Consider the following 57671-nt stretch of genomic DNA (forward strand, 5'->3'; position numbering starts at 1 on the left):
CGAACTATAATCCTCTTTTTTACTAAAATTTCAACGTTTTTCAGCAATTACCAAGAGTTGGTTTCCCTAACTTGGGCGATCGCCACGAGGAATTTACGTTTTTATTCTGACATTCTTTGTAGACACCAGTAAGGGTTAAATTTCACCCTGCTGGTAAGTGTCGAGACACTTGAGCCTACCAATATTATGAGAGAAGTTTAACCAAAAGTTATTTCTCTCAGGGTTGAGTTGCAAGCAAAGCTGCCACTGGAATAGTTTTCCACGTGCAGTAGCTTAATTGTTCTTAACTTATCACACTTAGTTCGAGTTTGCTCGACCGTTTACCTTGGCAAACGGGTATAAAACACGAAACCACCATTAATATTATGAATATCAGAATTTTTACAATTTGACACATGTTTTCTCAGAAATTTAATCCTGAGTTTTGATTTTGGGATTTTTAATTCAGGATTCAGGGTTCTGTATCCAGTGTTTTGTCAAGAAAATTGTTGCAGTCAACTTGCAATAAATCGTGAATAAATGGCAGACTTGATAGAGGGAGTTATGACACCCTCACTAGGATATTTAAATGACGGCTTCAACAAGCATAAACAAAGGCGAGTCGCCCAAAGGCGATAATTCTGTTTCGCCAGTTTTAAATCAAAAAGTTGTAGGTTCTCGGCGCTTCAGTAATTATTGGTGGGCAACCATCGTCTCAATGGGAGCGACGGGATTCTTCTTGGCAGGGATATCAAGTTATCTCAAAGTAAACTTACTGATCGTTACTGACCCAACTCAACTCATCTTTGTCCCCCAAGGGCTAGTTATGGGGCTTTATGGGACTGCTGGATTATTACTTTCTTTTTACCTTTGGTTGGTAATCCTCTGGGATGTGGGTGGCGGTTACAACGAATTTAACCGGGAAACCAACAAGATCAAAATTTTCCGTTGGGGCTATCCAGGTAAAAATCGCCAGATTGAGATTGATCTCTCTACCCAAGATGTACAGTCAGTCAGAGTTGAGTTAAAGGAAGGTTTAAATCCTCGTCGTGCTTTGTATTTACGTGTCAAAGGTCGGCGAGATATTCCCTTAACGCGAGTCGGTCAGCCCATATCTCTCAAAGCGTTAGAAGTTCAAGGTGCTGAATTAGCAAGGTTTTTGGGTGTGCCATTGGAAGGACTTTAAATTAATTACTTTTTTTAAATTTAGTAATTTGAGTTCTTGTCCCCCAATTGAACTTTGACGGACGACTCGATACTAAGGAATCATGTAAAAATAAGTAGTGCAAGCGTCTCGCTTGCTATTTCCCAAAGGTGGGCTTTCCGGCCCCGGAGTTTTCCGTGAAGAACATCTCCCCGGAAACTCCTCTCCACAGCACTTGCTTTAATTTATTTTGACACAAATACCAAGGCAGCCTTGAGACTGTAAAGAAGAGCCTAAAAGAGATTACAAAACGATGGGATAATCGAGATTGTCATCAAAAATCTTTAGAATTATTCCGCAGATGATGTCATGCCAGATTGAAAAATAGAAGGGATAAGGATGTTTTTGATAATTTATCTTTTCCTTTTTCCTTTCGCCTTTTTCCTTAGAGTATTAAGATACTCTGGTTGAGTCTGTAACTGGTAATGCGGTTGAAAATTCACAAATTTTTAGTAGCGTTTGTAGTTGTAAGTGCCTTAATGTTGTCTGGGTGTTCGACACCACCAGTAAATCCTAGTAGTGGTTCGCCAACTTCGACAGCGACAGAAGCGAATGCAGCAACAGAAGTGACTACAACAGCTACAAACGCAGAGGCAGCTACTCAGACTACCTCTGTAGCTCAAAATAACAGCGAGATTATTCCAGGAATGAACGATTTACCCAAACTTGAAGGAAAAGCAACGGTAGTAATGACCGTTAAAGGCTCACCCATCACAATTGAAGTTGATGGCACTAATGCGCCAATTACTGCTGGAAATTTTGTCGATTTAGTACAACGGGGTGTCTATGATGGATTGTCTTTCCATCGGGTTGTACGGCAACCCAGCCCGTTTGTAGTTCAAGGTGGCGACCCTAAAGGTAATGGTACAGGTGGTTTTATTGATCAGGCTACGGGAACTGAGCGACGCATTCCTTTAGAAATCAAACCCCAAGATGCTGATGCACCAATTTACGGCAAAACTTTTAAAGAAGCTGGTGTAACTAAGCCACCCGTACTTACCCACAAATTAGGGGCTGTGGCGATGGCGCGATCGCAATTACCAAACTCTGCTTCTTCACAGTTCTATTTTGCTTTGGCAAATATTGGTTTTCTTGATGGTGACTACGCTGTATTTGGTTATGTCACCGATGGAATGCCAATTGTAGACAAAATTCAACAAGGCGATAAGATTGAATCCGCAAAAGTTACTAGCGGTGCTGAAAATCTGAAGAATGGCGGTAAATAGGGAAAAGGGGAAAGAGGCAAGGGGAAAAGGTAAATTCCCAATTCCTTGTCAACAGTTTTTAATCCCCATTTCATACCACCTATTCTCTACTCTCCAAAATGGTTGTTGTTACTGGTATTGGTTTAGTCTCGGCACTGGGTGAGAACCTAGAGACAAGCTGGCAAAATTTAATTGCAGGCAAAACTGGAATTAAACTCCATCAACCTTTCCCAGAACTCGAACCGCGTCCACTAGCCATGATTGCGGATCAGCCAGTTGAGTTACAAAAGTTAACTCGGCTGGTTGTTGATTTTGCCATCCAAGATGCCGGTTTGATTTTGCCTTTAGAAGATTGTGGTGTGGTCATTAGTTCGAGCCGTGGCTTTCAGTCTGTTTGGGAAGGAATAATCAGGGAGCAAGAACAATTCAGAATCGAGAATTATGAACCCATAAACAGTCAAAATTGTCAAGCGAGATTAGGAACTTGGCTGGACACTTTGCCCCACATGAATGCGATCGCCACAGCCCGACAGATTGGGGCAACGGGTATTGTCTTAGCTCCCATGGCTGCATGTGCGACGGGTATTTGGGCGATCGCCCAAGCGGCAATGTTAATTCAAACTGGACAGTGCGATCGGGTGGTTGCCGGGGCTGTGGAAGCACCAATTACACCACTGACAATTACAGGTTTTCAGCAGATGGGGGCTTTGGCAAAAACCGGGGCATATCCTTTTGATCAAAACCGTGAAGGATTGGTTTTGGGTGAAGGTGGTGCAGTATTTGTTTTAGAGTCGCAAAAATTAGCAAAGGCACGTCAAGCCAAGATTTATGGCGAAATTCTCGGTTTTGGTTTAACTGCTGATGCTTACCACCCGAATGCTCCAGAGCCGGAAGGTAGAAGTGGGATAACTGCGATTAAGCAATGTTTGGCACGAAGTCATTTAAAACCAAGGGATATTGATTATATTCATGCCCACGGAACTGGGACAATACGTAATGATGAAGTCGAAAGTCGCGTGATCGCAAAAATAATGAGACATCGTCCCTACGTGAGTTCAACTAAAGGTGCTACAGGACATACAATTGGCGCTTCGGGTGCTTTGGGTGTGGCATTTTCATTAATGGCTTTACGCAGTCAGCTGTTACCACCTGGGGTTGGTTTGCGGAAATCTGGTTTTGACTTAAATTTAGTCAAAGAATCAGGTGTTGATAAAATCAATCATGTCATGTGTCTAAGTTTTGGATTTGGTGGCATCAATGCAGTCATAGCATTAGGAAATGCATACAATTAGAGACGCGACATGTCGCGTCTCTGAAAAAGACTATTTACTGAACCTAAGTTAATACCAATTAACGCATCATTGTTTGCATTAATGGTTTATCTTGGTCTAACTTCCCATTAAGTAACCATTCTGCCATTTCCGCAGGTGCTTTAGCAGTGTCCAATTTAGAACGTAGGTCATTACCTTCCAAAACTTCGCGTTGCAACAACTCCTGTGCAGTTGTCTCCAACAATTCACGGTTTTCTTGCAGAATTCTCAAAGCGATATGATGGGCATTATCCATAATCATCTTCACTTCGCGATCGATTTCTTCAGCAACTTTGGGACTAATTGATCTGCGAGGGTTGCCATAACCTTCGATGAACTGCTGCTGCACCTTTTCAAACGCCACAGGACCAAGTTCGTCACTCATCCCGTACACAGTAATAAAGCGTTCTGCCAACTCAGTTGCTTTTTGGATGTCATCGCTAGCACCAGTAGACACCTTACCAAAGATAGTTTCCTCAGCCGATCGCCCACCTAAAAGTGTCGCAATTCTACCGCGAATCTCATCTTCAACCATCAAGAAGCGATCTTCTTCCGGCATTTGGATTGTGTAACCTAGGGCACCAACTCCACGGGGAACAATCGAGATTTTTTCAACCTTACCTGCTCCTGGCATTAATGCCCCAATGATGGCATGTCCAACTTCATGGTAAGCAACAGTCTTTTTCTCAGTTTCGTTTAAGACACGCGATCGCTTTTCCAGTCCAGCCACAACCCGTTCGATTGCTTCGTTAAAGTCAGCCATTTTTACAGCTTCACGGTTGTTACGAGCCGCCATGAGGGCAGCTTCGTTAACTAAGTTGGCTAAGTCGGCTCCAGCAAAACCAGGAGTTCTCGTACCAATGATTGCTAAATCGACATCTGCATCTAATTTAACATTACGAGCATGGACTCTCAGTATTGCTTCCCGACCTATTTTGTCGGGACGGTCTACAACTACTTGTCTATCAAAGCGTCCAGGACGGCGTAAGGCTGGATCAAGGACTTCAGGACGGTTGGTGGCAGCAATAATAATTACACCCGTATTGGCATCAAAACCATCCATTTCGGTAAGTAACTGGTTCAGGGTTTGTTCGCGTTCATCATTGCCACCATAAAAACCACCGCTACCTGCACGGGATTTGCCTAAAGCATCCAACTCATCAATAAAGACAATACAGGGAGCTTGTTGTTTTGCCTGTTCAAATAAATCGCGAACTCTGGCAGCACCAACACCGACAAATAATTCAATAAATTCCGAACCAGAGATACTAAAGAAAGGAACACCAGCTTCACCAGCGATCGCTTTTGCCAGTAAAGTTTTACCAGTACCGGGAGGACCAACTAACAAAGCACCTTTGGGGATTTTTGCACCCAAGCGTGTATATTTATCGGCATTTTTCAGGAAGTCAACAACTTCTTCGAGTTCGACTTTTGCTTCTTCAATCCCGGCAACATCACTAAATTTGACTCCAGTGCTACCTTCGGAATAAATTCGCGCCTTGCTTTTGCCCACAGTTAAAGCCGCAGGTCCACCGCCTTGACGGTTGAGGAAAAAGCCCCAAATGCCGACAAAAATCAACGGTGGCACCACCCAACTAATCAAAGTCCCCAGCCAACCATTTTCATTAGGAGGAGGTGCTGCAAATTCGACTTTATTGTCCCGCAAAATCCTAGGTAAATCTAAATCAATGGCAACAGGCGTAGTTTGAAATACCTGTTCTACCTCTTTTCCTTCCGGAGTTTGGGTTTTGATCGAATATTGAATGCGATCGCTACCAACAATGGCTTTATCAACTTTACCCGCTTGCACTTGTTGAATAAAGTCACTGTAAGGAATTTGTGCTAATTTGGCTCCAAAGAAGTTGGGAACTATGAGATTTAGAACCAACAGTAATGTCAATAGGATTAACAGGCTACCACCGAATTGCCTAATCTTTGGAGGCTTGATTTTATTCTTATTATTAGTATCGACTGGCACTTATATAACCTCCTGATTTATTATTAGTTAGTAGCTAATGGTAAATATTAATAGTCAATATTGGTTCGGGCAATTAATTACCTATTAACTATTACTAATCATTTATGACCAATTAACTATTAACTATGTAAGTAAAACTGCAAACAATCCGCATAATGCAATCCCATCAAACACACCCGCACCACCAATACTCAGAACTCCAGAACTCATACTTTGAATATCTCGTAAATGCAATAAATCTGCACCTATTAAGGTTCCCAGCACTCCACCAGCAAAAGCAACGGGTGCTGCATGGGGTGTAGCTAATAACATTGCCGATAGAGAAGCTGCTAAAGGAGCTAGTAAGGGGTTCATTTGGATACCAATACCAGGTACAACTCTGGCTGCATAGTAACTCACAACCGTCACTATTAATGTCACCAGCAAAATAGCGGCAATATTACCTTGAGTAAATTGATACAGGGCGACTAAAACCGGAACAACTCCTCCACCGACATTGATAGCGACTACTGTAGAACGTCTGATATGTCTTAACGGAATACCCCAAAATTCGCGCAGCCACATATCTGCAAATCCATCGGTAACTTCAATTGCAGATTCGGTACGGTATAAAGGAATATTGATTGTGCTACCTAAAATAATTAGAGCTAGCAAAAGCAAACCAACGCCGGGAGCAAATCCTAATTTGGTGACAGCGATTTCCACCACATTTAAAGTTACTGCAAACCATAAAAAAGGTATGAGCAGCAATAACAATATAAATAGTAGTAACGAAACAGGAAGGTAGAACATGGGAATTTTTAGATAAATTCTATTAACATTCACCCAAATAAACCTGTAACTCGCATCGCCTTTCCGAGAGACAATATGAATTGTCTTTTGTTAGTAGTTAATAGATGGTGCTTGCCACAGAGTTAGCATTCATGTCAATGATAAACAAGTAATTACCAGATAAATATGAGAGGTTTGTAACAGAATGTGAACTAAGCCTATTCTAAAAAATAGATAGCGAAATTGACTTTCGTGTCTACCCCCCATAAACAATGTGTATAGCCGTACTTTAGTCGTAGTGGATTTAGTGTATGAATAACCAGTTTGGATTTCTCGCCAAAGTTTTATTACTCTCAGTAGTTCTTTCACTGTTCATCAAGTATGTTGCCCCAACCGTTCCCATCCCAGAAAGTGACGTTAGTGCATTAATTCTAGTTTTATCTCCAACTGTAATTATGGCTGTTTTATTGGGTGTTCGGTTTCGGGCAGTAAGGAACTTGTAATTGCCTGACTTCAGTTCCTGGGGAATTACGAATTGCGAATTACAAATTACGAATTACAAATTAACTGCTAGCCTAGCTAAGTTACAGCAAAATTAAGCAAATAACTGTTCGCTAAGTTTCAGGAAGGGGTAAGGACTTGAATTTAGGTCAGTGGATTGGTTTGATAGCCATTGTTCTTTCTTTGTATATTCTGTGGCAAATTCGGGATGTGCTGTTGCTGATGTTTGCAGCAGTCGTAATTGCGACTACGCTAAATCGCCTGGCAAAAAGGTTTCAGCGTACTGGGATGAAGCGTGGGTTAGCTGTGCTGATTGCAGTCAGTCTCTTTTTTGGGGTAATTGTCAGTTTTTTCTGGATAGTTGTACCGCCTTTTATCACCCAGTTTCACGAACTTACTTATCGAGTTCCCAAGGGATTACAGGTTTTTAATGCTTCCTTAGATAACCTGAAAGCTGGGGTTCCACCGCAGTTAGCCCCCTACATACCCGATATTGACGGTTTAATTAAACAAGCACAACCTTTTGTCAATAAAGCTCTAGGAAATTCACTAGCATTTTTATCCGGTTCCCTAGAAGCTGTTTTAAAAATTTTGTTGGTATTGGTGCTGACAGGAATGTTTTTAGCCGACCCGCAAGCGTATCGTAAACTATTTATACGTCTGTTTCCATCATTTTACCGACGCAGGGTAGATGGGATTTTGGATAAATGCGAGCTTTCTTTGGAAGGATGGGTAAGTGGTGCTGCGATCGCTATGCTATATGTGGGAGTAACGAGCATGATTGGTTTGCTCATTTTAGGCATACCTTCAGCTTTAGCTTTATCAGTGCTATCGGGTTTTATGAACTTGATTCCCAACCTAGGTCCCACAATTAGTTTAATACCTGGACTGGCGATCGCATTATTAGATGCCCCTTGGAAAGCGGCTGCTGTATTTGGTTTGTATTTTTTGGTGCAGCAAACGGAGGGCAATTTCATCACGCCAATGATTATGGCACACCAAGTTTCGCTGCTACCTGCGGTGACATTAATTGCTCAATTATTCTTCTTAACATTTTTTGGACCTCTGGGTTTATTGCTCGCATTACCTTTAACTGTTGTCGCTAAAATTTGGACACAGGAAGTATTAATTAAAGATGTTTTAGACGAATGGGGTAAAAAGCCAGAACGTGAAACTGAGTTTATAATCGTGCGCGATGATTTTTCGGAGCCATCTAATCTGAAAGGTGAAAAAGTCGTCTCAGAAAATCATCCTAGTAGCGAAGATGAACCACATATTGATAATATGCATCAGCAAGATTTAACAGACAATTAATTCACAATACTTGTAAGATATTTTTGTAAAAAAATAATATCCTCGACCGATAAAAGAAGTTGGGGATATTATTTTTGCTAAATGCATACACATTTATGATTACGCTGTATAATTTCCCCGTAATTCTAAACCTCGCAAACAAGCCATTAACCACAACAAACCAACTGCATAACCAACAAGTACATCAGTTGCCCAATGTACCCCTAAATAAAGACGACTAAAACCAATTGCTAAAATTAATAAGGCTGTTAACGTCAAAATTTGTTTCTTATATTGTGGATATTGATTAGCTAAAACAAAACCAAGAAATCCATAAATAACCAAGGAAACCATTGCATGACCACTAGGAAAACTGTAATATCCGACATCAACAATATGCTTCCATAATGCTGGACGTGCCCGCGCAAAAACTCCTTTCAGAAGATAGTTCATACCAATTGCAGCAACTGCGGCTATCATCAAATTAGTGACTAGTGGGCGGCGATTATCAGATGGTGTCATCAGACTAAATCCTGAGCAAACTACAACCAAAACTAATGGTTCACAAAGAGAAGTAATTGCAGTCATAATGTGGTTTAGTAATGGTGTATGTGTTTTTTGAACTGCTAATAAAATGATTTTATCCAGACCATATAAATGTATTAATGCACTGACACTTAAAAGAGTTAAAGGAACTGTTGATGCAAAATTAATATTTGTTAGTAGTTTATTAATTTGTTTTCTTACCAAAATAAAAGGATGTAAAAAAATATGATTAATTGGGTTAATTAAGTTTATTTTTTGGGATTTTATTGTTTTTTTACTTGGGAATTTCTCTGAATAGTAATTATTGTTATTCTCATTGTTAATAAATATATAGTTTAAGCTCTTTTGTAAGTCTAAATTAACTGGTACAGAAACTATTTCTTTTGAGCTTCTTACTTCATTAACAAAACTAAATATATTAGATACATCAAATACATGATTAGATAATGACTGAAATTTACAATTTTCTGAGTTTGTACTGAGAGAATTTGAACTTATAAAAGTTCTATTAATCTGTTTGATGTAATCTAATAAACAAGTTTTAATCAGGTTAGCAATTAATTGCCAACTTTCATTTGGATGAAAAAAAACAAGTATATTGCCTGTTAAATCGTTCGCAATAGCTTGAGATATAAATTCTGATTTTGATAATTTCAATTCTAAATTTTTTTTAATAGATTTATTTCCGTCGAGCCATTTTACCTTAAATCTTGCTCTTCCCTTTACAGATGTATGTATGGCTTGTACTAAAGAATTTTCTAAATTAAGATGCTGATAATTTTGTGAAATCATTATTTAATACCCCTACTGTCTATCAATATTTCATAGGAGAACAGGTTTAAGTATAACGCTAACCTGAAGGCTCTGAGACTACTTATCAACTAATCCTTAATACCAAAAAACCGATTTCTTGTATTTAAGCATCCAGCATAATTCTAGTTATTTGCGGAACATACGAAACTTACAGGTACTAAAATATGTCAAGTAAGTAGTATAAATATCTAGAAGCCAGGGTAGTTTTATGAGTGCAACACAGTCAAGTAAAATAGATGCGAAGAAATCTAGATTCAACTCAGCCTTCAAAGATTTAATGTCCGTACATTGGTGGATGGCGGGTTGCTATTTAGTTATCTTTGCGACTGGTTCGTTTATGGCAAACTTGGAGAGAGAAGTATCTTTCCGCGCCCAGCTATATGACTTTCATAAATCCATTGGTGTTTTAACAATGGGATTACTAACCTGGCGGATATTCACTTTGCTGCGGGTATGGTGGCGTAAATACACCAAACGCACTCCTAAACTGACACGCGAATGGTGGCAAACCTTTATATTACACTTTAGCCTTTATCTGTTCATGTGGGCTGTGCCGATAACTGGCTTTTTGCTATCAAATTCATTTAAACAAAATAATGTTAAATTTTTTGGTATTGTTTTACCCGATATTTTTCCCCAAAATAAAGTAATGGTAGATATTGGGCGTAGTTTACATTTTTGGCTTGCTTATACGTTTTTAGCCTTTATCATTTTGCATATGCTGGCAAATTGGAAAGTTGTACGTGCAAATTGGAAGAGATTCACTAGTTTCATCAATAAAAAGTTAGGCAATAAAAAAGCATCCGCATAACATAAATATCACATAATTGTAGAGGCGCAAAGCTTGGCACCTCTACAGTTATATGTATTGCCATCTCCTCAAATACAAATACTTTGAAAACTGTTTCGCAAGGTTTTTGAAATTACTTTTTGGCTGGATTTGTCGAAAAAGAAAGCGGGTTTTTAGATGTTAATAGTTCTGTAACCAATTAATAATCTCTAAATTAACTTTATCTGGAACCTCGTCATGGGGACAATGTCCAGCACCAGGAATAGGAATTATTTTAATATCCTTGCCTGCGGTTGCAGCTTGTTCGTAAATTTTCGCCCCAGTAATTGGTGTCCAAGGGTCATCTGCACCCCATAATACCAATAGGGGTGACTCAACTTTGGGTAATAATTCATTTGGGCTGTCGCCAGGAGGAGCTGAAAGTATTGATGCAAATACTTTTTGTGCGCCTTCATCACAGGATGGTTCGTACAATAAGTCTACCAACTCATCTGTGACAGCGTTTCGATCGCGATATACTTGATACAGTGTGCGACGTATCTGATGTTTTTGACGCACCCGATTAAATACAAATTTTCCTGTAACTGGATGATTCACTAATCGATTAAATGCTGACATGACAATCCGTAATGGTGGATTCAATTCATGGGGACGATGGTTTAAACCACCCGCACAATTGATTAACACTCCACTGGCAGCGATTTCTGGGTGTTTTGCTAGCACTGTCAAGCTAATCAACGCACCAATCGAATTGCCAACGAACACCGCAGGCTCTTGAAGATATTCACTACAAAAATCCTTGAGTAATTCTACCCAAATATCAATATTATAGGCGATCGCAGCTTTTTGGGAAGCACCAAAACCCAGTAAGTCAATGGCAAATACCTGGTAGCCAGCATTGGCTAAAACTGGAATATTCTTGCGCCAATGTCCGATGGAAGCGCCAAAACCGTGAACTAGGACGATTGGTTTTCCCTTACCTTGAACTGCATACTGAATTTTATAACCTTGCCAAGTCCAAAAGTGTTTTTCAAACCTATGTTGTGCTGATAAATTATCGATAATCACGGTGAATATGAAAATTCCTTAATTATTTCCATATTCATAATATCAGGTTATTCTTGATTGCTAACGAGAAAATATCAAACCATTCTCAATCCCCAATTAGCGGTAATATCCCCAACTTATTCTCAATCATGCAGGGATATTGACTGTAGTAATTGATTAAGCTAATTAAGCACTAGTCGGCAGAGTTTTAATGCCTTCAATTTTAAATCTTTTATGTAAAGCCTTAATGAACAGATGTCGAGCAATGCGTTGATCAAAAAAATCATTGACTCGCATAAAAACAGTAAAATCAATGCTTGTTTCGCCAAACTTTTGAAAGCGAATAAAAGGTTCATGTACAACTAATTTTGGTGATACTTGTTGCATCACATCTTTAGCAACTTCTACTGTAATTCGTTCGACATTTTCCAGATCACTATCATGATTTACTCCAACATTTACTGTTAAGGTACTCTCTTTTGCTAAAAGATGACAATTGATGAAAATTGCAGATGCTAACTTGGAATTAGGCACAATAATGGCATTGTTAGAGACTTCACGAATGGTTGTATTTCGCCAAGTAATATCAGTCACATAACCTTCATGACCACCATCTAATTTAACATAATCTCCAGTACGAACTTGCTTAGAAAAAATTAAGTGAAATCCAGCAAATAAGTTTTCCAAAGTATCCTTCAATGCCAAACCAACAGCTAAACCACTAATCCCTAACGTAGTGATGATTGGTGTAATTTTTACTCCCAATGTTTGCAGGATAATTAATGTGCCCAATCCGAAAACAGAAGTTTTGGCAATATTAGAAAATAAAGAAGCAGAATTTCCTCCTGTTTTGCGAATAAACAGATTAATAAAATTCGAGGAGAGACGAGCTAAAACTAATGTTACCGAATACAGAAAAATCGTAAAAAGAATCTTTTGGAGAACATCCAAATTAACCCCATGATTCACATGGGGATGAATTAAAATTGCGCTAAAACAACCAGCCAAAACAAACCAGAGAAATATCATCCGGTGAAGCGATCGCATGATAATTTCACTACCAGGTATTTTTTTACGGCTCGAAAAATTCTTTAATCTCTCGTAAATAACTTTTTCGCCAACTATTCCTGCCAGTAACCCCAGTAAAATAAACAATACTGGTAAAATCCATTGTATGTTTGTCATTGTCATCATTGTCAGGAACCTGATATATGAACTCAAACTAATCTCACTTTTTCGAGAACCAAATTAGGATTGTAATACTACCAGTAAAACACCGCTAACACACATTTTTGCTAATTTTGCTGAATTTATTTAATTAATAAATGTTTTCCTAAAAAATCATCTTAATTGCTAATCAGATAAATATGGACTTACCCATTATTTACCATCCAGATTATGTTGTCCCATTGCCAGAAGGACATCGTTTTCCTATGCCAAAATTTCGGATGTTATATGAGATGTTATTGGCTGATGGAGTGGCACAAATTGAACAATTTCATACACCAACACAACCCTTGCCAGAATTAATCGAGCTAGTGCATACCAGAGAATATGTTAATGCTTATTGCCAGGGGACTCTCGATACCAAAGCGCAGCGAAGAATCGGTTTACCTTGGAGTCCCGCTTTAGCCCATCGTACCTGCGTGGCGGTTGGAGGAACTATTCTCACGGCAAAGCTAGCGTTAGAATTTGGTTTGGCTTGCAATACTGCGGGTGGAACCCATCATGCATTTCCTAATTATGGTTCCGGTTTTTGTATTTTCCATGATTTAGCGATCGCATCTCGCGTTGTCCAACAATCTGGTTTAGTTAAAAAAATTCTCATTATCGATTTGGATGTACATCAAGGTGATGGTACTGCTTTTATTTTTCAAGGTGATGACAGCGTTTTCACCTTTTCCATGCATTGCGAAGTCAACTTTCCCGGAACTAAGCAACAAAGCGACTTAGATGTGGCTTTACCAATCGGCATGGAAGATGACGAATATCTACAAACCCTAGCGAAATACCTACCAGACCTATTGACAGAAGTCAAACCCGATCTCATTTTTTATGATGCTGGAGTTGACCCCCACATTGACGATAAGCTGGGGAAATTAGCTTTAACCAACAGAGGTATATATCGCAGAGACATGCAAGTGCTGACAACTTGCACAAAAGCAGGTTATCCCGTCGCTTGTGTGATTGGTGGCGGCTACGCAGATGATTTAACAGCTTTAACCTACCGCCATTCCCTTTTACATCGTGCAGCCAGCGAAGTGTATCAGCAATGTCGATTATAGGAATTGAATTCAACCAAAATATATAGGCAGAAAATCGTCTAATTCGATACAATTTTAAGTATATGGAGAGCCAAGGAGTAATTTTAAGTGGCGTTATCAAAGGGCTTTGAAGTTGAAATGTATACTGGCACGCCAAATGGTGATGTCGTTGGTCTCTCCGACAAAATTACCGCTTCTTTGGACGGCTTTGTCCGCGAGCCAGATAGTCGTAATGTAGAATACACTACTGCTCCGTCTTCAAGTTATGACCAATTGCTATGCAGTCTTTTACTTCCGCGCCAGCAGTTGCGGAACTATTTGCAGCAGTTAGGTGATTATACTCTAATTCCTGGTAGCACTTTATCTCTGGGTGGCAGCGATCGCTTTGTTCGCTCCGACCCAAATAATCCCTATCACGATTACATTGAACAAACCTACGGCACAAAAGTTGTCACCGCCAGCATTCACATTAATATTGGCATCAGCGACCCAGAAGTTTTGATGCGTGCTTGTCGGTTAATTCGGGTGGAAGCACCGTTATTTTTGGCATTAAGCGCGTCGTCCCCATTTATAGATGGCAAAGCTACAGGCTATCACTCAACTCGTTGGGGCATTTTCCCCCAAACCCCCAGTCGTGTACCCTTGTTTGCCAGCCATGGGGAACATATTCAATGGGTGGAGGCACAACTGGCAGCAGGGACAATGCAAAACGTGCGCCATCTCTGGTCATCAGTTCGTCCCAACGGCGACAAACGTCCCTACGACCTCAACCGCTTGGAATTGCGAATTTGCGATTTGGTGACAGACCCGATTGCATTGCTGGCAATTACAGCACTGCTGGAAGCGAGAATCTTACAACTGATCGCCAATCCTGAACTCGACCCATTAATTGCGAGTAAATTTACAGCAGATGAGTTAATTGACATGACTGCGGCAAACGAAATGGCAGCAGCAACCAATAGTTTGGATGCAAGTTTGCAGCACTGGCAAGACGGTAGAACTATTCTTGCCCATGATTGGATTGCTGAAATTTACGATAGTGTCTGGATGACTGCAAAGGAAAATGGCTTTAGCTGTTTCCTATCACCACTGCAAAAAATTCTCCGAGAAGGCAATGAAGCTCAAAAATGGCTACAACTTCATAAAGTTGGCGTGAGTACGCATTCGGTAATGACGCAAGCAATTGCGAACATCCGCGATCGCGAAATTGAACTCCAAGAAAAAATCTGTTCCTCTGTTGTGTCTTAACGAGAATTTTTCAGTGTTGGATTATAAAGGATTAAATCGCGATTTATGGGGTAGGCTCTACCCCTTTTTAGGTATTTTTCTCTATTAAATTCTCATCAAAACTTAAAAGTTAGATTAAAATTACTTATGAATGGCGAGAAATTTCCAAAATTCAGGCAAAGAACACCAGTCAATATATCCATTACATCCAACTTAATCAAAAATTAATCTTTACTGAGATATGATTTGTAAGTGCTTCCATCAGAGTCAAGCTCTTTTGGGAGTATTTTTTGTGTTTTAAATTTCTAATCAATCGTTGTAGATTATCTGATATTAATAAAAACTATAAATGCCTTCTACCTACAGATTGATTTGACACCCACAACACATAGCCATATTTAATACCTAAGTAATTATCGTCAAATGCCGCAAATAGTTTTAGTAAATCCCCTAATTCCCCCAAATACTGGCAATATTGCCCGTTCCTGTGCCGCCACAAACACTGAGTTACATTTAGTTGGTCCCTTAGGTTTTGAGTTGAGCGATCGATATTTAAAACGTGCAGGATTGGATTACTGGGAATTTGTGAAGTTGCACTACCACGAAACATTAGAGGATTTCAAAGTGGCACATCAGCAACGCGGCGGTCGCTGGTTGGGGTTTACTGTTAAGGGTACTCACAACTACGCCCAATTTGAATTTCGAGATGATGATTGGTTATTATTCGGCAGTGAAACCAATGGTTTGCCATCCGACGCAATTCAAAAATGTGACGAAACCCTATATATACCAATGAGTCAGTCCGGTGTGAGGAGCTTAAACCTCTCTGTGAGCGTCGCTATCGGTTTATTTGAAGCCCGTCGTCAGCTAGGTTATTTACAATAAATCATTGTAATCACCATAATTTCTAGGGAATAACAGCTATACATAAGAAATAGGGGTTTTCCTTTTACATCTCCGTTAAATCACTGATATGATGTCGAAACACCCCATTAATTTAATGAAACTTTTCAAAAATACAAGGAAATACAAGTATTATTGCGAATAAAATCTGTTTTCTAGCGGCATTGGCGAAAAACCGCATGGTAAATTACACTGATAATTCTCAGTAAGCTTATATAAGAAATTTGTATATAAGAAACACTCAAAAAGGCAAAGAAAGATATAGTTTTTCATGAATTCATTCCCCGATAATATACGGAACAAAATAGCTGTAATTCTTTCATATCCTTGGTTTGCGAACTTTTGTTTGCAAATAGCCAATTTGAAGAATGTAAAATTACCTGCGAGTAATTACGGTTGTTTTTTAGGGAATAATCAACGTAAATTCTCCTGTTGGGTGGGCGGATTTTCCGTTGAACCCATGAATATATCTACAGCAGGAAGTAAATTTCTTCCAAATGCTTAGGTATAAGGGCTTAAGGGTTGTAAAATCAGACTTTTCACAATCTGTTAGTTTGATTACACCAGCAAGCTGCATATTGAACGATAAATGTAAAGAGTATGACACCATCTGTGGTGAGGTGTGATAGAACAAGTAAACGCTAAATTTAAATTTTTTTAAGCAATGCGAACTTGTTTAAAACAGAGAACCAGGTTAATCTTGCCTAAGTATCTCTGGTGAGTGTGATCTTGATCTATCGTTCGTAGTGATCTAAATCATTGACTAGTATCCGACTGAAAAAAATCGAGGTCAGTTAAGCGCTAGCGATCGTTAAGGAGGTCGTCTTTGAAACGAGCATTAAAAAAGAAAGTAAAGGCTGCACAAGAAAGTAACCCCAGTGAGGATGTTCCGGTGGATAATTTGAACGAACCAAACCTAAAAATCAATCGTCATAAACGAACCAGCGTGGCAATGATAGGTTTGGCAATCTCAATGGGTGCTACGAGCCTTTTGGTGACTCGGCAAAGCGACCAAGCCCTAGCAGCAGAACCTGTAGCCAATCAAAATACAGCTTCGACAACACCTGCTGCTGATAATGCGGTGAGATTTGCTGCCACAATCAAGCTGGATACCAAAGCCACTTCAAATATGAGTGTGCCTGAAAATCCAGTTATCGTGGAACCGACAGCAATTTCGCAGATACCAGGGCTTGGAGCTAAATTGCAAGTTGCAGCAAGCGGAGCTAGTCTACAGGTTCCGACACCAACGGCGGTTACGAACAAAATTACAGCAGAAAGCAAGACTGTTACAGTACAAGACCAAGCGGCAAAAGCTCAACAGATTGCAGATGCAATAGCCAGAGTGCAAGCGAATAGAGAGCAAGCACAGAAAGTCGAAGTTGCAGAAGAACTATCCAGCAACCAAGCGGCAACAACTTCAACAGTTGTATTAGCTCAACAAGCAGAAAACAACAAAGTCAACGAGCAGTTACAAGCACAGCAAGAGTTTGCGATTAATCGCTTACGGCAGAAATCGAACCGTTTAAAAGAAAGTCTGGCGGAGTTGCGGTCTGGGGAGACCAAGGTATCATTACCACAGCAAGAAATAGCAGCAGAGATAACTAATCCAGAATCTAATTCAGTTGTCGATGCCAGCGTCAACAACATATTTCCAGTCCCAGCTTCGACAGTGAAAACTGAAGAAGTTAAGTCTTATGAGGTTAAACCTGGTGATACATTAGCAGCGATCGCCATTAAACATGGTATATCGGTAGCTGACATTGCTAAGGCTAATGGTATTGCTAATCCCAACCAACTGAGAATTAGCCAAAAGCTGAATCTTCCTGTCGCAAAAACCTCAGTCACTAAAAACAAAGCCACTGTAGCAACTACAAGCAGTGCTTCCACAGTTGCCAATGTGACTGCACCAGTTACACCAGTCGCAGTACCAACGGCAATCCCAACCCCAGTTATAACTAGCAATACTAGTCAAACTGTTGCTTCCACAATCACCTCAGAATCAGCAGATATTCCCGCAAATGCAAATGGCGTGGGTGGTGAGACCCCTGTTCCCAAAGTATTTGCGGAAATGCAGCTAGCATCGCGTAATCATCGTAACAAACAAGTTAAAGATGACCCAGGTCTTCGCAGCTTGCAAGCTGAAATTGAACGTCTGCGCGAACGATATCGCTCTCAACAAGCTGGAAAGCGTGATTCTCAACAGAAACCCTACAACAATACTGTTGCGGTACCTATTCCCGTCTCCACAGAAAATACTGTTGCAGTCCCAACAGTTCCAACACGCGATCGCCGTAATGTCGCGATACCTGTTCCCACTTACAGAACAAATACAGTCGCAGTACCCATTCCGGTTCCCACACCAATGGCACCGAACTATAACGCTCAACCAATTAACCCTGAGTGGGCACGCAACGTACGCAATGGAGGAAGAATGTCAAATCCTCCCGTACCTACAAGCACAAATGCATCGGAATCTCTCGGTAACATGCGGGGTACAGTTGTGACACCACAATTGCCACCTCTTGCAGCAGTCGATAGATATCTACCCAGACCAGTTGATGAAAACACCAGACCAGCACCCGGAAACGCAGCATATATTTGGCCCGCTAAAGGTGTCCTCACATCTGGCTACGGTTGGCGTTGGGGTAGAATGCACAAAGGAATTGATGTTGCCAACTCAGTGGGTACTCCCATTTATGCATCTGCTCCTGGTGTTGTTGAAAAAGCTGGCTGGAACAAAGGCGGTTACGGCTTATTAGTTGAGATTCGTCATCCTGATGGCAGCATGACCCGTTATGCCCATAACAGCAGAATTTTAGTCTCACAGGGACAGCAAGTACAGCAAGGTGACACCATTGCGGCAATGGGAAGCACTGGCTTTAGCACTGGTCCACACACCCATTTTGAAATCCACACTTCTGGAAAAGGTGCAGTGAACCCAATCGCCATGTTAGCTCCAAGAGTCTAAATTTGCAGCAATTTGTCTCTAGATAAACAAAAAAGCTGTTGGGGGAGTTATCTCCCTCTTTTGCTTTCTCTCCCGCATCCACACTGTTTTTTTGTCCAAAATTAATTTCAGAAAAAGACTAGCTCCAATCCAAGTCTTGTGCTAAAATTAGAAGTTGTTGAACGAAATTTTTGAATTAAATTTCTAAACAACATTTTTCCGGCTCAGTAGCTCAGTTGGTTAGAGTAGGGGACTCATAAGCCCTTGGTCGTGCGTTCGAGTCGCACCTGAGCCATAAACAAACCAAGTATTAAAAGCTCCTTAGGTGGGGCTTTTAGTTTTTTATTAGATAAAATTCTCCTCAAGGCATACTATTGATTAGTGCGTCTGTTAGCTATTTAATCCCCAGAACGCGAATGCGGCGATAATCAGCACTCCAAACCCCATCTCGGTAAAGTGAGGGTTTTAAAAGCTGTTCTGTTGTGTGAATTACTTGCTTTTGTTGTTCGGGAGAAAGCATACACAAGAATCGACTCGCAAACATCAACAGCCAATTTTGCAAACCTGCATCACCATCAGATAATTTTGTCGGACGATTGAGTAAGACAGCATAAATAACATCAAATCCCTGCTTTTCTAAACGAGTCGCATAATCCCCAACACTAGGAAAATACCACAGAGAAGATATAGGGAATGCTTGCGAATCGAAATCAATCTCTTGTAATGCCTCTTTTAAGGCATCAGTAATAAATTTAACATTACCTTGACCACCAAATTCAGCCACGAAGCGTCCTCCAGGCTTCAGTGCTTGATAAATGCAAGTAATTACGGCATCGGCATCTGGTATCCAATGTAATGCAGCATTAGAAAAAACTGCATCGAAATTAGTCTGAAATGCAAAAGAACGTGCATCAGCAACTGCAAAATTTAAGTCTAAATTTAAGTCTAAATTTGGGTATAAATAATTGGCTTTTGCCTTGGCAATCATAGCGGCATCAGCATCAATCCCTAATACTTTTGCCCCAGTTTCGGCTATTTTCGCCGTTAATTGTCCTGTACCACAGCCTAAATCGAGAATATTTTCTCCTGGTTGTGAAGAAAGTAAATTGAGCAAATCTTCACCATATTTCCAGACAAAAGCATGTTTGTCTTCATAGAGATTTGTATCCCAGTTATTAGTAATCATTGGATGTAATAGTTGAGTAATTTAATTAATAGGTAAACTAACAATAAATACACTTCCTTGTTCTAACTGAGAACTCACTGTGATGCTTCCTCCCATTGCTTCAACCAATGTTTTAACTATCGATAAACCTAAACCAGAACCACCATTGGTACGATTACGTGCTTCATCAATACGGTAAAAACGTTCAAATATTCGTGATTGATTTTGTAAAGAAATACCATAGCCGCGATCGCATACTTGAATAATTGCTTTTTCTCCTTCCTGTTTTAATTTAACTACTATTGTTGTATTCGGATCAGAATATTTTCCGGCGTTGTCAATTAAATTCAATAAAACTTGTCGGAGACGGTTAACATCAAATTTAGCGAAAATTGGCTTATTTGCAGGCTGAAAAATAATTTTTCGAGAGTTTTTATCATTAAACTTTTGTGCCATCTCAACAACTTCTAAAATTAAATTGTCTAAAATATTGCTTTCAATATGTAAATGTAAATTACCATTATCTGCACGTGCTAATTCCAGTAAATCTTGCAATAGACTAATTGTGCGTTCAGCTTCTTCTGCCGCTGTTTCTAAAGCTTCAATTTGCAATTCCGTTAAATTATTTTTTCGCCTTAAAACACTTTCTAAATAACCACGAACTATAGTTAAAGGAGTGCGTAATTCGTGGGAGACATTACTCACAAATTGTCGTTCCTGTTCCCATGCTTGCGAAAGGCGCGATAGCATCATATTAAAAGTTTGTGCTAGTTCTTTCACTTCACTAGGAGCATTTTTAATTGATACTTGTGCTTCTCCCAAGTCTTGAGGTGAAATCACAGATGTCATTTGACTAAGATGACGTAAAGGAATGAGAGAATGCTTAATATAGTATGCGATCGCAAATGCCATGATTGTAATTACAGCAATACTGATAATGCTTAGGTCTCGTATCATTTGTGCAAACATTTGCTGTTCTTCAGTAATATCTTGAGCGATAGAAATATTACCTAATAATTGACCTTTGACTTCTAATGTCTTACCACATAATACAAAATAGCGACCTTGAAGTTCATATATTTGTGCTTTATTTGCCTGATTACTAAAGTTCATTAAATTAGTAGCTGTGGAATTTGGTAATAAATTCCAGGTAGTTGATTGTGCCAAAATCTTATTATTTGGACTTCTGAATAACAAAAAAGTATTATGAGTAGTTAAATTATTAATTACCTTTTGTAGTACAGTCTCTTGTAAGGACATTTCCATATAAATTTTGATATCATGAGGCAAGCGTGAAGATATTTGTTCGATATTACGCTTATGATTATCAATTAAAATCTGTTGCATTTTCCAAGCTGTCCAAGTAGCGAGACTACCTAAACCCAACATGGAAAGTATAGCCACACCAAATGTTAGCCGAAGTCGTAAAGAAAATAAATCTAGTTTTTTGAATAACACGGTTTATTAGGTAATAGGTGAAATTAATTGATTATTTTAAATCATAAATTTAGAATTAACAGTCAGGAAATATTTATCAAGTAATATTTTCGTCTAAATTAATTAGAAAAACCCGTTTTTTTCACCAAATAAGTAGGATAGGGTTAATTAAATCGGGTTTATTAGATTTTGAGGTTTATTGTATAAACAGCCTCAAATTATTAATTTAATCAGTAACTAACACAAGTAACTAACTACTTAAAGTCGCATAACCAAAAGTTGAATTAAATTGGCGACACCAAATAGCTACTGATTTAAAATCTGCTAACGCGATATCTTCAGGAATAGCATAGCGTTGAGAACCTCTAGTTTTTTGTAAAGCCGCCAGCCGGACGTAATCTTTCTCTCTCACTCCACTGTTAGGAACTGAGGAGTTACGATATAAAATCACAAATAAATCTGGACCATTGTCAGTTTTAAAACCTTGATCAAACTCGACAAAACTTCTACCATTTTCACGAACTATACGAGCATTACCCTCTGTTGAATATCTCGCTGGTACGAAACTCCCAATTTTTGCCGTCGATGCTTGGCTTTTTGTTCTCACGCTAGTAGTTGAAGATGTATCAGTTTGTGGAGAATTTGAACTAACTTCTCTAGAACAGCTAACAATTAATGATAGTCCGATCGCCATCAGAGGAATAAGTTTAAATTTCATCATTTTTTAAGATTTATGAAGGGATGAACTGAACATAGATATATATAATTTAGAGCCTTTCAAGGTTAAAAAAATGAGTATAACCTGAGAATTTGTTTAAATTTTCTATTACGGGTTTTCAGCTTGTTTTAATTCCAACTTAATTGACTTTGGTTTCTATCTACCTAGTTTTAAAAGAGAAGAGTATTTATCCAAATATACAGGGTGCGATCGCAAACGATATTTAACTTCTATTTCTTCTCGCAAATCATTAGAGGGATTCAATATAAAAACTGTAGGATTGCGCCTAACATTTGTCGAAAAGGACATGCTTTTTTGAATTAATTGAAGTCTTACATTGGTGTCTAATAAATAACTGAGGGAGAAGATGTTACCATAATTTATTCCAGAATCATCACTAATTAGAAGGGGAGCGGCAACTTGATTAATTATTTGGGAAATTTCCGGATTACCATAGCTCACGCTTTTATTCCACCATGTTTTTGCTTCGGAGCTAACTGCAATTGAAATTAAGCCCATGGAAATAACAAATACCACGATTATTTGCCAAGCTTGTCGCCTAGCAAAAATACCATTATTGAGATTATAACTACACAAGTATGCAACTGCTATTTGTATTCCTAAGACTGAAGGAATGAAATCTCTGGCTGAAGTCGCTCGCATTTCCCCCAACAGTAAAGATTGGGAGATTAATGGTAATGCAGGAATCACAATTAAAGTGATGATAAATAACCAAGTTTTTATATTAGTAGTTAAATATAGGAAATAAAGAGAATAAACTACTAAAATACAAAAAAATATACCGAAAAAATTATCAAAAACATTATTTAAGTTACCATCTAAATCACCATTAATATCAAAAAAAATTCTCTTTCCTTGTAGCAAGCAAGATTGAAGTAAATTCGCTAATCTCAAAGTAGAATCATTCTCAAAATTTCTATCTTTTAGCGGGTCAAAATTATTAATTAATATCACTATCCATGGGCTGAAGAATAAAAAACTAACTAAGGATGCCATAGTAAATCTCTCTACAGCTTTATTCCAGCGAAATTTATTGATAGTAATTACATATATGACATGGGCTATAACTACAAAACCACTTAATAAAAATGTGTAGAGACTGAGTGCTAAAGTTAACGAATAAAGACCCCAATTAAAAACTGGAGACTCAACATATTGATACTTTGAATCAAGTCGAATCGCCCTTAATAACGCAGCACTTGATACCAAGATAGTCACAGCCCATAGCATATATTCGCTGGCTTCCTGGGCATAAAGAAAATTAAGCGGTGAAGATGATAAGATTGCGATCGCAATCCAAGATACACCCAATGGCACCTTAAATAATTCCCAGCATAGCCAATACATTGCTGTCATCGCCAACAGGCTGAACACCACAGATAAACTTCTAATTACTGTCACTGAATTAACAAATATTTGCCCAAATATCTGTACCCAAAAACGAGCAACAATATAATATAGTGGCGGATGTTGTGGGTCTTCCACCGCTAAAGAAATAATTGTATCGCTCCAATCCCGTTGATTATTAATATTTTGATACCGAAAAAGACTATCTGGTGAAATAATTTGACCATTAAATAGTCGTTGCCTTACCTCATCCTTTGTATATCCAGACAAGCGTAACATTGTGTAAGTTTCATCATGACAAAAAACCTTACTATCTAGGTTTGTGCAGCGAAAAAATATACCCAGAACCAAAACCACAACAATAAAATACCGCAGCCAATTAGGAGCAATTCGTAGATGCCGCATATTCAAAAGGGAAAGAAGAAAAGAGGAAAAAATGCAGGGAAAACTTTAGGAAAGCGATTTCTTCCCCATGTAAAATCCCAAATTAACCACTATCAATTAAACAATTGGCTGTCCATCTGCGCTTATTATCTGTATTCAGATACTTCACGACCCATTATTTCCCCCTTGGCATCCTGAATTAATTCGCATGATTTGTACTGCTGTAACGAACCCTAGTTCCTGCCCACAATAACTTCTCACGCAATGTCTGATAATAGGAATTATTTTCTCGCAGGATAATAAACTTAGCTCGACACTCCGCCATGCGAATATCGACACGATGTCCAGGCCAAATCGAAGTCGCCAGAACTCCATCCATCCACAATTTTGTACTCAAATCGTAATCTCCCAGAGGCCAAATACTCACAACCGAACCAGGAGGTAAAACAATCGGACGACTCGAAAGACTCATTGGACAAATTGGAGTCACAGTCAGTGCTTCCATCCCATCGTGCATAATGGGACCATTTGCGGAAACAGTGTACCCCGTCGAACCCGTGGGTGTAGAAATTATGAGTCCATCTCCCACATACTGGTCAATAACTTCCCCATCAATTTCCATTTCTAAAATTGACGTAATCATGCGGTCAGCCGAAGCGGGTTTGACACACATTTCATTTAACGCCAAATATCTTTCCGTTACAGGTTCTAAATTAGAACCATGTCCTTCATATAAAGCCGCTTGCAACATCATCCGTCGTTGAATTGCATAGCGATCTTCTAACAAGCGATCCCAAACGTTTTCTGTATCTTGAAATTCTTCTACCGATTCAGTCAAAAATCCCAAATGCCCGCCAACATTCACACCTAATATGGGAATACCAGCCGGAGATAAATGCCTGGCAGCAGTTAATACGGTACCATCACCACCAAGCACCAATGCCAAGTCTATAGTCCCAGCAGCAGAAGCCAAAAAAACTGGGTAGGGATTATCTTTTGGTCCGCTTGGTCCCATCAAGACTTGGCAATTACGATTTTCCAGTTGCTTGGCGCAAATCTCTGCCCAACGTTTACTTTGAACATCTCGCGCCTTATAAGCAATAATTACCTGCTTTAGCTCCACACGAATACTACCATTTGAGGAGGTTGAACTGCTCCATATCGACAGTATCGCGATTGCGATAAATTGCCAATACAATAGCCAATCCTACCGCCGCTTCCGCCGCAGCTACAGTAATTACGAATACCGTAAATACTTGACCTTTTATTTCTGTGGGGTCGAGGTAGTTAGAAAATGCCATCAAGTTAATATTGACAGCATTCAGAAGCAATTCAATTGACATCAGAACTCTGACAGCATTACGACTTGTAATTAGACCGTAAATTCCGATGCAAAATAAAGCGGCAGCAAGTAACAAAAAGTATTGAAGTTGCATTGATTTTTGATTTATTAGTGATTGGTTACTTCGTAATTTGTGATTGGGTATTAATTATTAGGTATTAGTTATTGGATATCTTGTAATTAAGTGAGTGGTTACAATCAAAACCAAAATTACACTGTCTTCGGGTCTGATATTTAATTAAACCTACCTGCTTAACTTTTAACTATTGCCGATTAACACCCAATAACAATTAACCATTATTCATTTTCACTACCTGAAGAAATTAATTCTCTAGGACGCTCAGGTAAAGTCAATAATGTTTGCGGAACACCAGAAGCATCAACTTCAGGTAAGTATTCGCGACGTGCCAAAATAATTGCACCAACCATTGCCATCAATAACAAAACTGAAGCAAGTTCAAAAGGCAATAAGAAATCGCTGAAGAAATGTTCGCCAATCAAAATAATCGGGTTATCTACAGGAGTTGCAGTGGAATGTGACCAAGGAGTCGCTAGTACCATTGTACTGAGAAGTGCAAATAATCCAAAGCTAACGACTGCTGTTAGGGCTTTACGTACCCAAGCATTCGGGAAAGGGGTAAAGTTTTGGCGTTTGTTTACTAACATGATGGCAAACAGAATTAGTACGTTGATGGCACCAACGTAAATAAGTAATTGTGCTGCCGCGACAAAATCAGCATTGAGTAATAGATATAAGCCGGAAATGCTGAGAAATACACCGCCTAATAAAAAGGCAGAATGAACGATATTGTTTAACAAAACTACACCTAGCGCCGCTCCAATCATCATCAGCGCCAGGATAGCAAACGAAACCAGCTGTACACCTTCGGCTAAATTCACTTTCAATTATCCTTTCTTGATCGCAAGTTATGACTTAGTTAATTGGTGATAGTTATTTGTTAATCAGTAATTCCCAAAAATTCTGCCAATTACAACTAACCGTTAACCATTAACTAATGATTAATTTTCTGTTTGTTCGACTAAGTCTTCGGGACGAGAACCGGCACGAGGTGCGTCAGCAGGTAAATCGTGGGGGTCCATGATACCTTTGGGGAGGTAGACGAACTCCCGTAGTGGTGTCACCATTGGATCGTTAGTCACCTTATAAGGTAAACGACCAAGAGCTACGCTATCGTAGTTTAATTCATGGCGATCGTAAGTTGAAAGTTCATACTCTTCCGTCATCGATAAGCAATTTGTCGGGCAAAATTCTACGCAGTTACCGCAGAAGATACAAACCCCAAAGTCGATACTGTAGTGCTTAAGTTTTTTCTTTTTAGTCGCTTTATCAAATTCCCAATCGACTACAGGTAGGTTGATTGGACATACCCGAACACAAACTTCGCAAGCAATACATTTATCGAATTCGTAGTGTATTCGACCACGAAAGCGTTCGCTAGGAATCAATTTTTCGTAAGGATATTGGACGGTGACAGGACGGCGACGCATGTGATCGAAAGTCACAGAAAGACCTTCGCCGATATATTTTCCGGCTTGTACTGCGTCCTTGGCGTAGTCTCCAACTTGTTTAAGGAATTTCAGCATAAATTTTCACACTCTCTCTTTAAAGTTAGGAGTCATGACACTTGATCTTCGTTCTGAAATCGAAAATCAAGCGTCAGAACATTACTCTTCTTATCCACCGAAAGCAACAGGGAAAACTAATTTCAATGCTGCTGTCAAGAGTAAATTTACTAAAGCTACAGGTAACAAAAACTTCCAGCCTAAATCAAGTAGTTGGTCAATACGAACCCGTGGTACTGTCCAACGTAACAAAATTGCTAAGAAGACAAGGAAGTAAGCTTTGAGTAATGTCATGGTGACACCCAATGATGCTGTAATGACTTGCAGCACTGGTTCAGTTTCGCTGACACCTAGCCAATTAGCAATGAGGCTAATGGGGAGGGGGAAATCCCAGCCACCAAGGTAGAGAACAGATACAAGTAAAGCCGAGAGTACGAGGTTGATGTAGGAACTCAGGTAAAATAAAGCGAATTTCATCCCCGAATACTCGGTTTGATAACCCGCGACAATTTCTTCTTCGGCTTCCGGTAAGTCAAAAGGCATCCGTTCGCATTCTGCCAGGGCTGCAATCCAAAAGATAATAAAGCCAACAGGTTGTCGCCAAACGTTCCAGCCCAAAATTCCATAGCCAGATTGCTGGTTGACAATATCAACGGTACTGAGGCTATTAGACATCATCGCGATCGCCAGTACAGCTAGTGCCAGTGGGATTTCGTAACTAATCGATTGCGCTGCTGCCCGTAATCCACCTAAAAGCGAATATTTATTATTGGATGCATAACCTGCCATTAACAATCCAATTGGTTGAATGCTAGACAGGGCAATCCACAAAAATACCCCCATGCCGACATCGGTGATTACCAAATTTTGTCCAAATGGCACAATCAGGTAGGACAAAAATACAGGTAATACAACAATGATGGGACCAAGGGTAAATAGTAAAGGATCAGCCTTTGCTGGCACAATATCTTCTTTGAATACCAGTTTTAACCCGTCCGCAACAGGTGCTAGCAAGCCCAAAGGACCGATATATTCAGGACCAATCCGTTGTTGAGCTGCTGCCGAAATTTTCCGTTCCAGCCAAACGCAAACCAGTACCCCAACTGTGGCACCAATCAGCATTAAAATCATCGGTAACGGCATCCAAATCGCTTTGGCTGTGCCTGCTGGCAGTCCCAATTCCTTTAGGGAATCAATAAATGTTCCTTGCAGATCAATTCCTGAGTTCATGTTTCCGCTCTATGAGTCAATGAAAGGTAGAAGTTAGAAGATAAAAAGCCAAAAACAAAACATATCTCCGGATCATTATCCTTATATATTCCCTTTTATCCTTTCCTCTCTTCCTCCATCCTTTCTTTAGTTGTTAGTCCATGTTGATTGACAACAATGTAAACTTGTTCATAAATGTAAATCCAGCCATCAAACATCGCGATGGATAATTAAAGTAGCTGAAGATTTTTGGCAATCCCATGCTTAGTATATCGTTGGATGGTTTTTGGCTGATTTGAGTCAATGAAAAAATCTACTGATGATATGGATTGGGATTTACAAATTGGGATAGTCGGAGATAGGGAGAGGCAAAAGTTGTTTGTGTCACTACTTTTGTGCCTATATCTATCTCCCATTTCAGCACGTCCCCTTTCCCCTATTTCTAGCGTTTCTCCACTGGTGTATAAACAACATCATGATTACCGTTGTAAACCTGTGTTGGTCGGAAAATTCGGTTTTCTTCGAGTTGCTCTTTCCAGTGTGCTAACCAGCCTGCTACCCGTGCGATCGCAAATATTGGTGTAAACAAATCAGTGGGAATTCCCATCTTTCTGTATACTAAACCGGAATAAAAGTCAACATTTGGATATATTCCTTTATGAGCAAGTTTTTCCTCGACTACTCGCTCCATCTCCTGGGCAATATCGTAGTATTTATCTTGCCCAAACTTGGCAAACAATTGTTCGGCTAAATTTTGTAAAATCGTCGCACGTGGGTCTTTAACCTTGTAGACGCGATGCCCAAAGCCCATAATTTTCGCTTTGCGCTGCATACAATCCTCAATGTAGGGACGTACATTTTCAACCGAGCCAATTTCCTCCAACATTTGGATTACTTCTTCATTTGCCCCACCATGCAAAGGTCCACCAAGAGTTCCAACAGCACTGGCAACTACAGCATAAGGGTCGGTTAAGGTCGATGCTGTCACCCTCGCACTAAAAGTAGATGCATTCATGGTATGTTCGGCGTGGAGAATCAAACATACATCAAATATCCTTGCTGCTAATGGGTCGGGAACCTTTTCGTTAAGCATGTACAAGAAGTTCCCAGAATAATCTAACTCATCTTTTGGACGTACTGGGTCATTTCCTTTACGCATCAACTGAAATGCCGCTACCATTGTCGGGATAGTTGCCAAAAGCCGAACTACAGCATCCCGAATATAAACAGGGTTATGCAAGTCACGACGGGAGTAAAACAAGCCTAAAGCAGCAGCAGAGGCTTGTAAAGCATCCATTGGGTGACCGCTTTCTGGAAATGACTTCATCATGTCACGGATGCGGTATTTAATGCGGCGATGCATCCGGATTTCTTCCTCAAAAAGTTGAAGTTCTTCTTTGGTTGGAAGTTGATTCCAAATCAAAAGATAGGCAGTCTCCAGAAAACTACTTTTTTCCGCTAATTCTTCAATGCGGATGCCACGATATTCAAGTAATCCTTTTTGCCCATCAACAAAACTGATACTGGATTCGGCGGCAGGAATGCCTTCCAAACCGGGCTTATATTCGCACACCATCATGGCAACACCATCTGCTTTTTAAAAGATTGGATTGGGCTTCAAAGACCAGAAATACTTATCGCCATAAGAGTATCTGTCCTAACACAAAAATTCTGGCAAAGATATATTTTTTGTTAGAGCAAATACTTGGGTGGTGTCAATAGGAACATATAACTACTACCCAAAGGAGTAGCCTTTTCTGGTACTTTTATCCCGATCGTACCAGCTTTTTTCAGGACTAGCCTTCCTTTTGCTTCTCCCCAGACCAAAAGCTCTGTCCAATAGCCTAAATCTGGTTCATGTCCCACTAATGCTAGTTTAGCTTCTGAGGAAATTTTCGGGTTTTGGGTTTCTAGCCAATTTTCGATCCAAGCAGAGATATCTCCACCGGGAGCAAGGTATGATGATTCTTCAATTTTTTTACCCAGTCCAGCTTTCAGAAGAATTTCTGCGGTTTGACGCGCTCGTACCAAGGGGCTAGTGAGAATCAAATCAAATTTCAAATCGAGTTCTACTAATCTTTGAGCAACCTTCTCTGTTTTTTGTCGCCCTTCTTGAGTTAGTTTGCGTTCTTCATCTGGGATATTTTCGCGTTTTTCTTCTGCGATACCGTGGCGAATTAAGTAAAGTTCCACAATTTATGATACTTTTTCGATTTATGACCCGTTTATTATCTCAAGATTCACAAAAATTTTACTATGCAATTTGAGTGAAATTTCAGTTGCAGACCGTAAATCATTATTGAGTCAATCAATAGGATTAGGTGATTAAAAGAACGCTAGATCGAGGAATTTATCGCCTTGAAAGGGTATTAGAGTCGTAAAAAACTAAAAGCCATTCCTCACTGGCAGGAACGGCTGAGAGAATTTGTTGATGTGTATAGGACTTACATAAATTCTAAAAGCCAATAGCTAAAAGCTAACCGCTAATAAGCATTTTTGCTTAACCAAACCCTATTGGATGCTGACTATCCGTGATGTATCTATTCTTGATGGATGGGATTATCTTTCGGGTTTACCAATCGCAAGAGTTTTTGTTTAATTTGGGAATCATAAACTTCCCATTTCATTTTGGCGTAGGTTGAATTTTCATTCCCTCCCGATAAAAATCCCATGGGAATTTCAAAACCACCTGCACTGGTTCTTCCCCCACCAAAAAAACGTCCTTGGCTATCTTGACCGAAGGCTTCTTTGATAAACTCATCCGGATCGAGGGTTAGTTTGGTTGTTCGCAAAGAACCAATAACTATTTCGAGTTCTTCGTCTTCGTCATGGACTATCCCATAAACCACGGCTGTATGCACATTTTCTTCGGTGACAATAAAATCTGCGGCTTGGGGGATTGCGTCGCGATCATCGTAGCGTAGATATCCCACTCCAGCGATGGAAAAGTTGTTTTGGACGATGCGATTTTTGAGCGATCGCTCGATTACGTCCATGACTCTTTTAGAACGATTCGCCTGCAATACTGCGTTGAGTAGTTGAGCATCACAAAAGCGGCTCAAATACGCAGCTGCCATAAAATCTTCCTCCTGAGCCTGCATCAAGCGATTTGTATCAGAACGCAAGCCATGCATTAAGGCTGTAGCACATTTGACATGCTGGCTAATGCTGTTATCTAGCGATAATAAACCCGTTTGCAGATACTGGGTAAAAATTGTAGCTGTTGCTCTGACTGAAGGACGAATATCAACAAAATCTGATTTTAATTCACCTTGTAAACTATGATGGTCAATGACTGCTACTAGCGGTATTTCTGCCTGCTGTACCACCGATAATAGCTGTGAAGTAGTTCCTTGATTATCGATTAATACAAAACCCTGGTATTGAGATAAATCTTTGCTTTTTAAAGTCGGTAGCGCCCAACGTTGAGCAGGTAGTCCTGTCAGCTTTACTAATGCGATATTTTCTTGGTGACTGAGAGTGCCAGCATAAATAATTTCACATTTAATATCGTACTGCTGGGCAATAAGTTGGTAAGCCCAAGCTGAAGATAGGGCATCTGGATCGGGAAAATCTTGTAAAACTATTAGATGCCGCTCGTGTCGATGTCCTAAAAGCGTATTTCTTAGCTCTTCTGATTTCTGATACGCCAAATAGTTATTATGACGTTGCCCTAAGAACGCGGTTGTTTCACCCGTTACTCCGTTAACGGGGTGTTTAATCAAGGGAACGTCAACATCTATGTCAACTTCTTCAGAGGATGAATCTTTAATCAATGGAAAACTCTCAAGCTGAGAAAGGGGAGAATTTAATTGCATAGAGAAATGGTTTTACTTACGTGAGGCTCCTCAACAACTTCGACAAAGCTCCAAAACCATAAATAAATTTTCTGGTTGAGTTACACATTACGATCTTCGCAAAAATATTGACATCTGACACACAAATTATGCCCATCTGCATAAATGCGATCGCCTATGGTCATTAATTAATTTTCACTAATATCTCACTAATAGTAGTTACTTGTGTGAAAAGTGACTAACAAAGGTAAAAATATCAGCAAAAGAATCAAGGGGAAAGAGAAATTTATTCTCCAAGTCATATATCCACTGTATTTCCTCACTTAGCATCAGCTAACCTGTGGTTGTAACTAGATGAATACACAAAAATGTACTATATTATACTATCATCAATCGGTGCAATCTCAGTGCTTTTGAATAATAAAACATGATTTTAAGCATCGCTGCCTCGATGGACAGGATGCTTGTACGATTTATATGGGTGGGCAACAAAAAAACATAGCAAATGCAAGCTGCCAAACACAGCATTCACTTTCGCAGAAAGACCAGAAGGACTGGAAATTGAGTCAATCTAAATCTCTCGTCAAAAAAATATTTACGCGCACAGTTGTCTATGACGAAATTCTTTGCTAAACTCTAAAGGTTCGTCGCTCAGATTTGTCAAAGACGAAGCGGTTATGATTGTCCTCTCTCGCTTTACATTACTTAATGTTTTGCTAGAGAAATCAAAGACCAATGACGTACTTTTGCCATTCGTTGTGCGTGCCGCTTTTGAGATGCTTGCTGACCTCAAAATAGAGGCTGCTGTAAGGTCGGCGAGGAGAGTGGCGCAAAGGCATACGAGCTTCCTGTGGTGTTCGACTTCCTTTCTTGACATTACATCGCACGCAAGCTGTGACAATGTTTTCCCAAGAGTCGCCACCACCACGCGATCGCGGTACAACGTGGTCGAGTGTTAACTCGTCTCCCGTGTAACCACAGTATTGACAAGTATGTCCATCACGATGGAGTAGATTCCGACGAGTAAGAGGGATTTCCTTATAAGGGACGCGAACATAATGCCGCAACCTAATTACTGTGGGTAGCGGGAAGTCAGCGTAAAGGAATTTGCCGTTATGTTCTACCTGTTCTGCTTTGCCTTTAATTAGCAAAATAGCCGCACGTCGCCAACTAGTGATATTCAGTGGCTCGTAGGAGGCGTTTAGGACTAAAACCTTCCCCATTGATAAACGCTCAAGGTATTAGTTTTACATATATTAACACAAAGATAAGCTTCTCTGCTAGATTAGAATAATTTATACATTCAACTACATGATTCATAATATTGATTAAAGGAAGGATTCGGGTGTTAGTCTACCGATGTCAATTGTCAGTATTTAAAAGTTAATATTGAGGCTTCGCAACTCAGAAGAGAAAGGAAAATTAGGGTTTGTGCTACTGACTAATGCTCACTGAAAAAAAATGATTGCATTGAGATAAGTTTTTTAGACATTAATAGCGGCTTGCTCTTGTCTCCATCCCGTAATCGAGGATAAACTTCCAGATTATTCCGAATAGTTTCCTTGGGTTTGAATATGTAAACACCTGGAGACTATGAGTGTGGTGTGATAGGAGCAAGTGAATATGTTGAGCGGCGAGCAAATCCAAAGTATTGTTACTTCCCAGCAGTGCGATACTTATGCTTGGTATTCCCAACGCGCTTGGGTAGAAATTGACTTGGCAGCGCTTTCGCATAATGTGAGACAGTTGCGACAGTTATTGTCAGATAAAACGCAATTAATGGCGGTTGTCAAAGCCGACGCTTATGGACATGGTGCAGTCACCGTTGCCAAAACTGTAATTGAATCGGGAGCAAGTTGGTTGGGGGTTGCCACAGTTCCGGAGGGCATTCAGCTGCGCGAAGCTGGAGTAACAGCTCCTATTTTAATATTAGGAGCAACACAAACACGAGAACAAATTCATGCGATCGCTCATTGGAAACTTCAGCCGACCCTATGTAGTCCAAAGCAAGCTTTAGTATTTTCTAATACTCTCGAAGCCATGAATTTTGATGTCGCCTTACCAGTTCACATTAAACTTGATACTGGGATGTCACGCTTAGGGACGGACTGGCGACAAGCTGGAGAGTTTGTGCAGCTAGTAGAGCGACTGCCACACTTGCGTATTGCCAGTCTTTATTCACACCTTGCCACCGCCGACAGTCCTGACCAAACTGTGATGAATCTTCAGCATCGGCACTTTGAAGAAGCGATTCAACAAGTTAAAATTTTGGGAATAGAAGTACCTTGCTTGCATTTTGCCAACACCGCAGGCACTTTGACAAACCCAGCCTTGCATTACGATATGGTGCGGGTAGGACTGGCTGTTTATGGATATTATCCTGCCGAACATTTACGTCATCGCATCAACCTCAAGCCGGTAATGCAAGTAAAAGCACGAGTTACGCAGGTGAAAAATATTGCTGCTGGTACGGGTATCAGCTATGGACATAGATATATCGCTCCCAATAATATTCGCCTTGCTGTTGTGGGAATTGGCTATGCAGACGGTATCCCGCGTCACCTGTCTAATAAAATGCAAGTATTGATACGCGGTAAGCGGATACCCCAGATTGGGACAATTACGATGGATCAAATTATGTTGGATGTTAGTAATATTCCTGACATCCAAGAGGGTGAAGTTGTGACTTTGTTAGGAACAGATCAAGGAGAACAAATTACCGCAGATGATTGGGCAAATGAATTGGGTACAATTCCCTGGGAAATTCTTTGCTCATTCAAGCATCGCTTGCCTCGTGTTGCCCTGGAATGATGACGACTGCTTAGAAACAGGAATTGAATAACAATTCTGAAAGAATATGAAATGGTGCGTTACGCTGCGCTAACAGCACCCTACTTTTGCACTTTATTTAATTCACATTCCTTAACTTAGGCAAATTGAAATAGTAGCAGGAAATTTTTTTCTTGGGTTGGATGCTTCATCTCAATTTCCTTCTAAATTTGTAACTTTGTCTGCATTTGTACTCTTGACTTCCGGATAGAATCATCCTGAAGGAGTAGATAAACAGTAAGAGGTGCATCCAATGCAAGTAATCTCGCTTTGCCTGCCGTCACTTAGAGAGAGAAGCCATGTTAGAAAAATTTATACAAGCTACTATCATTACTTTTTTGCTCCACCTCATCCTTACAGTTAGCTCAAATAGTTCAATTCCGAGTAAAGGGTTACCATCTTTAGTCGAAAAACCTAATGCGATCGCTCAATTGGTGAAAATTATGGATTAATTTTAGATGTAACTCTAGAATCCATAATCTATATAATTGGACAGAAATTTGGCTCGTAGTTGAAATTGAGTTGCGGTAGAAGGTTAGACTGAGCAGGAAGACTTAAACCTGCATCAAAAATTATGACTAATCGCTTAGAGTCAGCAAAAAGTCTCTATCTTCGGAAACACTCCGAAAATCCCATTGATTGGTGGTATTGGTGTGATGAAGCACTTTCCACTGCCAAGGTACAGAATAAACCAATATTTCTCTCCATCGGTTATTCAAGTTGCCATTGGTGTACTGTAATGGAAGGAGAGGCTTTTTCTGATCAGGCGATCGCTCAATATCTGAACGAAAATTTTCTCCCGATTAAAGTAGATCGTGAAGAACGCCCTGATATTGACAGCATCTACATGCAAGCGTTACAAATGATGACGGGTAGTGGTGGTTGGCCCCTGAATGTATTTCTTTCTCCTGAAGATTTGGTTCCATTTTACGCGGGTACATACTTCCCAATTGAACCTAGATATGGGCGTGCGGGTTTTCTGCAAGTTTTACAAGCGCTACGAAATTACTACGATACAGAAAAAGAAGATTTACAAAAACGTAAAGGTGTAATTTTAGAAGCTTTACTATCTAATGCTGTATTAAATATAGAAGAAACAACAGAAGCAACAGATAAACAGTTATTACAGCAAGGTTGGAATACAGCGACAAAAATCATTACTCCCAATCCACAAGGTAACAGTTTTCCGATGATGCCCTATGGAGAGATAGCATTGCGGGGAATTCGATTTAATTTTGATTCCCAATTAGATGGGAAAGAAGTTTGTCAGCAACGTGGTTTAGATTTAGCCTTGGGTGGAATTTTTGATCATGTCGCCGGTGGGTTTCATCGCTATACAGTTGACCCAACTTGGACTGTACCGCATTTTGAGAAGATGCTCTACGATAATGGGCAAATTGTCGAGTATTTAGCAAATTTGTGGAGTGCGGGAATTCAAGAGCCAGCCTTTGCACGGGGAATTTCCCTAACTGTTGATTGGTTACAACGGGAGATGACTGCACCGGAAGGTTATTTTTACGCTTCCCAAGATGCTGACAGTTTTCTAACACCCCAGGAGAATGAACCCGAAGAAGGTGCTTTTTACGTTTGGAGTTACAGCGAACTTGAACAATTACTTGCTCCTGAAGAACTAACAGAATTACAACAGCAATTTACCGTCACCGCTAACGGCAATTTTGAGGGTAAAAACGTATTACAAAGACGAAAAGCTGGAAAACTCAGCGAAACACTAGAAAAAACCCTACAAAAACTCTTTGTTGGACGTTATGGTGCAGAACCCGCAGCAATCAGGACTTTTCCACCAGCGCAAAATAACCAAGAAGCAAAAACAATCAATTGGCAAGCACGCATCCCCGCAGTCACCGATACAAAAATGATTGTCGCTTGGAATAGTTTGATGATTTCCGGTTTAGCTAGAGCCTACACTGTATTTCGCCAACATATTTATTTAGAACTGGCAATCAAAGCTGCCAACTTTATCCTCAATCATCAATATATAGATGGACGCTTCCACCGATTAAACTATCAAGGAGAAGCAACATTAAACGCCCAATCGGAAGACTACGCCTTTTTTATCAAAGCACTTTTAGACCTCCATCAAGCAACATTAGTGGAGAGAAAAGAAGAAAGTGCAGAAATTAGTGCAAATGCCCATAGTCATTACTTTATCGAAAATGCGATCGCCCTGCAACAAGAATTCGACCAATATTTGTGGAGTGTTGAGTTAGGTGGATACTACAATGCAGCCATTGATAGCAGTCAGGACTTAATTATTCGCGAACGTAGTTATCAAGACAATGCTACACCCTCAGCAAACGGGATTGCGATCGCTAATCTTGTCCGCCTCTCCCTCCTCACCGATAATTTACACTATCTCGACTTAGCTGAACAAGGATTAAAAGCCTTTCGAGGTATCATGAAGCAAGCACCTCAAGCTTGTCCCAGCATGTTTTCCGCCTTAGATTGGTATCGTAATTCAACTTTAATCCGTACTAATTTTAAACACATTAATACTCTTATCTCTGAGTTTTTACCCAGTGTCATGTTTGCAGAAATATCTAAATTACCTGAAGGTAGCGTCGGCATAGTTTGCCAGGGGTTAAAATGTTTACCCGCACCAGAGAATTTGGAAAAGCTATTGCAACAAGTACAGCAAAGTCAGACAAGAGGTTGATTAAGGATGATAGTTCCGAGGTTTACGGCGTTGTTCAATAGGCAAAAAATTACCTGATGCTTTTTTACATCCACATCGTAAAATGCCACAGGCACTTTCATATCGAGTCTAAGTCAGTTTTTATTAGTTTTTCTGTGCGTCCCTCTATCTCCCCATTTCCGCGTCAGTTTTATCGTTGGTATTTAACCGGACATAATAAGCTGATGTGCAGCTAAATTGTATAAATCGAAAACATCAAGTTATTGTAGTGCGGAGAGGAGTTTCCGGGGAGATATTCTTCACGGAAAACTCCGGGGCATATTGCCCGCGTCTAATATACAAATTAAATGCGCCAAAGCTTATCACCCCATTATTTACCTTTGCTGGCAAACTTTGGGAGAATAACTGAGCCAAGAGTTTTATGTTGCTACCTCAGAGTAAACAGATGAGAAAGGATAAATAAAAAATGACTAAAAATTTAAAAGACTTTTTGGAAGCTTGCGAAAACTTGAAAACTCTACGCATCATTGTCACGAGTAGTGCTGCGGTTTTAGAAGCCAGGGGAAAAATTGAGAAGCTATTCTATGCAGAGTTGCCGAAAGGGAAGTATGCAAACTTACATACTGAAGGATTTGAATTTCACTTCAATATGGATAAAATTATACAGGTAAAATTTGAGACTGGTGAGGCGAAACGCGGTAATTTTAAAACCTACGCTATCCGCTTCTTAGATGAGAAACAGGAAGTTGCTTTAAGCTTGTTTTTACAATGGGGTAAACCAGGAGAGTATGAACCCGGACAAATCGAGGCATGGGAAGGATTGCGCGCTAAATATGGGGAAGTTTGGGAACCAATTCCTTTGGTGACTCTTTAGGTTTAGGCATTAGGCATTGAGTATTAATATCCAATGCCTAATCACAAATACTTATTAAACTTAGCTCAATTCAGTAAATTCAAACACATTGTAATTATCTCCACACTGTCATTTACATCGTTTTTGCTCCAGTTGCAATTAAACGTCGGAATAGACCTTCTGACCATCCAGTTTCTTGCAATACCGCAGCAGAGGAGACTTCGATGTACGCTTGTTCAATAAAAGCTAAGTCAATCATGCAAATTCGCCCCAGGGCATCTTTGAGTTCTTCGCTCTTACCATCACGTTTCAGACGCTTACCCACCTCATGAACTACTGTCGCCATTGCGGGAACAACATGCTGCGGTCCAATGCCAATACGGACATGAACTAAACCGATTTTCCAACGACGTTCTGCGTATGCACTACTCCAATCGTCTATACCTGTAAACATTTCATAAAACCAGTCAACAAAGGTTTCACGCAAACGATGAGCACGTCCATTTCCATCATTGAGAATTCCACTCATTTCTTCATCCCGTCCCAGATAAGCATAGAAGTGATCAGCCATATCTGGTGCAGCTTGTAAACCCCATTCAGCTTGTGCTTTGAGTAAAATTTTATCTTCATCTGTCAAGCCAGCACGTTTTATCAGCATAGACAAAAATGCATGTGGTTCTAAAGCCATACTAATTCCTAAATGTCAATGGAAGTAATTTTTATGATGATGCTGACAACTTGATAATCCGTCAGCATTTCCAAGATTCAAAAATTCAGAAACTCGCAATTCTGGTGAAGCTGAGTTTGTGGTTGCGATGACTTGCATACTCAAATCCGAGAGCAAAAATACATGCTGCATTACGACAAGAACCAACAAAACAGAACCAGGTTAGGGGGTTACATCCCAAAATTCGCTCAACCGGGAACCCCATCTTAGTTTTTACTATCCCAGCAACGGGGTAAGTTTTGCAACTGCTCGCTTAATTTCTAAGAATAAAATACCTTGTTTGACAACTGAACCTGCAAGTACGAGTAATACCGCATCGCTACCACAATTAACTAGCACTCCATAACCCTTTTCACCTTCAACAACAATACGTTCCACTACACCTCTGACAAGTTCATGCCCGATACGTTCTCCTAACGACAGCATTGATGCAGACATTGCAGCAGTACGTTCTTCATCCATTCCCCCAGGAAGTACCGATGCTAGTGCTAAACCATCAGGACTTACCAAAGCTGCTCCTTGTACCTCAGAAGCTCCACTCACGAAATTTTGGAGTTCTTCTTGCAGCATTGAGATATTAATCATATTTCTCCCTTCTGATACGATTGCTGAAATTGTTGCTAAAGGTTCGTTTGTAGAAGATGCAGTTGCTGATGATATTAAGTATGAAAAATTTTCAGTAACGGTTGCCGATGTTGTCTCATCTAACTCCGTTGACATTGGCATTGATGTGGCTGATGCTTGAGCTTCTGATAACTCCGGTATATTTCCTGACTTGGAGGGTTGTTTTTTGAATCCTCCCTTAATTAGCTTGATAATTTTGCCCAGAGGCATAGCTGTTTGTTACTTACTAAATTGTAGGTGTTTTTCATCACTTTGATTGCAGCAGTTTTCTCAAAGATTATAGATAGAGCTTAGACAGGCAAAGGTTAAGATTGGGATAAGAGTGAATTATGCCTACGTAATTAGTTGTATAATAAGATAACTTTTGTTCTAAGAAAAATAAAGCTTAGTAATTCGTAATTACTAACTATTAGGGCTTACGCACTGTACAAAAGAATCATCTTGTGTATCAACGTAAATACCATGTTTCCGGCTTTTATAAACCCACTTTTTCAATTGCGATCGCTTGCTGGGAAGCTGAAAAATCAAGGTGGCAGCGCTGAAAACCATACCCCCATTTGGATTTTCCTGTCAATGCGTAAGTTCTATATTAATTGGTTTTGTTGTCTTCAACTATCTTGCTTATGATGAGAAGGATTTGGTGTTTTTGCTGGCTTTTGTGCCTCATCATCGGCATATTTTTGAGCGATGATGCTCAAGCTGGAGAACTAGCTGAAAGATTAGCGGATTTTCCACAATGGCAAAAATTAACTTCCGTGCGATCGCTATCCGGAGATTTAGTTTATCCTAGTTGGATGGCGGGAAAATGGATGGTAAAAAGCACTTTGGTTGATTTGGCTGCACCTTTTGCACCAGATATTGTCACACCAGGTTTTGCCGCAAACCGTCAATATTTACATCAGCCAGTTAGTTTTCCAGTTAAATTTGTGCCGGAACAGACATCAGATTTGATTAATGCTGATTTCAATTTTGCTTCCAAATTAATTCCCCGCACGATTAATCAATCATCTAAATCAAGTTGCGAAAATTGTCGCGGATAGAGCCTATAATGGATTGAGTTTGGCAAGGGCATATTTGGGAGAAGATGCGGTAACATCTGTGAAATTAGACCCAAAATCACCTAATCGCCAAATCACTTCATTGCGTGGAGATAAACAGTTAGTTTCGATTGTTACTGCCAGGGGAATAGAAACTACAGCAGATGGCAGATATATTACATCGGAAGTGTTTCAGCAAGTATTTCGAGATGCCAAAAAAGAGACTAATCCCTATTTTAATTATGTGGAATCAACTACTGCTTATCGTCAATTAAGCACTGAAAATGTCAATAATCTCAATAATATGATTGAAGCAGATCAAGTTACAGCAGTTTATCTTTCACCACAAGATAAAAATTACTTTCAAGCAGGTTCACGTCCAGTCGCCTTGTATCGATATAAGTTAGAATTCCAGAGCCAGCATTAATCAGACACCTTGACGAAAATCGGAACTTTTAATTACACTCCTAACTCATAACTCCTGTAGAGCGTAATATCTTACGTGTTTACATAATTCCCAGTTTTTATTTCTATGTCAAAAAAACGTATATTTGTCACGGGTGCTAGCGGTTGTGTTGGACACTACCTCAGCGAACAATTGATTCAAGAAACCGAATATGAGTTATTTTTACTCGTTAGAAGTCCTGATAAATTAAAAATTGATACAGCCGTGCGTCCAAATGTCACCGTACTTCAAGGCGACATGTTGGAAATAGAGAAGTTTGCTGATTTATTAAAAACTATAGATGTAGCGGTTTTAACAGCGACTGCCTGGGGCGGGGAAAGCGTATTTAAAGTTAATGTCGATAAAACCCTAGAATTAATGAGTTTGTTAGATGCGGAGAAATGTCAGCAGGTAATTTATTTTTCCACCGCTAGCGTATTGAGCCGTAATAATGAACCACTTCCCGAAGCTGGGGAATTTGGGATTGATTATATTCGTTCCAAATATCAATGTTTGGAGCAAAAATCGCAATTAGCGATCGCATCTAAAATTACCACTGTTTTTCCAACATTAGTTTTGGGCGGGGATACAACAAAACCCGTATCTCATATTACTTCTGGAATCCCAGAGGTGACAAAGTATGTGGATATCATTAAATTTTTGAAGGCTGATGGTAGTTTCCACTTTATTCACAGTCGGGATATAGCAACTGTAGTTAGACATTTAATCGATTATCCACCAGAAAATCAATCCCGCTATTTAGTATTGGGGCAAGAAAAACTCACTGCCAACCAAGCAATAGAAGAACTCAGTGCTTACTTTGGGAAAAAAATATATTTCCGCATTCCCTTATCCATCGCCTTGGCAAACGCCATTATCGCCATATTCCGCATTCAAATGGATGCTTGGAGTCGTTTCTGTATGGAATATCGTCATTTCGTCTACAAAAACGCAGTCAATCCTGCCACCTACGGTTTACCAAATTACTGTGCAACCATGAGTGATGTCTTGAAAGTAAGCGGAGTTCCGCAATTTTCTGCAAATAGAGATGTAGAGACGCGGTGAGGGACTTTCTTTTAGCTATCCGAAGCTGCGACACATCTAATTTGTATATAACAGACGGGCAAGATGCCCGCACTACAATTATTTTGGGTTTTTGACTTATATAATTTAGCTGCACATCAGCTTATTAGTCTGTCAATTTTGTTTTGAGGGATTTTTGGTAGTGCGGAGAGGAGTTTCGGGGGAGATATTCTTCACGGAAAACTCCGGGGCATCTTGCCCGCGTGAGCGTCTCGCTCACACTACAGTCCCTCATTTCAACCCTGACAGATTACTATTCCACTCTGACTCGAAACCTGACAAAACCAGCATTACTACCAGGTGTGTAATCCAGCGTACCGAAGTCGACTAATACTGCACCTGTGGGGTTGGATTGGTTAGGGCAGACGTTGTTTGCAGGTAGTGGTGCAACGGGGGAAAAATAACTACCTCTATCTGCGTCACTGTTGTTGGTTTGATTTGTAACCGTATTCGCAATATTTAAAGAGATACCGCTACCGGAACCAAAAGTATTGGGAATAAAACTTGTGCCGACAGGAATGGGATCACAAAATCTCGCATTGGGTATGGTTTGGTTGCCATCGACGAGAAAATATATTGTATATTCGACTTCATCGCCGATTTGGAGTAGTATTTGTGGGTCGATGCGGATGACTCCCGTAGGTGCGATCGCAGAATTTGCCCAAATATTTGTATTATCGTTGGTATCGTTAGGGTCATCGATCGCTTGGCTAAAGTCAACACCTGTGATGGGAATACCGTTGCGAATCACGTTGGTAATTCGTTTGACTCCGTATAAAGTCACATTTCCTGGGGGCGGAGGTGGGGGAGTGGGTGTTTGTAAAATGACAATTGTGGGGTCAGCATTACTGTTATTGGGCTGGTTGACATTTCTATTTGCATCGGGAATACCAGGATTAATACCGGAACCAGGTTGACTGGGGTTGGTGGAGTCACTTGCATCAGCAAGAATTTCTGGTTGGATGTTGGCATCATTTGGAGTTAAATCAATGCCAGCAATGTTTTCAATTTGACCAGATGCACCAGGTAAAATCCGGGCATTGTAGATTAGGGTGAGTTGGGAATTTGCAGGCAGACTACCAGAGTTAGTTAGGGGGATAAACTGCCCCGTACCATTGAAACTACTGCTGGGAAGACTCGATGCAGCTGGAAATCCCGTGGGAAACTGGATTTGGTTGTTAGCATCTTGGAGAACTTGGAGTTGGGCAGGAATGCGATCGCTTATGGATATATTAGCGATCGCTGCGGCATTAGGATTAATAATTGTCAGGGTGTATTGTAAGTCATCGCCAACTGTGGGATTCCCGGAGTTATCATTATCTCGTAAAAATCTCACCGATTTATAAATACTTGGTTGTCGTAAACACTCAGCACCTGACGCAATCCCAGGAATTGCTCCGGAGGTTTGAATCGTTCCGTTGCCCCCTGCAACTGCCCCATAATTACCCGAATCATCAACAGATGAACCATCGGGTGAGGGAATTTGGATATCAAAAAAGTCTCCAGCCGCACCACCTGTAACATTTGTGGTGGGAGCAAGAGGAACATTTGCGGCGACAAAGCCACCACCACCACCACCACCGGGTCCGTGGGGAATACCTCGGCGAATATCGCTACCATCACCACCACGAACATCCACCGATAGGCTTGTGGGGCTGGTTGTACTAGTATTTTGGGCGGTGATAATTACACTACCTCCAGCGCCACCACCACCGCCACCATCATTAAATTGAATGGCGGAAGTTCTTGTAAGTTGCATGGGTGCATTGCTACCAGATGCGTTAATTGTACCTTGACCACTAAAAGTCCCAGCCCTGACTAAAACGATACCGCCACCCGCAGCACCACTACTCGCCAATCCACCTGGAGGAGTTCCAGCACCATCGTTATTGGAACCAGCACCACCGCCCCCACCCATGATTACCCTGGTACTTGTGGCGGCAAATGGATTACCACCACGTCCACCAATATCTTTTTGAGTGAACCACGATAATCCCCCTTGTCCGCCAACACCCCAGTTAGCACCACCACCACCACCGGAGTTTTCATCGTTACCAACTGCGCTGAATACAGTCGAGTTGGTCGGGTTAATATTGACATCATCACCAGCTGGATCACCATCGGTTGCACCTCCTCCTGCATTTCCAAACGCCCCCCGACCAAAACTACCACCGGGATAACCTTCATTGGCAACGCCAGGATCGGGATTTAAGGAATTTGTCGCTGCATTGAATGTAAATCGGGGTGTTCCCGCAGTTCCTTCACCCTTGGAGCCATTCGCACCAATGTTTGTTGTGGCATTAGCAGGTGAAGGGGCGTTTAAGGCTTCGTAAGTTGCTTCTGGAAAAGGTAATGTTTCGCCGAGGCTGGGTGTGATGCCGAGTCTTAAACCCCCACCTCCACGGAAACCTTGACCGCTTACATCAATACTACCGCTCAGGTCTAACTGTTGGGCAACATCAACGACAACGACTCCACCTGACGAACCATCCCAAGGTACGGCGGTGATGTTGGAACTAATGTTTGCGTTGAGATATTGGGGTACGCGAATGACTTGAAATGTTTGTTGTCCTTGGAGATTATTGGCGGGGGAATTGGTGTAGGTGTTTAGTAATGCACCATTGTTGGCACCGCGAACAGTGAGGCTGTTACCGCTAATTTGTTCGGCAACTGCATATTCATATTCACCGGCGTTGTTGCCTTGCATTTGCATGATGACTAGTAAGTCTCCTGCTTGGATATCGATATTTGCTCCTCGACGGGCACCCAGGGTGATATTTGTGCCGGAAATTGCTGTGCCGGGGTAGTAGGTGTTGATGACACCTGTAATGGATGTTGAGTTATCTCTGCCCGGTGTCGCGCATAGTTGGGGTGCTTGCTGTGCGGTAACTTTGTTGGTGTTGAGAAGTAATATTAATCCTTGATAACTAAAGGTTGTGGATATGAGAATTAAACAATGAATTAGTTTGAGTAAATACTGGTATAAATATTGGTTGGTGAAATTCTTTTTGGCTGATTTCATTGTTAGGTGTTTAGTAATAAAAATAGATTTCTTTTAACAAACTACGGACATAAAAAAGGCGTGAAGGAGGCAATCAAGATGGAGAGACAGGGAGATTTATTTTATGTGTTGCCCGATTTTGGAGAAACAATCTAAATTTCTGTACTAGTTTTCTCTTTCTCAGATGTATCAACTACCGTTTTGACTGTTGATTCTTGCTGTTGAGGTGGTGCAGGCTTTTGTCTACCGAAGCCTCCAAATAATTCATTAATTTTGTAGGTGAGGTTTAAATATGGTCCTCCTGCGGAACGATATCCGGTAAAGTCTCTATCGTCGGCACTACCAAAGGCATAACCAAGTCCCACTCGGAAGTCGGGAGTGATGTGATAGCCTCCTTCTAAGGCAACGCCAAATTCGTTGAAGCCTTCGGTGGGTTGTCCGCGCCAGCGTCCTTCCACGGCGACATCGGTACGGTAGCCAAGTTGGTAGCTAGCACGCATTTGGGCAAGATGGACACTGCTAGAATTAGTAAAATTATTTGCTAGATAACTAGTAGCATTACGTAAAGCATATTTTCCGTAAAATTCCCAACGCCAATCGGGTGCATAAATTGCTTCGGCAGCAAACAAATGTTCAATAGAACCGTTACCGTTAGCTAGGAGTAAGTCATCGGGGAGAGTAGCGAGGTTTTGGCGGTATTCGTAGGATAGTAAGCTGTTAAATTTATCACTACTAGGATCACGATATGCTAAACCAACTCGCAGATTTGCGCTGTCTGCTAGTCCCCCTAAAAGTTGGTTAGCTCCTCCAGCTTGTTGATAGCGGGCTGCGGCTGTGAGGGCAGGTGAAATTTTTCCCGTTGCATTGGCAGAGATAACCATATTATTTGCTTCTTTGCCGTTGCGATATTCAAACCGGGCATTGGCTTGGAAGTTGGGGTTATCAGTGTAATCGAGTCCAATGCTGTAGGCATTGCCAGAAAAGAATCCCAGGGAAAATGCACTTTGTCCGGTGGTATAAGGTTGAGCAAATCTAATCCCGGTTGAACTGTTACCAAAAATGTTGTTTTGGATTCTTTCATAACCCAAATTCAATTTGAGTCCCGGAGCTAATCGAATCCGGTGGTTGAGTCCGACTGTGGCGCGATCGCTCATGCCGTCATTACCTGCAAAAATAGAGTAGCGTCCAGTTAGGTTGGTATCTTCGGAAAATTTGTGTTCGACTGTGGTGTCTAAGCTGGTGATACTGTTACCTTTGATGACACCGCCATCAAAAAATTGATGTGCCAGTCGCATGTTTATACCGGGATATAGCGCCCAATCTAAACCGAGGGTGGTACGGTTGGGGTTGAATACATCTGCTTTTCCTAAGTTGGTTTCGTTTTGGGCTTGGAATGTCAGAGATTCGCTGAGGGGAATACTTGCTTTCGATACCAATTGGCTAGCACTACTGCTAAATTGTTGATTGATGCGATCGTTGCGGGAACGATTCACAAACTCTAATCCTAATTCGGCATTACCTAGTTTTTGTTGGATTCCTGCCCGAAATGTTTCTAAGGAATTATCGATTTTGCTACCTGGTGTTGGTAGTGGTTGCGGGTTGAATAAATCGAATTCTTCAGTGCGTTGGACAGGGGCAATGCCAAAATTTCGTTCTTTGTCGTAGCCAATATTAAAACTTGTGGTATCCGTAATTTTACTGTTTAAAGATGCACCATAACGGGTTTGTCCAGGGGCAAAACTCCAGGTGGCATTATTGGCAAAATTTTCAGTTACAGAACGATAATAAGCCTGGGCTGAGAGATTGGGTGTGATTTTTCCCAATGCTTGCAAACGGTATGCAGAACCGCTCACATTCCCAAAAGACAACGAATTATGATGCGATCGCCCATATTCTCCCACAATTTGACCGGAGTCACCTAAAGGAAAGAAGAAATCAGCACCGTATAATTCAAAATCCTGTTCTCCTTGGTTCTCTTTGAGGTAAGTAGCGGCAATAAAAGGGGATGAGAAATTAGTCTGCTGTAAGGCTTGTTCCTGTTCTCCCCTAAAGTTATATTGAACTCTCCCTCCATACAGCTTGCTGTCGCTACCCTTATCATTTTGATAGGTGACAACAATACGATTAGCCAAAGTACTGCCAAAAGGGTTTAATTCAGTTGAGAAAATCCGGCTACGAAATAGTAATGTACCTCTGTCATAATCAATGTCATAGTCAGCGCCGCGAGCTAAAGCTTTACGTTTGACTACAGTTCCCGGACGGTTAATTTCTTCAGATTCAATAAATACATCCTCACTACCAGGAATTACTAAGCGACGCGACAGAAAATAGTACCCACTAGTACCATTCGGCGAAATAGTATCCCGTTGAAATCCCTGGATATTGTTTGCAAACATACCAGTAACTTGCAGATTTCCCAGGTTGTAATTCCCCTTAAAACCGTGTAGTTGTCGTGTTGTGGCGGTAAATAACTGGGATGTGCGGGCAAATTCGGAAGTGTTGTAGTCTCCCCACATGAAATAATCAGATTCCGCACCAGGAATATTAGGAGTACGTTCAAATTTGGCGTAGACACTATCAGTTGAAGGAGTAGTCGCAGTGACAGTGGATGCATCGCCATAGACAGGATAAGCTTTTTCGCAATCTTGTACCCCACCAAACAGGCGTACATCACCGTTACAATCTTCATTCAAAGAACGTTGACTATTAAATGCACCTGTAAATAACCAATCGCCAACTTTCCCCGTTGCAAACACTGCTGCATTCAAATCAACATCAGTATTACCAATCTTTCTTGGATTGAGAAAATCCCGATTACTACCCCAATAATTTGTCCCACCAGCACCAATTCGCAAATTGATAACCCCAGTCGCCAGGGAGGGACGCAAATTAGTAATAAATTCAACGTTGGTGTAGGCTTCAGATACAATATTTCCCGTTTCTACAGAGGCGCGAAGCTGAACATTTTCGGCTTTATCAGGTGCTTGGAGAGTTGCCGCAAACTTACCGTTAATCGCTTGCACTTGGAACCCAGATGCGTCATGATCTTGATCTGTACCGAGAAATTTACCGGCAGTTGCACTTAAAGTAACGATCGCATTCTCAGGAATTATCTCACCTTTTTCGTTAATTATTGTACCCGTAAATTCAAATCGCGATCGCCCATCAGCCGGAACTCTGGCTTCATTTACAGGGAAAATAGCAAGTTTGGCTTTTTGTTCTTTGAGAGTAATTTGAATACTACTAGATTTACCATTGCTGCTCTCTGCTGTAATAATATTTACACCATTCTCAAGAGGCAGATTGTACCAAATTTTTGTATATAGCTGGTTTGCTTCATCTTTTTGTAAATAGCTAGAAATTTTAGAGTTAATTAATTTGCCATTGAGGGTGACTTTTATATCTGAACTCGGATGAAATTGTACCGCTAAATTTGTCGTTTTATTAGTTGTTTCACCTGCCACAGGAGTAATTATTCTCACATCTGGAGAATTTTCTTCTGGAGAAATAGATTTTTCTGTTTCTTTTTCTTTAACTGTGTTATTTTTCGTTTCCGATTCACTTTTAAATTCAGGTTTATCGCTACTTTCTGGCGGTGCAATACTGCGAGATTTATCAGCTTGATGACTAATTACTTCCTTGATTTCTGTAGACTTTTCTGCAACTTTTACTTTTTCCTCTTTCTCTGTTTGTAAATCTAAGTTTTTCGGAGCGATATTAGTTTGATTCTGAAGATTATCTTGATTATTTTGAGAATCAACAAACTGGTTATTACTATCTTTTAAAGGCTGCTCAAAATTTTCCTGAATAACTATATCTTTTTTATTATCTTTTTTAATTTTCCCATCAATAACATCAGCAGAAATTGACACTTGTGCAGGTGACTTACCTCCATCAATATCATTAGCCAAATTATGAGCCAAAACCGGCTTGATTTGAATCTTTTGTGCATCCTTCCCTATCTTTGTAGTATTTCCCTGAATATTTTTAGGCTCAACCACCTTGGAAAAATCCACATTACGCATTTCCGTACCCGACAAATCATCAGGTTGAGAAACAGGAGCAACAACAACCTCCTTTTCCTGCTTCACAGCAGCCACCAAATCCGAATTTTCAGCAGACTTGGGAACTTCTAAAAGCAGAGAATTTCCACCCTCAGCAGCAACACTTGCACCAGCAAAAACAGGAATAGTGCTACAAACACTCAACAAAGCCGTATCTAGCTTCTTCGTCTCCAACTTCCTTAACTTCATCTGATTACCGCCCCTCTCTAAAAGCTGGAGTCACAGCAAAATTCATTCTTCCCATACTTCCAGGTGCTAACTTCAGCAAACGCGACTGGCTATTTTTATCAATTCTGTAGAGATTTGGCGCTTGAATATAACCGGGTAAACTAGTCAAATCCAAAGTTCCACTACGATTTCCGGCAATGACATTTGCCACCGAAAACATCCCATTTGCATCCGTAATAATACGGTTGCCATCATCCATGTAAATTACTGCATTGGGAATTCCAGGCTCACCTGGTTGCTGCTCTCCATCAAAATTTTTATCCACAAATACACGTCCTACTAATGTCCCGCAGTCAGAAAATATACCCGGACGTATCTTCAGTTGATGACTTGCAGTATTGCTTCTCGCCCTACCTGCCGTTGCCACTGCCAAATTTCTCCCATTCCCCCGCATCCCATCAGGAGTTACAGTTGCTGCATAAACAAGATTTAAAATACCTTGAGGTGGAAGACTGCCAGCAAAAGTAATATTAAAGTTGCGATCGCCCGACTTTGTAGCGGATACTGGTATTTGATTAGTAGTATTATTGGCAATAATTGCTGCTTGCAAAGATTTAGTTTCAAATACTAACCCTAAAGGTAAAGTATCTGTCAAAGTTAAATTGTTTGCATTGGCATTACCATTATTGCGGATTGTAATACGATAGAGTACGGTATCGCCAGGTTTGACAGCAACTTTATCAGCAGTTTTCGTGATTCTTAATTCCGCAAATTCTGCATTGAATAAGGCTCGGTTTGTATTCGTTGGTTGACGAAAATTATCACCTCCAAACACAGCCGTATTCACTATCTCATTCCCAGAGACAGGTAGAATATTCGATGCGATTATTCCGGGCAGCATGAGCATGAGTGTAATCGGATGATGCTGCCACTGCTTAAAGATTAATCTCATTTCAATCTGAGTAATGTTTACAAATGATTTTCTGAGCAATTAGCATAAATTTTTTGCTGCTGTTTGCAGAGAAATCCTGTTAAATAGTTTTGTTCAAGATGCAATATTGACTGAAATAAGAATGCTCTCAATATTAAGGAATGGTTAATTGTAGTTAAACCAAACATTCTCTATTTTTAAACTTAAATACCCTGGTTAATTGGCTAGATAGATGCAGAGACAACCTACGTAAAAAAACTTTTCTTTAGATACCAAATATAACCACTGAAATATTAGTTTGTAATGAGCATTATACGGAATTTATCACTATAGTTTTTGGCTGTTACGTAAGTATATGAGCGTAAAAATACTTACGTATATAAAATTACTGTGAAGCAGATACTTTTAAAAGTATCGATAATTTATTTCTTTTGCTATTTCAATTGCACTGGAATAAATCTCGATATTTTTTTATTTATTGGGAACATAATGCGATCGCTGGCTGTCATTGGAACTATACAAAATCAACAGAGTATACAATTCAATTTATTTTACTGATATAGTTAGAGCCTTATTGAATAGGATTTGTAGGGAAAGTGAATATATTTTGATCATTTCTGGTGGTTTTGTGGAATATTCATCCATTCGACAACAATACATGACAAGAATATCCCCAAAAATCAAATTATGTTTCCCTGACAAAAAATAATTTAAATCAAATATTTGGCAGATATCTTTTTGCGATCGCAATTTCCAAAAATCTATTCAAAAAACCTATTTTATCCATTAAATATCAATTATTTCCCAAAAAATATTCCCTCATCTTGACAAAAAATAGATAATTTTTATTCATCAGGGATTGAGAAATACTGTATTCACCGAGCTATCGGAAATAATACCGAAATAATCAACTTAAATATCTTATTCTTCATCTCAATGCAAACTGCTGTAATATTTGAGTAAGTCCGATTAAATTGTGTTATGTCACATCCCCAATCTTCTCTAAACCAGACATCACAAGCAACTCCAGTACAGAACAAAACTCAGAAAACAGGAAAATCCTTACCATTAGGGCTTATCATTAAATTAGGTAAGTTTGTTTGGTCAAAAATGTGGCATGTGATGATGTCACAACTTGCTCCACGTAACAAGTCGGGTGAATATATCCGTCCTCAGAGTCAGTTTCGCAATTTTGTCAGTAGCGCAGAAAATAGTCAATACCCACCAGAAGCATCTCGCTACCGTTTATATGTTGGCTTAGGATGTCCTTGGGCACATCGTACATTAGTAACGCTAGCCTTAAAAGGGTTAGAAACTGCAATTTCTGTATCAATTGTCTCCCCTTCTGCTGCGGGAATCTGGGTTTTGAATGAAGAGGAAGAAGGTTGTCGAACTGTGCCAGAAATTTATAATTTAGCACAATATAATTTAACGAAATCTAAATACCAAGGACGATGTACTGTACCGATATTGTGGGATACTCAAACACAAACTATTGTAAATAATGAAAGTGCAGAGATTATTGTGATTTTGAATTCGCAATTTAATCAATTTGCGAAAAACTTTGCACTCGATTTATATCCTGATGAACTTCGAGAAAGTATAGATAAGTGGAATGAGAAAATTTACCATGCAGTAAATAATGGTGTATATCGCTGTGGATTTGCACAGACACAATCAGCTTACGAACAAGCCTGTAATGATTTATTTACAACACTTGATGAAGTTGATACAGCCTTAGCAACAAGTAGATATTTGTGTGGAGATAAATTGACACTTGCGGATGTGCGACTATTCACGACTCTATTTCGCTTTGATATTGTTTACTATGGACTATTCAAATGTAATCGTCGGCGGATCCAAGATTACCAAAATTTAGGAGCATATTTGCGCGACTTGTACCAATTACCAGGAGTGGCTGATACTTGCGACTTAGAAAGCGTTAAACGTGATTATTATGGCAATTTGTTTCCACTTAATCCTGGAGGCATTATACCCTTAGGACCAGATATTAGCTATTTACTAAAACCACATGCACGGGATAATTAATTCGCCACTATTCCCCAGAAAAACATCAGTGCTGTTGATAAGTAGGAAGGTGCAATTAAATATAAAACCTTTGTAGGATGGATTAGCGCAGCGTAACCCATGCAGAAAAAGACTTTGATGCGTTACGACTACACCTAACACATCCTACTTTTAATTAAACCTGGCTACTTAATCATCTCAAATTTAAAATCGTCTAACTCAAAGCTAAAATCTTCATAATTATTAGCAGCTTTTTAACTAAATAATTATATATTAAACCATAACCATCAAAAAAACAATTTTGTTATCAGGAATATCTCAGTATTAATACTTTAATCATAACATATATAGAAAATTGTATTTTAATCTTCATTCATGAATGAATTACTTGAATATAAATGTCTTGATAGCTAAAAATACTAATTGACAAATACTAAGTTACAAACACAAAAATATACACATAACTAGCTATGAATCAGAGGGCGCTGCTATTAATTAATCGTCATTCACGGCAAGGACAAACAAAATTATCAGAGGCGATCGCCTATCTTGAAAAACTTGGTTTTGATGTGATAGAAGAGTCCACTGAACACCCCCAACACTTGGCAGAAGTGATTCATCAGTATAAAAATAAAGTCGATATAGTCATTGTTGGTGGAGGAGATGGAACTCTAAATGCGGCTGTAGATTGTCTGGTAGAGACACAATTACCATTAGGAATTTTACCTTTAGGAACAGCAAATGATTTAGCTAGAACTTTGGGTATTCCTAATTCTTTACCGGAAGCTTGTCAAGTAATTGCTACAGGAGAAGAAAAACAAATTGATTTAGGTTGGGTAAACGGTAAGCACTTTTTTAATGTCGCCAGTTTGGGGTTGAGTGTGAAAATAACTCAACGTCTGACAAAAAAAGCAAAAAAACGCTGGGGAATACTGGCTTATGCAGCAACAGCGCTACAAGTGATTTGGGAATCGCGACCTTTTAGTGCCGAGATTCATGTTAATGGTGAATCTATAGCCGTCAAAACAGTACAAATTGCAGTGGGTAATGGTCGATACTATGGTGGTGGAATGGCAGTAGTTCATGATGCCACAATCGATGACCAAAGGCTAGATTTGTATAGTGTTGAAATTCAGCATTGGTGGCAAATCATCCCACTTTTACCGGCAATGCGAAACGGACGACACATTCACTGGCGAGAAGTACGTGTATTGCAAGGGCAAGACATAGAAATATTCACACGCAAACCACGTCCAATTAATACCGATGGGGAAATTACAACCTATACTCCTGCCCGTTTTCGAGTTATTCCCCAGGCTTTAAAAGTTTTGGTGCCAAGAACTGGGAGTAGGAAATGAAATAGCACATGTTTTTTTGCCTGTGCCAGATTTTTATGGAAATTTGGTATCTTGAGTAATATGTAGCAAATAAAAAGTGATCAAGCTCGGTGCATCAAAATGTAGAATTAATTCAGTTTAATTCAGATTAATTCTCACACCTGATTTCTTTCTCACTGCTAAATTTTATATTTTCCAGGCGGAGATTGTGTCACCACCCGTAAATTCGCACTCAGTCAATTTAAAATTTTCTCAGGATATAAAATTACTTTTACAACGACTAGCAGAACAGCCTTTAACCCTTGGAGATGTATTAGCTGAGACTTCAGAACGCAGTTTCAGTTTAGTCATTGCCCTATTAGTTTTACCATTTTTGTTTCCCGTACCTCCAGGTTTAACTGGTCCTTTTGGTGGTGCTTGTTTGCTACTATCAGTCCAGATGATTTGGGGGAGAAAATCGCCTTGGTTGCCCAAAAAAATTTCTAATTACAAATTTCCACGCCCGTTTGCAAAAGTGATGTTGCAAAATTTACGTCACGTCACTAGAATTTTAGAAAAAATCACTCGCCCGCGTTTAGCTAAAATAGCCAACAATAATTGGACTTGGCGATTAAATGGGTTGTGTATTTCCTGGTTAACCCTATTATTAATATCCCCTATCCCCCTAACTAATCCAATTCCCACAGTCGGTATCCTCCTTTTGGCAGTTGCGGCGATCGAGTCGGATGGTTTATTAATGTGCATAGGCTATATATTAACGGTTCTGATATCTCTGCTTTTCGCTTTCATCGGTTATGCCTTGTGGATGGCTCCAGGTTTATTACCCAAGTTTATTTCCTAGCATCTGCCAGTAAAAAAATTCCCAGTTTTGATAACTGAGAGTCATGATGATTAGGGTGCATATATTTCGTTTTCCATACAAATTGTAGGTGCATCCGGGAAATTTTATGTGATGCAGAAATTACAATAGTTGTATTCTATACAAACAAATACATAAATGTAATTCTGTAATCTTTGATTTTCCATAGGTTGTATCAGTATGTCGAGATTTTAGGGTGTCAAATATATCAGAATTTAAAAAGTAAAAACCTCAACTAATGAAGTGCTTGAGGTGGGTGGAAGCTTAATCAGGGTGTATCTTTTTTCATGCTCCGTCCGCATGATTTAAGGTGCATCGTCACAGTGATGAATGGGAAAATGAATGGGAAAGCAGGGCAATGGCACAGGCAAAAACCTCAGTCATTTTAGCTGAGGTCAAATTCATCAGGGCGCATCGATTTTTTCTATATCCACTCTCATATTAGGTTCTTTAGGTTCTTTCCCCTGGCGACTACACGTATCTAGTGAGTTGAACACGGTATCTATCTTTTTTAGTGACAGCGATTTCACCGACTTCTAAACGTCCTTTACCGCGAATTGCAACTAAATCACCCGTTTTGAGTTGCGAACTGGCTTGAGTAATTTCTTTCCAGTTGACACGCACATCACCACCATCGATGAGATCGACCATTTTACTGCGAGACATGCCAAAACCAGCAGATGCGATCGCATCTAGCCGCAGAGAAGCTTCTACAGTTGTGAGTTCTTTTTTCTTCGGCTCTCGATTTTTTAACTCGCTCAATTCGATCCGTCTGACTTGTACGGGTACAGAACGAACCTGCTTCAAATGTATCTCCAAAAAATCTGCTAATTCAGGTACAACAATAGCTTGCGCTCCCCGCTCCCCCAGGACAATAATATCGCCAGTTTTGTCGCGAACAATACCAGTACCCAGCATTGCACCGAGAAAATCACGATGTGTCGCAGTATCAAACAAAAAATTACCAGCAATATCAAGAGCAACTAGTTCAACTCCAGACTGTTCTAAGGGAAGTTCGGAACGTGCGATCGCAATTCGCTGACGTTCGGCTTGTGGATATCCACCCCAAGCTAGCAAATGAATTTCCGTCAAGCGACTAAAAGCCCTCTGAATTTCTGCCAACTCGGGAGGGGAGAGAAAATCAGTCGTGACAACCTCCCAAGTTTTAATTGCTTGTTCCGCTTGGTCGATTACTCGGACAACAGTTTCTCGATTTTCAATGCCCTTTAAAAGTTCTTCCCGTGGCAGCATCATAAATTCTTTAAGTATCTTAAAGTTAATTGATTAGGGGTTTAATGGTTAGTTTTGAGGATTTATAAGTCCTTTTGATTGGTCTTTGTTCATGAATTTATTGTCATGATTATTGATAACCAATATTCACTAACCAAATATCCATTAACTATTTTACCAACTCCCATTTGAACACATTTACACCAGGTAAGTCAGGTAATTTAACCGTGCCGACATTTTTCATGCCGACTTTTTCCGCGACTCGAATTGAAGGTATATTATTTTCAGGCGTATGTGCAATAATTTTTCTTGCTTGCAATTGAGTAAAAGCAAAATTGACTAAAGCTTCGACTGCTTCACTAGCGTAACCGCGATCGCGATATGCAGATAATACTTCATAACCAATCTCTAAAACTTCTCGACCTAAAACTTCTTCTTCACCGACAGCTTTCTCACCTGCTAACTTTCCGCCAAAACCTAAATCCCCAACCAAGGTAGAATCATCGGTACGAATCATTAACCAAACACCGTACCCCAACTGGGAAGCATCATCTGCCAGCAATTGGATATATTTAGGTAAAAAATCTTGCACCTCTGTTGTGTACCAATCATCCGGCACATAGGCTGTCAACAGTTTTTCTAGTAAAGGCTTGTCCCTGTTAATTGTAGCTTGAGCAACTTCTAAAGAGCATGGAATTAACTCCAGACGCTGCGTATCAATATATAAAATTTGATTCATTGAAAACAAAAACGTTGTTAGGGATTGGAATTGTCAGCGTAACCCTGAATATTTTCGGGATCGAAGCGACGCAGCACACGAGTAGCATCGCGAGTGAGAGTATCTGAACCCTGAACTACGATTAAGTATTTTCCGGCATCCAGACGATTACGGTATGGTAGCGCATCGCCTCCGCCAAAAACCAAGCCGACTCCACCACCCGAAACAATACTACCTAATGCTCCACTTACTGCACCTAAAATCCCGCCGATAATTTTATTACCAATATCACCCGCCCAAGGAAAAGTATCCAAACCAGTAATTGTATTGAATGTAAAACCGGCAAAAAAACCAAATGGCACTAACCATACTGCCATAAACTTTGCTTGTTTGCTGGCTTGCTCTTTGGGATCAATTAAGCCAAACTCATCGGCTGTTTTGTAGCCTTTGCCCAGAATGGTACTATTAATACCTTCTTTTTCGAGGGCAATATTAGCGGCTTCAGCTTGAATACGATCTGTTAGTACGGCAACTAGATAATTCATTGTTTCAATTAATGTTTTGTTGAATTTGTTGAATCTGATTTTGCATCTAACTAACAGATTACCAGCCCAAGTAATATCAGGTTTGCCTAAATAATTACGGGAAAACTGACATGCAGATGGGAGACAGGGGGACGCAAAGAATTGGATACAGAGAATGGGAATGATTCCCTTAATTAATGGTTAGTGCTTGGTAATGGATGATGGGTAAATTCTATTTGACTGAGTCAAAAGGTTCGCAAAAATTATCAATACCCTGTTTGATGACGTAAATCAACACTGGCGTTGCCAATATACTTGGGAACACTGGCATCGCTTTAATATGTTCCATCATTTCCTTGATGGAGCTATTTTGTAATGCCGAACGAAAATCTTGCTGGCAAATAATCGCCCGCCAATTTTTAGCTAGTGTATCTAACCATTCCGAGTTGGCACGTTCAGGTTGTTGTCCAACCCTAATTGCTAGTGTCATAGCTGCGTCTTCTAAATCCCCTTCACAGTCCTCGATGATATCGAGTGCTTGTAAAGCGAGCGGATATTCTGAGAGTTGCGATCTAAATTGTGCTATTTCTTTGGATGTAACTGTAGTCATTGCAATTTTTCTGACTAACCGAGGCTTTAATTTCTCAGCTTATGTTATTGTACTTTTGACTTTTGGGGTGGTTTTTGGAGGAAAATTTGTGAAAAAGCGTCACCTGGTGTCCTGACATAACGGCTTTGAAGAAGATGCGGGGACATGGAGATACGGAGACTGCGAGAG

The 57671-nt window shown here is 40.1% G+C and carries 45 protein-coding genes, 1 tRNA gene and 1 pseudogene; 20 read left to right on the forward strand and 27 right to left on the reverse strand.

Annotation, left to right across the window (positions count from 1 at the left end; all coding sequences use genetic code 11):
• Positions 1-568 precede the first annotated feature (568 nt).
• From VB733_RS04550 to VB733_RS04560, 3 genes are all read left to right on the forward strand, one after another.
• Positions 569-1165: a photosystem I assembly protein Ycf4 gene (locus VB733_RS04550; RefSeq protein ID WP_323338925.1), complete on the forward strand. Its 597-nt coding sequence runs from the start codon at positions 569-571 to the stop codon at positions 1163-1165.
• Between the two features lie 443 nt (positions 1166-1608).
• The gene (locus VB733_RS04555; protein ID WP_323338926.1) at positions 1609-2409 is read left to right on the forward strand and encodes a peptidylprolyl isomerase; all 801 of its coding nucleotides are present in this window, start codon (positions 1609-1611) and stop codon (positions 2407-2409) included.
• Positions 2410-2507: 98 nt separating this feature from the next.
• On the forward strand, positions 2508-3680 hold the full coding sequence (locus tag VB733_RS04560; protein ID WP_323338927.1) for a beta-ketoacyl-ACP synthase: 1173 nt from the start codon (positions 2508-2510) through the stop codon (positions 3678-3680).
• Between the two features lie 58 nt (positions 3681-3738).
• Here the strand turns inward: VB733_RS04560 and ftsH are convergent, their stop codons facing one another.
• Both ftsH and VB733_RS04570 read right to left on the reverse strand, forming a co-directional pair.
• Positions 3739-5676 (reverse strand): ATP-dependent zinc metalloprotease FtsH, encoded by a 1938-nt coding sequence (ftsH, locus tag VB733_RS04565; protein WP_323338928.1) that lies wholly within the window; start codon positions 5674-5676, stop codon positions 3739-3741.
• 123 nt (positions 5677-5799) lie between these two features.
• Positions 5800-6468: a DUF1614 domain-containing protein gene (locus VB733_RS04570; RefSeq protein WP_323338929.1), complete on the reverse strand. Its 669-nt coding sequence runs from the start codon at positions 6466-6468 to the stop codon at positions 5800-5802.
• Positions 6469-6758: 290 nt separating this feature from the next.
• On the opposite strand from VB733_RS04570, the gene VB733_RS04575 reads away from it, so the two are divergent.
• Together VB733_RS04575 and VB733_RS04580 are read left to right on the forward strand one after the other, a co-directional pair.
• A complete protein-coding gene (locus tag VB733_RS04575) occupies positions 6759-6950 on the forward strand; it encodes a hypothetical protein (RefSeq protein ID WP_323338930.1) in 192 nt (63 codons plus the stop codon).
• 136 nt (positions 6951-7086) lie between these two features.
• Positions 7087-8262: an AI-2E family transporter gene (locus VB733_RS04580; RefSeq protein WP_323338931.1), complete on the forward strand. Its 1176-nt coding sequence runs from the start codon at positions 7087-7089 to the stop codon at positions 8260-8262.
• Positions 8263-8361: 99 nt separating this feature from the next.
• Here the strand turns inward: VB733_RS04580 and VB733_RS04585 are convergent, their stop codons facing one another.
• Positions 8362-9579 (reverse strand): phosphatase PAP2 family protein, encoded by a 1218-nt coding sequence (locus VB733_RS04585; protein WP_323338932.1) that lies wholly within the window; start codon positions 9577-9579, stop codon positions 8362-8364.
• A 229-nt stretch (positions 9580-9808) separates the two neighbouring features.
• Between VB733_RS04585 and VB733_RS04590 the strand changes: the two genes are divergently transcribed.
• On the forward strand, positions 9809-10411 hold the full coding sequence (locus VB733_RS04590) for a cytochrome b (protein WP_323338933.1): 603 nt from the start codon (positions 9809-9811) through the stop codon (positions 10409-10411).
• Between the two features lie 159 nt (positions 10412-10570).
• Here VB733_RS04590 and VB733_RS04595 read toward each other — a convergent pair whose 3' ends face one another.
• Positions 10571-11458, reverse strand: a complete 888-nt coding sequence (locus VB733_RS04595; RefSeq protein WP_323338934.1) for an alpha/beta fold hydrolase — start codon at positions 11456-11458, stop codon at positions 10571-10573.
• Positions 11459-11623: 165 nt separating this feature from the next.
• Positions 11624-12622: a mechanosensitive ion channel family protein gene (locus tag VB733_RS04600; RefSeq protein ID WP_323338935.1), complete on the reverse strand. Its 999-nt coding sequence runs from the start codon at positions 12620-12622 to the stop codon at positions 11624-11626.
• Positions 12623-12804: 182 nt separating this feature from the next.
• Between VB733_RS04600 and VB733_RS04605 the strand changes: the two genes are divergently transcribed.
• The 5 genes from VB733_RS04605 to VB733_RS04625 all read left to right on the forward strand — a co-directional run bounded on the left by VB733_RS04605 (position 12805) and on the right by VB733_RS04625 (position 19073).
• Positions 12805-13722 (forward strand): histone deacetylase, encoded by a 918-nt coding sequence (locus VB733_RS04605; protein WP_323338936.1) that lies wholly within the window; start codon positions 12805-12807, stop codon positions 13720-13722.
• A gap of 87 nt (positions 13723-13809) precedes the next feature.
• Positions 13810-14949, forward strand: coding sequence for a glutamate--cysteine ligase (gshA, locus tag VB733_RS04610; RefSeq protein ID WP_323338937.1), 1140 nt, complete (start codon positions 13810-13812; stop codon positions 14947-14949).
• 402 nt (positions 14950-15351) lie between these two features.
• Positions 15352-15813 carry a tRNA (uridine(34)/cytosine(34)/5-carboxymethylaminomethyluridine(34)-2'-O)-methyltransferase TrmL gene (trmL, locus tag VB733_RS04615; RefSeq protein WP_323338938.1) on the forward strand — a complete coding sequence of 154 codons (462 nt, stop codon included), beginning with the start codon at positions 15352-15354 and terminating at the stop codon, positions 15811-15813.
• 844 nt (positions 15814-16657) lie between these two features.
• Positions 16658-18799: a peptidoglycan DD-metalloendopeptidase family protein gene (locus VB733_RS04620; RefSeq protein ID WP_323338939.1), complete on the forward strand. Its 2142-nt coding sequence runs from the start codon at positions 16658-16660 to the stop codon at positions 18797-18799.
• Positions 18800-18999: 200 nt separating this feature from the next.
• Positions 19000-19073: transfer RNA gene (locus VB733_RS04625), tRNA-Met, on the forward strand.
• A 99-nt stretch (positions 19074-19172) separates the two neighbouring features.
• Here the strand turns inward: VB733_RS04625 and VB733_RS04630 are convergent.
• From VB733_RS04630 to VB733_RS04690, 13 genes are all read right to left on the reverse strand, one after another.
• Positions 19173-19964 carry a class I SAM-dependent methyltransferase gene (locus tag VB733_RS04630; protein ID WP_323338940.1) on the reverse strand — a complete coding sequence of 264 codons (792 nt, stop codon included), beginning with the start codon at positions 19962-19964 and terminating at the stop codon, positions 19173-19175.
• Between the two features lie 21 nt (positions 19965-19985).
• The gene (locus tag VB733_RS04635; RefSeq protein WP_323338941.1) at positions 19986-21401 is read right to left on the reverse strand and encodes a sensor histidine kinase; all 1416 of its coding nucleotides are present in this window, start codon (positions 21399-21401) and stop codon (positions 19986-19988) included.
• 229 nt (positions 21402-21630) lie between these two features.
• Positions 21631-22101 (reverse strand): DM13 domain-containing protein, encoded by a 471-nt coding sequence (locus tag VB733_RS04640; RefSeq protein WP_323338942.1) that lies wholly within the window; start codon positions 22099-22101, stop codon positions 21631-21633.
• Between the two features lie 153 nt (positions 22102-22254).
• Positions 22255-23871, reverse strand: a complete 1617-nt coding sequence (locus tag VB733_RS04645) for a hypothetical protein (protein ID WP_323338943.1) — start codon at positions 23869-23871, stop codon at positions 22255-22257.
• A 178-nt stretch (positions 23872-24049) separates the two neighbouring features.
• Complete coding sequence (locus VB733_RS04650) at positions 24050-24973, reverse strand: NAD(+) kinase (RefSeq protein ID WP_096611408.1); 924 nt, start codon at positions 24971-24973, stop codon at positions 24050-24052.
• A gap of 7 nt (positions 24974-24980) precedes the next feature.
• Complete coding sequence (nuoK, locus tag VB733_RS04655) at positions 24981-25286, reverse strand: NADH-quinone oxidoreductase subunit NuoK (RefSeq protein WP_323338944.1); 306 nt, start codon at positions 25284-25286, stop codon at positions 24981-24983.
• Between the two features lie 203 nt (positions 25287-25489).
• Complete coding sequence (locus VB733_RS04660; protein ID WP_096613412.1) at positions 25490-26092, reverse strand: NADH-quinone oxidoreductase subunit J; 603 nt, start codon at positions 26090-26092, stop codon at positions 25490-25492.
• 120 nt (positions 26093-26212) lie between these two features.
• On the reverse strand, positions 26213-26797 hold the full coding sequence (gene ndhI / locus VB733_RS04665) for an NAD(P)H-quinone oxidoreductase subunit I (protein ID WP_323338945.1): 585 nt from the start codon (positions 26795-26797) through the stop codon (positions 26213-26215).
• A gap of 90 nt (positions 26798-26887) precedes the next feature.
• A complete protein-coding gene (nuoH, locus tag VB733_RS04670; protein ID WP_096611402.1) occupies positions 26888-28006 on the reverse strand; it encodes an NADH-quinone oxidoreductase subunit NuoH in 1119 nt (372 codons plus the stop codon).
• A gap of 421 nt (positions 28007-28427) precedes the next feature.
• Positions 28428-29564 carry a citrate synthase gene (locus VB733_RS04675; RefSeq protein WP_323338946.1) on the reverse strand — a complete coding sequence of 379 codons (1137 nt, stop codon included), beginning with the start codon at positions 29562-29564 and terminating at the stop codon, positions 28428-28430.
• Between the two features lie 113 nt (positions 29565-29677).
• Positions 29678-30178, reverse strand: coding sequence for a phosphohistidine phosphatase SixA (gene sixA, locus VB733_RS04680; protein WP_323338947.1), 501 nt, complete (start codon positions 30176-30178; stop codon positions 29678-29680).
• A gap of 347 nt (positions 30179-30525) precedes the next feature.
• A complete protein-coding gene (locus VB733_RS04685; RefSeq protein ID WP_323338948.1) occupies positions 30526-31803 on the reverse strand; it encodes a bifunctional oligoribonuclease/PAP phosphatase NrnA in 1278 nt (425 codons plus the stop codon).
• 704 nt (positions 31804-32507) lie between these two features.
• A complete protein-coding gene (locus tag VB733_RS04690; protein ID WP_096611394.1) occupies positions 32508-33005 on the reverse strand; it encodes an HNH endonuclease in 498 nt (165 codons plus the stop codon).
• Between the two features lie 400 nt (positions 33006-33405).
• Here VB733_RS04690 and alr point away from each other — a divergent pair, with 400 nt between their 5' ends.
• The 4 genes from alr (at position 33406) to VB733_RS04710 (ending at position 38138) form a co-directional block, all read left to right on the forward strand.
• The gene (gene alr / locus VB733_RS04695) at positions 33406-34593 is read left to right on the forward strand and encodes an alanine racemase (protein ID WP_323338949.1); all 1188 of its coding nucleotides are present in this window, start codon (positions 33406-33408) and stop codon (positions 34591-34593) included.
• Positions 34594-34910: 317 nt separating this feature from the next.
• The gene (locus tag VB733_RS04700; RefSeq protein WP_323338950.1) at positions 34911-35063 is read left to right on the forward strand and encodes a hypothetical protein; all 153 of its coding nucleotides are present in this window, start codon (positions 34911-34913) and stop codon (positions 35061-35063) included.
• Between the two features lie 122 nt (positions 35064-35185).
• Positions 35186-37285: a thioredoxin domain-containing protein gene (locus VB733_RS04705; RefSeq protein WP_323338951.1), complete on the forward strand. Its 2100-nt coding sequence runs from the start codon at positions 35186-35188 to the stop codon at positions 37283-37285.
• A gap of 445 nt (positions 37286-37730) precedes the next feature.
• Positions 37731-38138: a ChuX/HutX family heme-like substrate-binding protein gene (locus tag VB733_RS04710; protein WP_323338952.1), complete on the forward strand. Its 408-nt coding sequence runs from the start codon at positions 37731-37733 to the stop codon at positions 38136-38138.
• Between the two features lie 112 nt (positions 38139-38250).
• Here the strand turns inward: VB733_RS04710 and VB733_RS04715 are convergent, their stop codons facing one another.
• The gene (locus VB733_RS04715; protein ID WP_323338953.1) at positions 38251-38805 is read right to left on the reverse strand and encodes a protoglobin domain-containing protein; all 555 of its coding nucleotides are present in this window, start codon (positions 38803-38805) and stop codon (positions 38251-38253) included.
• Between the two features lie 255 nt (positions 38806-39060).
• Entirely contained in the window at positions 39061-39678 is a 618-nt protein-coding gene (locus tag VB733_RS04720) for a roadblock/LC7 domain-containing protein (RefSeq protein ID WP_323338954.1), read from the reverse strand.
• A gap of 416 nt (positions 39679-40094) precedes the next feature.
• Here VB733_RS04720 and VB733_RS04725 point away from each other — a divergent pair.
• A pseudogene (locus tag VB733_RS04725) lies at positions 40095-40932 on the forward strand (DUF6816 family protein).
• Positions 40933-41037: 105 nt separating this feature from the next.
• Complete coding sequence (locus VB733_RS04730) at positions 41038-42015, forward strand: NAD(P)-dependent oxidoreductase (RefSeq protein ID WP_323338955.1); 978 nt, start codon at positions 41038-41040, stop codon at positions 42013-42015.
• 271 nt (positions 42016-42286) lie between these two features.
• Here VB733_RS04730 and VB733_RS04735 read toward each other — a convergent pair whose 3' ends face one another.
• The 3 genes from VB733_RS04735 to VB733_RS04745 form a co-directional block, all read right to left on the reverse strand.
• On the reverse strand, positions 42287-45055 hold the full coding sequence (locus VB733_RS04735) for an isopeptide-forming domain-containing fimbrial protein (protein WP_323338956.1): 2769 nt from the start codon (positions 45053-45055) through the stop codon (positions 42287-42289).
• Positions 45056-45186: 131 nt separating this feature from the next.
• Complete coding sequence (locus VB733_RS04740; RefSeq protein WP_323338957.1) at positions 45187-49287, reverse strand: hypothetical protein; 4101 nt, start codon at positions 49285-49287, stop codon at positions 45187-45189.
• A 4-nt stretch (positions 49288-49291) separates the two neighbouring features.
• The gene (locus VB733_RS04745) at positions 49292-50218 is read right to left on the reverse strand and encodes a hypothetical protein (protein WP_323338958.1); all 927 of its coding nucleotides are present in this window, start codon (positions 50216-50218) and stop codon (positions 49292-49294) included.
• A gap of 960 nt (positions 50219-51178) precedes the next feature.
• Between VB733_RS04745 and VB733_RS04750 the strand changes: the two genes are divergently transcribed.
• From VB733_RS04750 to VB733_RS04760, 3 genes are all read left to right on the forward strand, one after another.
• Complete coding sequence (locus VB733_RS04750) at positions 51179-52246, forward strand: glutathione S-transferase family protein (protein ID WP_323338959.1); 1068 nt, start codon at positions 51179-51181, stop codon at positions 52244-52246.
• A gap of 449 nt (positions 52247-52695) precedes the next feature.
• Positions 52696-53583, forward strand: a complete 888-nt coding sequence (locus VB733_RS04755; protein WP_323338960.1) for a lipid kinase — start codon at positions 52696-52698, stop codon at positions 53581-53583.
• Positions 53584-53770: 187 nt separating this feature from the next.
• A complete protein-coding gene (locus tag VB733_RS04760) occupies positions 53771-54403 on the forward strand; it encodes an exopolysaccharide biosynthesis protein (protein ID WP_323338961.1) in 633 nt (210 codons plus the stop codon).
• 489 nt (positions 54404-54892) lie between these two features.
• Here the strand turns inward: VB733_RS04760 and VB733_RS04765 are convergent, their stop codons facing one another.
• The 4 genes from VB733_RS04765 to VB733_RS04780 all read right to left on the reverse strand — a co-directional run bounded on the left by VB733_RS04765 (position 54893) and on the right by VB733_RS04780 (position 57503).
• Positions 54893-55672, reverse strand: a complete 780-nt coding sequence (locus VB733_RS04765) for a photosystem II S4 domain protein (protein WP_323339100.1) — start codon at positions 55670-55672, stop codon at positions 54893-54895.
• 148 nt (positions 55673-55820) lie between these two features.
• Entirely contained in the window at positions 55821-56390 is a 570-nt protein-coding gene (locus tag VB733_RS04770) for a GNAT family N-acetyltransferase (protein ID WP_323338962.1), read from the reverse strand.
• Between the two features lie 17 nt (positions 56391-56407).
• Positions 56408-56914, reverse strand: coding sequence for a hypothetical protein (locus VB733_RS04775; protein WP_323338963.1), 507 nt, complete (start codon positions 56912-56914; stop codon positions 56408-56410).
• 211 nt (positions 56915-57125) lie between these two features.
• Complete coding sequence (locus tag VB733_RS04780) at positions 57126-57503, reverse strand: hypothetical protein (RefSeq protein ID WP_323338964.1); 378 nt, start codon at positions 57501-57503, stop codon at positions 57126-57128.
• Between the last annotated feature and the right edge of the window lie 168 nt (positions 57504-57671).

The organism is Calothrix sp. UHCC 0171 (assembly GCF_034931845.1).
Classification (GTDB): domain Bacteria; phylum Cyanobacteriota; class Cyanobacteriia; order Cyanobacteriales; family Nostocaceae; genus Brunnivagina.

Coding starts and splice junctions, on each gene's coding strand:
- VB733_RS04550 (WP_323338925.1), top strand. CDS start 569: ATGACGGCTTCAACAAGCATAAACAAAGGCGAGTCGCCCAAAGGCGAT.
- VB733_RS04555 (WP_323338926.1), top strand. CDS start 1,609: ATGCGGTTGAAAATTCACAAATTTTTAGTAGCGTTTGTAGTTGTAAGT.
- VB733_RS04560 (WP_323338927.1), top strand. CDS start 2,508: ATGGTTGTTGTTACTGGTATTGGTTTAGTCTCGGCACTGGGTGAGAAC.
- VB733_RS04570 (WP_323338929.1), bottom strand. CDS start 6,468: ATGTTCTACCTTCCTGTTTCGTTACTACTATTTATATTGTTATTGCTG.
- VB733_RS04575 (WP_323338930.1), top strand. CDS start 6,759: ATGAATAACCAGTTTGGATTTCTCGCCAAAGTTTTATTACTCTCAGTA.
- VB733_RS04585 (WP_323338932.1), bottom strand. CDS start 9,579: ATGATTTCACAAAATTATCAGCATCTTAATTTAGAAAATTCTTTAGTA.
- VB733_RS04590 (WP_323338933.1), top strand. CDS start 9,809: ATGAGTGCAACACAGTCAAGTAAAATAGATGCGAAGAAATCTAGATTC.
- VB733_RS04600 (WP_323338935.1), bottom strand. CDS start 12,622: ATGACAAACATACAATGGATTTTACCAGTATTGTTTATTTTACTGGGG.
- VB733_RS04605 (WP_323338936.1), top strand. CDS start 12,805: ATGGACTTACCCATTATTTACCATCCAGATTATGTTGTCCCATTGCCA.
- trmL (WP_323338938.1), top strand. CDS start 15,352: ATGCCGCAAATAGTTTTAGTAAATCCCCTAATTCCCCCAAATACTGGC.
- VB733_RS04630 (WP_323338940.1), bottom strand. CDS start 19,964: ATGATTACTAATAACTGGGATACAAATCTCTATGAAGACAAACATGCT.
- VB733_RS04640 (WP_323338942.1), bottom strand. CDS start 22,101: ATGATGAAATTTAAACTTATTCCTCTGATGGCGATCGGACTATCATTA.
- VB733_RS04645 (WP_323338943.1), bottom strand. CDS start 23,871: ATGCGGCATCTACGAATTGCTCCTAATTGGCTGCGGTATTTTATTGTT.
- nuoK (WP_323338944.1), bottom strand. CDS start 25,286: ATGCAACTTCAATACTTTTTGTTACTTGCTGCCGCTTTATTTTGCATC.
- ndhI (WP_323338945.1), bottom strand. CDS start 26,797: ATGCTGAAATTCCTTAAACAAGTTGGAGACTACGCCAAGGACGCAGTA.
- nuoH (WP_096611402.1), bottom strand. CDS start 28,006: ATGAACTCAGGAATTGATCTGCAAGGAACATTTATTGATTCCCTAAAG.
- VB733_RS04675 (WP_323338946.1), bottom strand. CDS start 29,564: ATGATGGTGTGCGAATATAAGCCCGGTTTGGAAGGCATTCCTGCCGCC.
- VB733_RS04685 (WP_323338948.1), bottom strand. CDS start 31,803: ATGCAATTAAATTCTCCCCTTTCTCAGCTTGAGAGTTTTCCATTGATT.
- VB733_RS04690 (WP_096611394.1), bottom strand. CDS start 33,005: ATGGGGAAGGTTTTAGTCCTAAACGCCTCCTACGAGCCACTGAATATC.
- alr (WP_323338949.1), top strand. CDS start 33,406: ATGTTGAGCGGCGAGCAAATCCAAAGTATTGTTACTTCCCAGCAGTGC.
- VB733_RS04700 (WP_323338950.1), top strand. CDS start 34,911: ATGTTAGAAAAATTTATACAAGCTACTATCATTACTTTTTTGCTCCAC.
- VB733_RS04705 (WP_323338951.1), top strand. CDS start 35,186: ATGACTAATCGCTTAGAGTCAGCAAAAAGTCTCTATCTTCGGAAACAC.
- VB733_RS04710 (WP_323338952.1), top strand. CDS start 37,731: ATGACTAAAAATTTAAAAGACTTTTTGGAAGCTTGCGAAAACTTGAAA.
- VB733_RS04715 (WP_323338953.1), bottom strand. CDS start 38,805: ATGGCTTTAGAACCACATGCATTTTTGTCTATGCTGATAAAACGTGCT.
- VB733_RS04720 (WP_323338954.1), bottom strand. CDS start 39,678: ATGCCTCTGGGCAAAATTATCAAGCTAATTAAGGGAGGATTCAAAAAA.
- VB733_RS04730 (WP_323338955.1), top strand. CDS start 41,038: ATGTCAAAAAAACGTATATTTGTCACGGGTGCTAGCGGTTGTGTTGGA.
- VB733_RS04735 (WP_323338956.1), bottom strand. CDS start 45,055: ATGAAATCAGCCAAAAAGAATTTCACCAACCAATATTTATACCAGTAT.
- VB733_RS04740 (WP_323338957.1), bottom strand. CDS start 49,287: ATGAAGTTAAGGAAGTTGGAGACGAAGAAGCTAGATACGGCTTTGTTG.
- VB733_RS04745 (WP_323338958.1), bottom strand. CDS start 50,218: ATGAGATTAATCTTTAAGCAGTGGCAGCATCATCCGATTACACTCATG.
- VB733_RS04750 (WP_323338959.1), top strand. CDS start 51,179: ATGTCACATCCCCAATCTTCTCTAAACCAGACATCACAAGCAACTCCA.
- VB733_RS04755 (WP_323338960.1), top strand. CDS start 52,696: ATGAATCAGAGGGCGCTGCTATTAATTAATCGTCATTCACGGCAAGGA.
- VB733_RS04765 (WP_323339100.1), bottom strand. CDS start 55,672: ATGCTGCCACGGGAAGAACTTTTAAAGGGCATTGAAAATCGAGAAACT.
- VB733_RS04770 (WP_323338962.1), bottom strand. CDS start 56,390: ATGAATCAAATTTTATATATTGATACGCAGCGTCTGGAGTTAATTCCA.
- VB733_RS04775 (WP_323338963.1), bottom strand. CDS start 56,914: ATGAATTATCTAGTTGCCGTACTAACAGATCGTATTCAAGCTGAAGCC.
- VB733_RS04780 (WP_323338964.1), bottom strand. CDS start 57,503: ATGACTACAGTTACATCCAAAGAAATAGCACAATTTAGATCGCAACTC.